Origin of the sequence: Labrenzia sp. C1B70, assembly GCF_000475395.1 — a bacterium.
Taxonomy (GTDB): Bacteria; Pseudomonadota; Alphaproteobacteria; order Rhizobiales; family Stappiaceae; genus Roseibium; species Roseibium algicola.
Genome location: NZ_AXCE01000009.1, coordinates 57,448 through 113,938, shown reverse-complemented (window position 1 = coordinate 113,938; position 56,491 = coordinate 57,448). Strand labels below are relative to the sequence as shown.

Here is a 56,491-nt window from a genome sequence, read left to right as displayed (position 1 = left end):
CCACCAGGTCAGCGGCACGGCCACGAAAGCCGCGTAGACCAGGATGTTGTGGCCTGACAGCAGTTCGCTGTAGATGCCGCCAATGATCGGAACATCGCGCAGTTCTTCCGCGTAGGGCCAGACGATGTCCCTAAACCGTCCGCCTTCCGGCAGTGAGGGTGTACGACCGCCCTGGCGGAACCATGTCTGCCCGAGCAGCGCGGTCAGGCCCGCTGCCAGGAAGTTGATAGCGACGCCGGAAACGATCTGGTTGCCGCGGTTGGTTATAGATGCAAAGCCGTGGATCAGCGCCAGGCCGATCGAAACCGCCATGCCCGCCAGAAGGCCGATCCAGGCGTTTCCGGTCATGTAGGCGACCGCACCCGCCCCAAAGGCTGCGCCGAGCATCTTTCCTTCCAGGCCGATATCGACCACGCCGGAGCGTTCAGAGTAAAGCCCTGCCAGACAGGCCAGCAGAAGCGGTGTCGACAGGCGGACTGTGGAATCAAGTGTCAGGATCACGATCTCGAACATGATCACGCCTCCTTCTCGGCAAGAGCCCGGGAGGGCGTGAACAGCTTGATGATGGTCGGGCGGAACATGTGCTCAAGGGCACCGGCGAACAGGATCACAAGGCCCTGGATGACGATAATCATGTCTCGCGTGATGTTGGGCATTTCGAACGAAAGTTCCGCGCCGCCCTGATAGAGCATGCCGAACAGAATCGAGGCCAGAACGATGCCGACCGGATGCGCCCGCCCCATGAGGGCAACCGCGATGCCGACGAAGCCGTAGCCGGTCACGAAATCGATCAGCAGACGGTGCTGTGACCCCATGATCTCGTTGATCGCCATCATGCCTGCAAGACCACCGGATATGAGCATGGTGATGACGATGGTGCGCACCGGCGAGATGCCGGCATAGACCGCGGCTGTGGCGTTGGCACCGAAGGACCGGATTTCGAAACCGAGCTTTGTGCGCCAGATCAGCACCCAGACCAGGACACAAGCCGCCAGCGCCACGAAGAGCGACAGGTTGACCGGCGCATAGCCGAAGCCGAAGGACGGGAATATGTCGTTCAGGAACGGCAGACGGCCGCCGTCCTCGAAGGTTCGCGTTTCCGGCTGCATGGAGCCTGGCTTCTTCAACGCGTTGTTGAGCAGATAGACCATCAGCGACGAGGCGATGAAGTTGAACATGATGGTGGTGATCACCACGTGGCTGCCGCGGGTGGCCTGCAGCCAGGCCGGAATGAACGCCCAGGCGGCCCCCATCAGCGCCGAGCCGATGATGGCAAACGGCAAGGTGATGTACCACGGCACGATGTGGTCCAGCGCCAGACAGGCTATGGCGACCCCGAGACCACCGATATAGGCCTGGCCCTCACCGCCGATGTTGAACAACCCGGCATGAAAGGCAACGGCCACGGCCAGGCCTGTGAAGATGAAGTTGGTGGCATAGAACAGCGTGAAGCCGATGCCTTCGCCATAGCCAATGGAGCCCCAGACCAGGAGCTGCACCGCGTCCAGCGGGTTTTCCCCGATCAGGACAACGACGAGGCCGGACACCAGGAAGGCGGCGGCCAGGTTCAGGAACGGGATCAGGCCGTAATCGACCCAGCGCGGGAGCTGACCGGCACTCATCGGGCGCCTCCTTCAACAGCCATCTTGTTGTTATCTTCCACACCGGCCATCAGCAGGCCAAGTTCGCCTTCTTCCGCATCGCCGCCGCGTTCACCGACGATCTTGCCGTCGAACATCACCAGCACCCGGTCGGACAGCGCCCGGATTTCGTCGAGTTCCACCGACACCAGCAAAATGCCCTTGCCGGCATCGCGCATTTCCACGATCCGGCGGTGGATGAACTCGATGGCGCCGATATCGACGCCGCGCGTCGGCTGACCGACCAGGAGCACTTCCGGATCGCGCTCGATCTCGCGCGCCAGCACGATCTTCTGCTGGTTGCCGCCCGAGAAATTGGCGGTCTTCAGCATCGGGTTCGGCGGGCGGATGTCGTATTTCTCGATTTCGGCCACGGCGTTTTTCTTGATGGCGGCAAGATCCATCAGAAGGCCCCGGGAGTAGGCCGGGTCGCGGTGGTAGCCAAGGATCGAATTCTCGTATTCGGAGAAGGAATTGATCAGGCCCATCCGGTGCCGGTCTTCCGGCACGTGGCCCATGTTCTTGGCGCGCATGTCGGCAGCGTCGAGCGTGCTCGTTCCCAGATCGATCGTCTCGCCGTTGATCTTCAGCGTACCTCTGGTGGCGCGGCGAATGCCCGCAAGCGTTTCCAGCAGTTCCGACTGGCCGTTGCCGGAGACACCGGCGATCCCGACAATCTCTCCCGCACGCACATTGAAGGAAACGTCCTTGACCACCTGCACGCCGCGGCTGTCTGTCACCGTGAGGTTCTCGACCTCCATCACCGGAGCCTTGGGTTGCGCCGGCTTCTTGTCGACACGCAGCAGCACGCTGCGGCCGACCATAAGCTCGGCGAGTTCTTCCATCGAAGTGTTCGCGGTTTCGCGCGTTGCCACCATCTCGCCGCGGCGCATGACGGAAACAGTATCGGTCGCCGCCATGATCTCGCGCAGCTTGTGCGTGATCAGGAGAACCGTCTTGCCTTCGTTCTTCAGAACTTCGAGGATCTTGAACAGGTGATCGGCTTCGGCTGGCGTCAGGACACCGGTCGGCTCGTCAAGGATCAGAACCTCCGCGCTGCGGTAGAGCGCCTTCAGGATCTCCACCCGCTGCTGCAGACCGACCGGCAGATCCTGAATCAGGGCGTCCGGATCGACTCGCAGTTCGTATTCTTCTTCCAGCCGCTTGAGTTCTGTCCTGGCGCGATTGATGCCGCCGGACAGGAGCGCGCTGTCCTCGGCGCCCAGAACCACGTTCTCCAGGACAGAGAAATTGTCGACCAGCATGAAATGCTGATGCACCATGCCGATGCCCATGCCGATGGCGGCTTTCGAGTCCGAAATCGTGACCTTCTTGCCGTCCACCAGGATGTCGCCGTCATCGGCCTGATAGAAACCGTAGAGAATGGACATGAGCGTCGACTTGCCCGCCCCGTTCTCTCCGATGATACCGTGGATGGAACCCTTCTTCACCACAAGGTCAATGTCCTTGTTGGCGTGAACCGGGCCAAAGCGCTTGTTGATCTTGCGCAGTTCGATTGCCGGCGTATCGCTCATGCGTTCCCCCAGGCCTGACTGTTTTTCTTTGTCATTGTTATTGCCCCTCGCCGCTGCCTCGCGGTGTCCCGATCAGAAAGGACATGCTCCGTCGGTGACGACGTCATGAACCTTGACGGTGCCGTCGGAGATGGCCGCAACGGCGGCATCCGCCGCCGCTTTCATGTCCGGCGTGATCAGGTCCTTGTTGTTTTCGTCCAGCACCCAGTCCATGCCGCCATCCGCGACGCCCAGCACCTTTATGCCGGGTTCGAAGGTGCCGTCCTTCGCCGCCTGAAAGCTGTCGTAGACGGCGTTGTCCACGCGCTTGCGGATGGACGTCAGGACCTTGCCCGGATGCAGGCCGTTCTGGTTGCTGTCGGTGCCCATGCCGAGGACGCCCTTGTCGGCAGCTGCCTGCAGCACACCAATGCCGGTTCCGCCCGCTGCCTGAATGATCACATCGGCGCCCTGATTGATCTGGCCGATGGCAAGTTCGCCGCCGCGAACAGGATCCGCGAAAGCGGCCGGCGTATCGCCCGTCATGTTGGACAGAACCCTGATATCCGCCCTTGCGGCCTGGCCGCCCTGCTTGTAGCCGCACAGAAACCGCTGGATGATCGGGATATCCATGCCGCCGACAAAACCGATGGTGCCGCTCTTGGAGGCCATGCCGGCCAGCAGACCGCCGATATAGGCACCCTCATGTTCCTTGAACACATAGGAGCGCACGTTCGGCTGATCGACCACCATGTCGACGATGGCAAAATCCGTCTTGGGAAAATTGGGAGCCACCTGGCCAAGCGCGTTGGCCTGGTTGAAACCGATTGCGACAACGGGAGACGCGCCCCGGCTGGCAAAGTTCCGCAGTGCCTGCAGGCTTTGCGCATCACGCTCCAACTCGAATTCCCTGACGTCGCCGCCCTGGTCCTGAAACCGTTTCACGCCGGCAAAGGCGCTTTCGTTGAAAGACCCGTCGAACTTGCCGCCGACGGAATAAACGATGGCCGGTTCGGCCAGAGTTGCGGTTGTTGTCATGAAGACAGCGCAGGCCGCAGCAATGACGCCTGATGTGAGACGGAGCATCCTGTCCTCCGAAAAAACGGGTTGGGCACGCTAGAAATACAGGTGGACCTCCGCACGCTATCGCGCGGAGGTCCAAAACGACTGCCTTACATCGGGCAGGACTGATCGGCCATGTAGTCGTGAACTTCGATCTCGCCGGAGATGATCTTCTGGGTCGCTTCTTCGACCTTTGCTTTCATCTCGTCGTTGACGAGTTCGGCGTTGTTGTCGTCCAGCGCCCAGTCGACGCCACCTTCCTTGAGGCCAAGGACTTCGAAGCCGGAAGACCAGCTGTCGTTGGCCGCATCTTCGAACGCCTGGTAGACGGCAATGTCGACGCGCTTCAGCATGGAGGTCAGGACGGAACCCGGATGCAGGTTGTTCTGGTTGCTGTCGACGCCGATGCCGAGCTTGCCTGCATCAGCAGCAGCCTGCAGAACACCGATGCCGGTGCCGCCGGCAGCGTGATAGACAACGTCAGCGCCACGGTCGAACTGGGACTTGGCGAGTTCGCCACCCTTGACCGGATCGTTCCAGGCTGCACCGGTGGTGCCGGTCATGTTCTCGAAGACTTCCGCCTTCGGGTTTGCAGCCATCACGCCCTGCTTGTAACCACAGGAGAACTTGCGGATAAGCGGAATGTCCATGCCGCCGACAAAGCCGACCTTGCCGGTTTCGGACGCCATCGCAGCCAGCATGCCGACGATGTAGGAGCCTTCCTGCTCCTTGAACAGGATGGAGCGCACGTTCGGCAGGTCGACGACCATGTCAACGATCGCGAACTGCGTGTCCGGGAATTCCTTGGCAACCTTTTCCACGGCGTTTGCCTGGGAGAAGCCGATGGCGACGATCGGGTTCATGCCGCGCTTGGCAAAGTTGCGCAGGGCCTGCTCGCGCTGGCTGTCGTTCTGGATTTCGAAATCGCGGTATTCGACGCCGGTGTCTTCCTTGAACTTTTCAGCACCGTTGTATGCGCCTTCGTTGAACGACTTGTCGAAACGGCCGCCCAGATCGTAAAGCACTGCCGGCTTGATATCGGCTGCCAATGCGCCCACGGCGGTAAAGGCCAGGCCGGCAAGCGCGGTGCCGATGGTAAGAAGCTTTTTCACTTATATGTCCTCCGACATGCGGGGGCCTGCCTTTTGGCCGGCCCGTTTCCCCTCGTGACCCAGCCGCATCATGCGGACTGTGCCAGCTGCAATCCGGCCCGTGCCGTCAGAGCCCTCGCAAGGGTCTCGTCTGCCACAAGGTCGGTAATGACACCGGTACGCAGGGCCGCGAGCGTGGCATCCACCTTGCTCTCCCCACCTACCAGCGCAATCACGCGGCGCCCGCGCACTTCGTCGAAATGCAGACCCACGGCACAATCGCCGAGCGGATCCGGGGCCAATTTTCCCTCGATCGTCAGAAAGCGCCCCATCAAATCACAGACGGCGCCGCCCGACAGCAAATCTTCCTGTTCTTTTTTGGAAATCATGCCGCGCTGGACAAGATGGCCCTCGTTCTCGACCGAACCGATGCCGATGAGAAAGGCATCCGACTGGCGCGCGCGATCCATCAGGTCCTGCACGCTGCGCTGGGTCAGGAACATCGCCTTTTCGTCCTGGTTTTCGGCAAAATAGGGAACCGGCAGATAATAGCCGATGCCGCCTGTGCGCTCCTGCATCTTCTGGACGATGTCGTAGGGGTTGGCAGCAAGCGTGCGCGTCAGGGATCCGCAGATCGACATGATTTCGAGATCGGTTCTCGCCACTTTCGGCAACGCTTCGACGGCCGCGGTCAGCGTGCGGCCCATGCCAACGCCCAGACGCGTGACGTTTGACCCACCAAGCATCCCGGACAGGAACTGTGCCGCGGACACCGCGACGGCCCTGAGGGCGCTGTCGTCGTCGCCGCCACCAAGATCGGGAGCAATGATGCAGTTCGTCAGGCCGAAATGCTCCGTCAGCTCCTTTTCAAGCTGGAGGCATTCCATCGGGCGACCATCGACCTGGAATTTGACGAAACCGGCTTTCTGCGCATGAGCGATCAGGCGATGCACCTTGGCAGGCGAAACGCCGAGCTGCGAGGCGATTTCGCCCTGCGTACGGCCACCAACAAAGGACAGCCAGGCCGCCCGGATGGCCATATATGATGTCCAGTCGTCGTCGCGTGTCTGCATTCCGCGTCGAAACCTTCCCCTCCAGAGCCCTTGCGCACGCCTTCCGGCGGACAGGATACTCAACCACTCTCAAAACGCCCGGCTTGATGGAATTGCATCCCGCAAGATGAAACACCCGCCTGTCCAGCCATGCGAAGCGGTTGACCGCAACGGTCCGGCTATGCCCTGCTCTCTTCGGAGCTTTTGTTTTCCGGGGCCGCGAAGGCCGACCGAAAAATTCTTCACCAAGTGAGAATTTCTTCAGATCATGACCAGCCTTGCCTTTGCCGTCAACTAAAAAAACTGCCAATTTTCTGGCTGATTGCTGCATTTCTGAGCAGCAATCAGCGCCGAGTACCACTTCTGAACGGCGGCAAATTCTGCCCAAAGCCGCAGATTTTCAGAAATAACCCGGCAAAATTTGCCTAGCTGCACGGCAATAATTGCCGGTGGATTTGTCCCCCACTTTGAAAACCTGCGTCTTTCCGACCGAAAAACAGCTAATCGGAACGCGCATGTCAGGCGCTTCAGAAGTTGCTGAAACGTCGGCTGTTTTGGGTCTCAACCAGGTTCTCTCGCCCGAGTTTCTCACAGTTTCGCGCAAAAATGTGACCGACAAGGCGGATTGAAATAACTCAAGAAATACCCACCTTACCTATACGTAAAGCTTAACGCGTATCCACGGATGAAAAATTTGCCTAGCAAATCCGGAAGATATCCCGCGCCTGTGGATAGAACATGCACTCCGTGCACATTACTTTTGCCAGCCAAGGAATATTACGCTACGTTTGGCATGTAGCTTGCTAAGTAAATTTCCAAGCTCATCCAAGGCATTCAGCCAATGCCTTGTTAGGAATCACGAGAAACGGAAAGATAAGGAATTCAACGACAAAATAAACAGGGGAGACGTGGCCACCCAGCCGCAAGGCTGAAGTAAGGAGAAAAACCATGCGTCTCGACATAACCAAAACAGACTGTGCACTGACGGTTACAAGTTTACTGTCACTTATTTGTGCGGCACTTCTTTTCGCCGCCCCAGCCGCAGCCCGAGACTACCGTCCGGCTCTGATGGCTTCTTCACAATACAGCTATGATCCGGCCAACGAAGTGGACGTCGAACTTGTCCTGGCCGTCGACATCTCCCAATCCATGGATACAGAAGAACAGGAAGTGCAGCGCGCAGGCTATGTTGCCGCTCTCACCTCCAGGGAATTTCTTGACGCCATTCAGGTCGGTCCGATCGGCCGCGTTGCCGTGACCTACATGGAATGGGGCGGGGTTGATGAGCATTTCATCGTCGCCGACTGGACGGTGATCCAGGATGCAAGCTCGGCAGCACACTTCGCTTCCAAGATTGCCGAGGCCCCGCTTCGGCAGGTCCAGCGCACCTCCATCGCCTCGGCGCTCGAAAAGTCCGTCTTTCTGGTTCAAAACAACCAGTATGAAGGCCTGCGCCGCGTAATCGACATTTCCGGTGACGGCCCGAACAACCAGGGTGGCTCCGTAACTGCCATGCGTGATCGCATGGTTGCCTCTGGCGTGACCATCAACGGCTTGCCTCTGATGATGAAGTCGAACAAGAACACCTGGCAGGCGATGCTCAACCTCGACCACTATTACGAGGATTGTGTGATCGGCGGCCCGGGCTCCTTCGCCATCCCCGTTCGCAGTCAGGAAGGCTTTGCAGACGCGATCCGGATGAAGCTGGTGATGGAGATCGCCGGGCTGCATCTGCCGGAACCCGATCCCTACTTCCAGCGCGTTGCCGGCCGCGAACCGATCCGCTGCAATCTGTTCGACTGATCGCCACGTCTCCATTCTCCTTATTGCCTGCCGCGTTCCGGGCCGGGACGCGGCATTTTCTTTTGCTCCCTGCCAATGATCTGCCCACGGCGAACAGGTTCTGCGCCCGCCCGTTCATCTTCCTTTGCCTAAAGCGCTTTGAACGGCTAAACACTTCCCCGCCGCTGTCGCTTCCTGCCAGGGTGCCTTTTCGTCCGGTTCCCTCCGGGGACGAACTGGTCTCCCGGGACTTTGGTTTCGATCAGCTTTCGGCTATTCAATCGATCTGGATTGCATAGACCCCAGAGGACCGCTGATGCCTGCCACGCCCACTCTTGCGCTTGTCGCGCATGACGCCAAAAAAGACGCCATGGTCGAGTTCGCCAGACGGCACCAGGACAAACTCGCGGTTTTCGAACTTGTCAGCACAGGCACCACGGGCGGCCGCATTCTGGAAGCCTGTCCGGATCTCAAGGTCACAAGGCTGAAAAGCGGCCCGCTGGGCGGCGACCAGCAGATCGGCGCGATGATCGCCGAAGGCAAGCTCCAGGGCCTGTTCTTCTTCGTCGATCCGCTGTCGCCCATGCCGCATGATGTTGATGTGAAAGCCCTGATGCGCCTTGCAGTGGTCTATGACATGCCGATGGCGCTCAATCCGTCGACTGCGGATATCCTGCTGCGCTCCGCCCGCCTGCAGGGCCTCAAGACCACATCCGCGACACCTGAAGTTGGCTCCCTGTCCTCATGAGTTTTTCCAAGAACACCAAATCCTTTGCCTATCCGGTTCTGGTTGCCGATATCGGCGGCACCAACGCCCGTTTCGCTCTGGTTGACGACGCTGAGGCGCCCACCCGCATGTGCGGCAAGACGGCGACCGCGGATCATCCCGACATTTCTTCCGCGATCCGCGAAGTGGTGCTGCCGGAAACCGATCCGAAACCACGCACGGCAATCATCGCGGTTGCCGGTCCCGTCACCGGTGACAGGATCCCCCTCACCAACGCGGCCTGGGTGATCGAGCCGCTGAAGATGATCGCCGACCTCGGTCTGGACGAAGTCATCGTGCTCAACGATTTCGAAGCGCAGGCCCTGGCCTTGCCAGGATATAGCGGCAGCGATATCGAACAGGTCGGCTCCGGCACGATCCGCGAAGAGAGCGCCAAGTTCGTCCTCGGTCCGGGCACGGGCCTCGGCGCCGCTGCAATGATCTATGCCGCCCAGACCTGGGTTCCCGTTCCGGGCGAAGGTGGCCATGTGGAACTCGGGCCGGTAACCCCGGAAGACGTTGCCATCTGGCCGCATATCGAACTCGTCGGTGGACGGCTTGGCGCCGAACAGATCCTTAGCGGCACCGGCCTTCCCCGCCTTGCCCGCGGTGTTGCCGCCTATATGGGCGCGGACCGCGACCTCACAACGGCGGCAAGCATCACAACGGCCGCAGAGGAAAACGATCCGGTAGCGGTGAAGACGCTGGAGGTCTTTGCAAGGGCCCTTGGCCGTGTGGCCGGTGATTTTGCCCTCGCGGTTCTGGCACGGGGCGGCGTCTATCTGACTGGCGGTGTCACGTCGCGGATCACACGCTTCCTCACGGACGGCGGCTTCCGCGCCGCCTTTGAGGCCAAGGCGCCCCACGAGGCCCTGATGGCCAAGATACCGACCTTCATCGTCCGGCATCCCGATCCGGCCCTGGAAGGCCTTGCCTCCTTCGCACGCGCGCCGGAAGCCTTTGCCGTCGACATGCAAGGACGGCAATGGACCGCAGGCGCCGCATCGGGCGCGAGCTGACCCGGGCCCGTCATGTCCTCTGCCCCAGCCTTCGCGGCACCACTGCCGATCGACGGTGTCCTGCCGGAGCTTCTGGCAACGCTTGATACAGGGCTGAACGCGGTTCTTGTTGCCGAACCGGGCGCGGGCAAGACGACCCGCGTGCCGCTGGCTCTTTTGAACGCGACCTGGCGCGGCGACGGCAAGATCCTGGTGCTGGAACCGAGGCGTCTAGCTGCCCGTGCCGCTGCACGCCGGATGGCAGCCGAACTTGGCGAAAAGCCCGGCGAGACCGTCGGTTACCGTGTGCGCATGGAAACGAAAGTCAGCGCCCGTACCCGGATCGAGGTCATCACGGAAGGTGTATTCACCCGGCTGATCCTGGACGATCCGGAACTGACGGGCGTTGCCGCCATTCTCTTTGACGAATTTCACGAACGCTCGCTTGACGGCGACCTCGGGCTGGCGCTGGCGCTGGATGTGCAGGCTGCACTGCGCGACGACCTGCGTCTGCTGCCGATGTCCGCAACGCTCGATGCCGCCGGCATTTCACGCCTGCTTGGCGACGCGCCGGTCATCGAAAGCACGGGGCGCAGCTACCCGGTTGAAACGCGTTACCTGGGGCGAACACCCAACGAGCGCGTGGAGCCGCAGATGGTGAGGGCGATCCGGCAAGCCCTCGTGGAAGAAAGAGGTTCCATTCTGGTGTTTCTGCCAGGCCAGGGCGAAATCCGCCGCACCGCTGAGATGCTGGAGGGCAAGCTCCCGGCCGGCTGCCAGGTGGCACCACTTTACGGCGGACTGGACGCCAAAGCCCAGGACGCAGCCATCCGGCCGGCCGATGCCGGCATCCGCAAGATCGTGCTGGCCAGTGCCATCGCCCAGACTTCGCTGACCATCGAAGGCGTGCGCGTCGTCATCGATAGTGGTCAGGCGCGCGTGCCGAAGTATGAGCCGCAGACCGGGCTGACACGGCTGGAAACCGTCCGTGTCTCACGCGCTTCAGCCGACCAGCGCCGGGGCCGCGCTGGACGTACCGAGCCCGGTGTCTGCTACCGGCTCTGGGATGAAGCGCAGACAACGGCCCTGTCGCAAGCCGAGGCACCTGAAATGCTGGAAGCGGATCTGACCGGGCTGGTGCTGGACCTTGCGGCCTGGGGGACGCTCGATCCGCAGGCTCTCGCCTTTGCCGACCCGCCGCCAAAAGCTGCCTGGACTGAAGCCAGGACGCTGCTTCAGGATCTCCATGCACTGGACGGCCACGGACGTCTGACCAGCGACGGCAAGGCCCTGGCGAAGCTTCCGCTGCATCCGCGTCTGGCTCACATGGTGATCGAAGGTGTTGCCCGCGATCTCGGCTTTACCGCCGCGATGATCGCGCTGGTGCTGTCCGAACCGGGTCTTGGCGGCCGGGACCCGGACCTGCGTGCACGTTTGCAGTCCTTGCGTCACGACAAGAGCCAACGTGTAAAAGACGGCCGCCAACTTGCCGAGCGCTGGCTGAAGCAGGCAGGCGGCACAGGCAGGGAGATAGATCCGGAAAGCGCCGGACTTCTGCTCGCCCTTGCCTATCCTGACCGGGTGGCCCAGCAGCGCGGGCAGACAGGACGCTTCCGCCTTGCGAACGGCCGGGGCGCGGAGTTGGAGGCGGAACATGCCCTTTCCCGGCAAGCCTTCCTGACTGTTGCCGATATTCAGGGCAAGGCGGCAAGCGGGCGTATCCAGCTCTGCGCGCCAATTTCCAAATCCGATATCGAGGATCTGTTTGCTGCAGACATCGTCGAGCAGGATGAAGTCCAGTTGACAGGAGATGGTGCGCTGAAGGCGCGGCGTGTCACCCGCTACAAGGCGGTTGAACTGAAGTCCGTCCAGATCCAGTCAGCAGATCCGGCAGCTGTCGAACGGGCCCTGATTGCCGAGATCCGCCGGCGCGGCGTCTCCCGCCTGCCCTGGAGCAAGGATCAGGAACGCCTGAAGAAACGTGTCGCCTATGCCCTTGAGAACGGCGCGCAGGATCTGCCCGACCTTTCCGACGGCACATTGACGGAGACACTGGAATCCTGGCTGCAGCCCTACCTCGCCGGCTGCACGAGCCTGGGGGCAATCGACACCGCGCTTCTCGGCAATGCGCTTGCAGTGCTCCTGCCCTATGATGCGGCTGCACGGCTGGACAGCCTTGCCCCCTCGCACTTCACGGCCCCGACAGGCAGCAAGGTGCCCATCGACTATGGTGCGGCCGCAGGTCCGACGCTGTCCATTCGCGTGCAGGAACTCTTCGGCCTCAAGGAGCACCCAAGCGTCTGCGACGGCAGATTGCCGCTGATCCTGGAACTTCTTTCCCCTGCCCAGCGCCCGATCCAGATCACGAAGGATCTCCCCGGTTTCTGGCAAGGCTCCTGGGCGGATGTAAAGGCCGACATGAAAGGCCGCTACCCCAGGCACCCCTGGCCGGACGACCCGACCGCAGCCGAGGCAACGCGCAGGGCGAAGCCGCGGGGAAACTAGCTCCGCATTTCAGCCTCGCACGGCCTTCCCTTCAGGAGAGAAAACGGCATGAATCCCGTGGTCGAATATGGGAAGACACAGGAGGGACTGACGCTTCAGAAGTCCCCTGTCCCACACCTTGCCGCAGCCGAGTCCTCCTCCCCCTTGTGGGGAGGGGTTAGGGGTGGGGGTATGAAGCCACGGCCCTAGTTACCGCTTTGCGGTTCACCCCCATCCCTACCCCTTCCCCACAAGGGGGAAGGGAACCGGTCCGTATATGGGCGAAATCCAGGTTGCAAATCGGACTATGCTTAGCTCCGAGAAGGCCTTGCTCGTCAATCGTCCGAGGCTGCCACCAGGCTGGCATTGCCGCCGGCAGCCGCGGTGTTGATGGAGACCACCTGTTCCAGGGCAAACCGGGTCAGGTAGGCCGGGCCGCCGGCCTTGGGGCCGGTGCCGGACAGGCCGGAGCCGCCGAAGGGCTGGGTGCCGACAACCGCGCCGATGGTGTTGCGGTTGACATAGACATTGCCGACAGAGAGCCGGTCAACCACCTTCTTCACCGTTGCATCAATACGGCTGTGAACACCGAGTGTCAGACCGTAGCCGGTACCGGCAATCTGGTTCAGCACCTTGTCCAGGTCGCCTGCCTTGTAGCGGACCACATGCAGGACCGGACCGAAGACTTCCCGCGTCAGGGCCTCGGCCTTGTCCAGCTCGATGATGTGCGGGGCGACCCAGGAACCGTTGGCCAGCTTGCCGTGTGGCGTCTTGCCGGCGTAGCGCAGTTTCTGGCTCTCCTTCATGTCGTCGACATGGGAGAGAATGTTGTCGCGTGCTTCCTCATCAATCACCGGACCGATGTCTGTCGACGGCAGCCGCGGGTCGCCCAAACTGAGTTCTTTCGCTGCGCCTTCCAGCATGTCCAGCAGATGATCGGCGACGTCTTCCTGCACATAAAGCAAACGCAGTGCCGAGCAGCGCTGACCGGCGGAGCGGAAGGCGGACATCATAACGTCATCGCAGACCTGTTCCGGCAGGGCCGTCGCATCTACGATCATCGCGTTGATGCCGCCCGTTTCGGCAACGAGCGGAACGATTGGGCCGCGTTTTGCGGCCAGCGTGCCGTTGATCAGCCAGGCGGTTTCGGTCGATCCGGTAAAGGCCACCCCGGCAACAGCCGGATGGGACGTCAGCGCCGCACCGACATCGCCTTCTCCCGGGAGCAGGTAGAAGACATCTTCCGGGACACCGGCCTGATACATCAGCCTGGCTGTTTCATAAGCGATCAGCGGTGTCTGTTCCGCGGGCTTGGCGACGACGGCGTTGCCCGCCATCAAAGCTGCGCTGATCTGACCGAGGAAGATCGCCAGCGGGAAGTTCCAGGGAGAAATGCAGACGAAGACGCCGCGGCCACGATAGCGGTAGCGGTTTTCCTCGCCTGTCGGTCCGGGCATCAGCTTGCCTTCACCGAAAAGGTTTCTGGCTTCGGCCGCGTAGTAGCGGCAGAAGTCGACTGCCTCGCGGATTTCGGCAATGCCATCGGTCAGGCACTTGCCGGCTTCCAATGAGAGGATCGTCATCAGACGGTCCCGGTTGGCCTCCAGCAGATCGCCTACCTTGTCGATGGCAGCCGCCCGCTCTTCAACCGGTCTGCGCGACCATTTCTCGAACCCCTTCTGGGCATTTTCGACAGCAAGGCGGGCCGTTTCGCTGTCCGCGAAGCGCACCGTGCCGACCTTGGTCGAGCCGTCCATCGGGGCAAACACCGGATTGGCGTCGCCCGACGGTTTCAGCCCCGCTCCAAGCGGGGCGGCCTCGGTGAACGGTGCTGTGGTTTTCGCCATGCCGGACGTCAGCAGGTTGCGTTCTGCCGCACAGCCGAATTCCACGCCGTCGGAATTTTGCCGGCTATCGCCGTAAAGGTCCTTCGGCAGCGGGATCGACCGGTTGATGGAATGGTGGCCGCTATCCAGCAGTTCCTTCGGCCGCTTGAGCATCTTTTCAACCGGCACGGAGGCATCGCCCACGATGGTGACGAAGGAGGAGTTGGCACCGTTTTCCAGAAGGCGGCGGACGAGATAGGCCAAGAGGTCCTTGTGACCACCGACCGGGGCATAGATCCGGCACGGGAAGCCGTCGCGCTCGACAACGGATTTGTAAAGGCTTTCGCCCATGCCATGCAGGCGCTGGAACTCGTACCCTTCCGCCTTGCCACCGGAGAGTTCGATGATCTGGGCAACTGTCAGTGCGTTGTGGGTGGCGAACTGCGGGTAGAGCACATCCCGTGCCGCCAGCATCCGCTTGGCGCAGCACAGATAGGACAGATCCGTCGCCGCCTTGCGCGAGAACACCGGATAGCCTTCCGCGCCGCCTTCCTGAGCGTGCTTGATTTCCGTATCCCAATAGGCGCCCTTTACGAGACGCACCATCAGTTTGCGGTTGGTCTTGCGGGCTGCGTTGACAAGCCAGTCGATCACGTGAATTCCGCGCTTCTGATAGGCCTGAACCGCCAGTCCAAAGCCATCCCAGCCCTCGGTGACCGGATCGGTCAGCATGGCGGCGATGATATCCAGCGAGATCTCCAGCCGGTCGGCTTCTTCAGCGTCGACGGTGAAGTTCAGGTTGTGGTCCTTGGCCATCTGCGCCAGTTCGCGCAACTTCGGCAGGAGTTCGTCGCGCACACGTTCGCCGTTGACGGCCTGATAGCGCGGATGCAGCGCGGAAAGCTTCACCGAAATACCCGGACGGTCCGGCAGCTTCTTGTCACCGGCGGCCTTGCCGATGGCGGCAATCGCCTTGGCATAGGACTGGAAGTAACGCTCCGCATCCTTCTGGGTGCGCGCGCCCTCGCCCAGCATGTCGTAGGAATAGCGATAGCCCTTCGCTTCCTGGGTCCTGGCGCGTTCCAGAGCCTTCTGAATGGTTTCGCCAAGCACGAACTGATGACCGAGCAGGCGCATTGCCTTGCGGGTTGCCATACGCACGGTCGGCATGCCCATGCGCTTGACGAGGCTCGACAGGATCGACTGGGGCGTGTCGCCCGGATGCAGCAGACGTGAGGTGACGCCCAGCGCCCAAGAAGAGGCGGAGACAAGCCAGGTGTCGGATTTCGGGCCTGAGGGATCGTCAAAGCGGGCTGCCGCCAGCTTGTCTTCGATCAGCTTGTCCGCGGTCTTTGCGTCCGGAACGCGCAGCAGAGCTTCCGCCAGCACCATCATGGCCAGGCCTTCACGGGTGGTCAGACCGAATTCGCGCATGAAGTCTTCCACGCCACCGAGACCGACCTGGACCGAGCGCATGTCCTGAATATAACCGCGGGCACGCTGGTCGATCAGTTTCTCCACCACGGGGTCGGTGTTGGCTTCCTTCAGAAGCGCTTCGACAAGCGTCTTGTCATCGGGGGCGTACGCCGGGCGAAACGGCTCGAGTTCGGTCGAATTGATTGTCTTCATGGCTGCAACAGTTGCGGTCATGAGAGCCTCCCAAAGGGGCCCCGCGGGGCCAGGTCACTAGATGCCTCCAAAATATCTTGAATCGAAGTCCGCTTTTCGCTGTTTTTGAAGCCAATCTCCGTGTATTTCTCTGCAAATTTCTTTTTTCTAGGGAAATTCGCCATGCTTGATGCAACAGACCGGAGGATTCTGAAGGTTCTCCAACAGGACGGCCGCATTACCAATACGGACCTTGCCGAACGGGTGCATCTTTCGGCAACCGCGACCGCCGAACGCATGAAGCGGCTGGTGCGCGAAGGGTACATCGAGCACTTCTCCGCCAGCCTCAATCCGAAGATGGTGGACCGGGGCTTGCTGGTCTTCGTCGAAATCCGGCTTGACCGCACCTCACCGGAAATTTTCGACGCCTTCAAGATTGCCGTCGAACGCTCGACCGACATCATGGAATGTCACATGGTGGCAGGCGGCTTCGACTACCTCATGAAAAGCCGCGTCAAGGACATGGAAGCCTATCGGGCCTTCCTGTCTGATGTGGTTTTGGCGCTGCCGGGCGTGCGTGAAACACATACTTACGCCGTCATGGAAGAGATCAAGGACACCCATATCCTGCCGGTCTGATTTGCGCTGAAATCAAACGGGCACGAACACTCATCGTTCACAAAGCCTTGTCTTGACCGTGCCATGCGCCTTGCGCGAGGGAACGAGGAACGGACACGATCCGCAACAGGGGAAATTCTGATGAAACGCATGCTTGCCGCAACGCTTGGTCTTATCGGATCACTGATGGCACCGGTGGCTGCTTCTGCACAGGAAGCGGCCAATGATCCGGCGTGGCAGGCAGTGCTGGATGAGGCCAGAGGCGAGACCGTTTATTTCCACGCCTGGGGCGGCGAGCCGCGCATCAACGCCTATATCGCCTGGGCTGCCCGGGAAGTGGCAAATGAATTTGACGTTCGCGTCCTTCAGGTGAAGGTCAGTGACACCGCATCTGTGGTCTCACAGGTGCTTGCCGAAAAATCGGTTGGCAAGGTCTCTGGCGGCGCGGTCGATCTGGTCTGGATCAACGGCGAAAATTTCGCGGCCATGAAGGAACAGGGCCTGCTGGCAGCACCTGGATGGGCGCAGACGTTGCCGAACTGGGATTACGTCGACGTGGAAAACAAGCCGACTGTCGTCCAGGATTTCACCGTGCCTACGGATGGCCAGGAAAGCCCGTGGGGGATGGCCAAGCTCGTGTTCATGTATGACAGTGCCCGCCTGGACACCCCACCCGCGACACTCGATGCGCTGCTGAGCTACGCCAAGGCGAACCCGGGCCGATTTGCCTATCCGCAACCGCCCAATTTCTATGGCACGACCTTTCTGAAACAGGTTCTCGTCAGCACGGTTCCGGACAAGGCCGCTCTGACGAAACCGGTGGATGAAGCCCGCTTCGAAGAAATGACCGCACCGTTGTTTGCCTATCTGGACGCATTGAACGGTTCGCTCTGGCGCCAGGGCCGCGCTTTCCCGAAGGATGCAGCGCATATGCGCCAGCTGCTTGCCGACGGAGAACTGGATATTGCATTTTCCTTCAATCCGTCCGATGCCTCGAGCGCAATTGCCAACGGCGAACTGCCGCCCAGCGTGCGCACCTTCGTTCTGGATGGCGGCACCATCGGCAACACCCACTTCGTTGCAATTCCGTTCAACAGTTCCAGCCAGGCAGGCGCCAAGGTCTTCGCCAACTTCCTGTTGTCACCCGCGGCACAGGCCCGCAAGCAGGATCCCGGTATCTGGGGCGACCCGACGGTTCTGAACGTTGCCGGACTGCCTGAAACCGAAAAGGTTCTCTTCGATACGCTCGACCTTGGGCCTGCGACCTTGACGCCCGAACAGCTCGGCCCGGTCCTGCCGGAGCCGCATCCGAGCTGGGTCAGTGCGCTTGAAGAGGCCTGGACCACCCGCTACGGCGCCGAGTGAGCCGGAGTACGTGGCAACCCAACCGAAAGCCGTCCCGGCCATACCGATCATCCTTGTGTCGGTTCTTCTGGCCGGGCCGGTTCTTGCCGGCCTGGCGGGTACGATCCTGCCTGCCTTCGGTTACCTGCCCGCGCTGGGCCACAACAGCTTCTCCCTTGAACCTGTCCGGCACCTGTTCCAACAACCCGGTCTGCTGACTTCCGTTTGGCTCAGTATTGCCACCGGCCTGACGGCCTCGATCGTGTCGCTGGTGATCGTGCTCCTGTTCGTGGCGGGCTGGTCCGGAACGGCGGCGTTCCGGCGCCTGACCCGGTTTCTGTCGCCACTGCTTTCAGTGCCGCACGCGGCGGCGGCCATCGGTCTTGCTTTTCTGATTGCGCCATCGGGCTTTCTGGTTCGCCTCGTTTCGCCCTGGGCGACTGGCTGGACCAGGCCACCCGACGTTCTGATCCTCAACGATCCGTTCGGCATCGCCATGACGGTTGGTCTTGTCGCCAAGGAAGTGCCTTTTCTGTTCCTGATGACGCTCGCCGCGCTAAACCGCCCTCACGTTCAGGAGTATTTCAAGGCAGGTGCCAGCCTTGGCTATGGCCGTGTCGCAACCTTCTTCAAGATCGTTCTGCCGCAGATCTACCCGCTCATCCGCCTACCGGTGCTGGCAGTGGTCGCCTATGCCACATCCGTCGTTGATGTCGCCGCTATCCTTGGGCCGACGACACCGGCTCCCCTCGCCCCGCGTCTCGTCAGCTGGATGAACGACCCGGATCTGACCAAACGTCTGATGGCATCTGCCGGGGCGTTGCTGCAACTTGCCGTCAGCACGACTGCTCTTGCCACCTATCTGGCAGGCGAACGGCTGGTCGCCTCGGCCTCCAGGCGCCGTCTCGTCACCGGGCATCGTCACTTGCGCGAGCGTGCGGCAAGATATGGCGGACTTCTGGTGATGGTAATCATCATCGTGGCCATGATCCTCTCGCTGCTTCTGCTCGGGATCTGGTCTGCCGCCCGCTCGTGGTGGTTTCCCTCTGTTTTGCCGCAGGCCTGGAATGTCATGCAAATGACCGACACCCTCGGCATGAGCCTCGGGCTTCTCGGTACGACTGTCGCTCTGGCCTGTGCCTCCGCGTTTGTTGCAACAGCCCTGACACTTTGGGTTCTGGAAGCGCGCGATCACCGCAAGTCGACCTCTTCGCGCCGTCTCAAGACACTCGTCTTCCTGCCGCTGCTGCTGCCGCAGATCAGCTTTCTGTTCGGTCTGCAGCTGCTTTTCCTGTCAGCGGATTTCAGCGGCACATTCTCCGCTGTTTTGCTGGCCCACCTGGTTTTCGTCCTGCCCTACGCCTTCCTGGCCTTGAGCGATCCCTGGGCCCGGCTCGATCCGCGTTTTGCCAAGGCCGCAGCCTCCATCGGCGCGTCGCGTGCCCGCATCTTCTGGCAGATCCGTTTGCCATTGTTGCTGCGGCCAGTTCTGGTAACGCTTGCCGTGGCAGCCGCGGTTTCCGTCGGCCAGTATCTGCCGACCTTGATGATCGGTGCTGGACGGATCGCCACGGTCACGACCGAGAGCGTCGCTCTTGCCAGCGGAGGCAGCCGGCAGGCAACTGCGCTGTTGGCCCTGCTGCAACTTGGCATACCACTGGCCGGATTTACGCTGGCCGCACTGTTACCGGCGTTGCTTCATCGCAACCGGGCCGCCATGCGGCTGGAAAGGTGAGGCAAGCAATGCAGACCCCAAACGAGACATTGGGCCTCGTTCTTCAGGACGTCACCCTCCACCTGGACGGAGCGCCCCTGCTTGGGATCGACTGCCGGATAGAACCGGGAACAGTACTCACCGTGATGGGCGAAAGCGGCAGCGGCAAATCCAGCCTGCTCGACTTCATTGCCGGTTTCCTCCGGCCGGATTTCAAGGCGAGCGGCAAGGTGATGCTTGATGGCAAGGATCTGACACCTCTGCCTGCACAGGAGCGGCATATCGGCCTGATGTTCCAGACGCCGCTGTTGTTCCCGCATATGTCTGTGCTGCAGAACCTGATGTTCGCCATTCCCGCTGCAATCCGTAAAAGATCCCTCCGGCGGGACATGGCTCAACAGGCCCTCGCCGATGTCGGGCTTTCCGGCTTCGGCAACCGGGACCCTGCGACGCTGTCCGGCGGTCAGCAGACCCGCGTCGCCTTGATGCGAACGCTTCTTGCCGAGCCGCATGCGCTGCTGCTGGACGAACCTTTCTCAAGTCTCGACAAGGCCCGGCGAGCCGACATCCGGGCATTGGTCTTTGACGCGGCCAGACAAAAGGGCTTGCCCGTCCTGCTTGTCACGCACGACGAGGAAGACGCTGACGCAGCCGGTGGCAAGGTACATTTTCTTGATGAAAGCGGATCAGGCAACGGCTGCGCCTGAGAAGGGGTCACATAGGTGCAATTGTCGGCGAACAGGGCGTACGGCCAAAACGCGCGGAAGATCTGAGCCGCCTAAATAGTCTTCTGATGGCAGGCAGAAGATGTCTGCCGTTGCCGGGTTCGCTCCGACGACGGCAGACGGAAATCAGGTTTGTGAACCCTGGTGCTTATTCGGCGGTGTCCGCAGACTTGGCCTGCAGCAGGGAGTAGTTGTCGATGCCGATCCGTTCGATCAGTTCGAGCTGCGTTTCGAGGAAATCGATGTGGCTTTCCTCGTCGCTCAGAAGCTGTTCAAACAGCGCCATGGAAACATAGTCGCCGAGCTCGCGGCAGACTTCGCGGGCTTCGTGGTAAAGGGCCCGCGCGACGTATTCCGCTGCAAGGTCGCCTTCCAGGCATTCCTTGACCGACTGGCCGATCCGCAGCGGGTCCAGGGTCTGAAGATTGGGCAGACCTTCCAGGAAGATGATCCGGTCCATCAGATCCTGTGCATGCTGACGCTCTTCTTCAGCTTCCGCCAGTTCCTTGTCGGCCAGCTTGCCGAAGCCCCAGTCGGCCAGCAGTCGGGCATGGACCCAATACTGGTTCACTGCCGTCAACTCGTGCCGCAGGGCCTTGTTGAGATACTCGATTACGCGCGCTTCGCCCTTCATGACCCTCTCCCTGCGAGATCCCCCCGGGGTGCTCTGTCACTTGGACATGTGCCCGGATGTTGATCGAAATCCATGTTCCGGACCCAGCCTTTTCTCTGGCAGGGGCCGGTAAGTCCTAGCGGTTTGAAGCCTGCTTCAATTCTGCAGGCGACTCTTCCGACTGTGGTTGCTCTTCAGAACTTTTTTCGTGAATGATGTCAATGACCGACGGAAAACAGCTTCCGCAACGCGGCCTGCACCCCAGATGACGGAACACCGCTCCGGGCGTTGGCACCTTGCCATTCGGGTCTGCACGCATTTCTTCCGCGGCTTCGCGAAGTTGCTTGTCAGACAGTACGTTACAGGAGCAAATGATCATTGTAGGATCCGGCGCGCGTCCTCATATGCGAACATATTGGCATTGACGAATTCCAGCGCAATAACGAAACTCGACTGCAAGAGTCAACTTTTTCCACGACTTTTGCACGCCAGCAGGGAAATAACATGACCGGCCAGGGTATCCCCGACGAGCGTCCGACACTCGTGCTGACAGGCGCGAGCCGCGGCATCGGACATGCCACCGTCAAGCGGTTTTCCGCGGAAGGTTGGCGGGTGATCACCTGCTCCCGGCAGGCGTTTTCGGACAAGTGTCCCTGGCCGATGGGGCCTGAGGACCATATCCAGGTGGATCTTTCCGATCCGGAAAACCTCGGGTTTGCCACCCAGGAAATCCGCAAGCGTCTGGAGCCCAACGGTTCGCGCCTTCATGCGCTGGTCAACAATGCGGGGATCAGCCCCAAGGGCCCCGACGGAGAACGACTGGATTCGCTGACAACGGCCATGCACGAATGGCGAACCGTTTTTCAGGTCAACTTCTTTGCCCCCATCCTTCTTGGCCGGGGCCTTTTCAAAGAACTGAAGAATGCCAAGGGGTCGGTCGTCAACGTGACGTCGATCGCCGGCATGAAGGTGCATCCCTTCGCCGGCACCGCCTATTCCACCTCGAAGGCGGCCCTCGCATCGCTTACGCGGGAGATGGCGGCCGACTTCGGTCCGCACGGCATTCGCGTCAATGCAATCGCACCGGGCGAAATCGATACATCCATCCTGTCACCTGGCACCGAAAAGATGATCGAAGACATTCCGCTCCGCCGCCTTGGCCTGCCGAATGAAGTTGCCGACACGATCTATTACTTGTGCTCCGAGAAGTCTTCCTACGTCAGTGGAGCAGAAATTCACATCAACGGCGGCCAGCATGTATAAATCATTTATACAACCCGCCCCTCTTCTAGCTTGCCGATATATTTGCGGCACCTAAACCTGACTTTCATAATGGCGCATTTCTTCTTCAGCTAAATATTACCTGAAGCTAAAAATGCGTGATTTACCTAATGTTCATTGCGCTCCGCAATACTGACAGAACGACAATGCAGTTGTTCCGGCTGTGCGGGGATAAAATGAAACGAATATTGAAAGTTCTGACCGACTTGAAATTTGGCTTCAAGGTCGGCGGCGGTTTTCTGGCTGTCTTGCTGCTGACGGCAGTCGTAGGTGGCGTGGGATTTCTGGCCATCCATGGTCTGTCCGCGCGGTTCGTCGTTGCCGATCAGGCGGCCAAGGTTGCCGGACAGGTCCAGGCAACGTCCCTGCTTCGTGAAGACTATCTCAACAATCCTTCGGCAGACCTTCGCAATTCCGTGCTTGAAGGTGTGGCGACGCTGCAAGGCGAACTGGACCTCCTGACCAACGAGATTGCGGGCGACACCGCCTCTGAAGCTCAGGTTGCGGGGGCCAAGGACGCGGTCTCCAGTTTCTCGACCACTTTCGATCAGGTCGCCGAGCAGACGGTGCAGCAGGCCGAGCGTATCGCGACACTTCAGAAAAGCACCAATGATCTGGAAGCACTGGCGACCAACATCAGTGACGCCGTTCTGACGGAAGAAAAACGCATCAGCGCCGAAGCTTTCGCGGCGAACAGCCAGCTGGACGATGCCAACCAGCTTCAGAGAACCGTGTTCGAACTGAAAGACGAAGTCGTCAAGGTTCACATGCTTTACCTGAAGGGCAGCGGCAACATTGACGGTGAAGATCTTACCTCAGCCATCGACACCGCACGCAACCTCGTCTCTTCCACGAAGCAGATGAAGTACAAGCAGATCGACGGTATCGACCGCAAGACCGTGAGCAAGCTGGCCTCGCAGGCGAACAAGCTGAATGCAGCTCTGGAGAACCTCACCAAGGATCTCGGCTTTTCCGAAGCCTATGAAGCACGCCAGGCCGTCGGCAATGCAATCGACGGGATGAACGGCTTTACAGAAGAAATTCTCGGGCAAGTCCACCCGGTCGTTTCCAAGGCAAAGACCGACGCACTGACCGCCTCCACCCGCCTTGCAACGGTACGCTCCATTGCCGAGAAAGCCACCAGCCTGAATGAGATGGCGCTGGCCGCCCGCGCGGAAACACTCTACCTCTTCGGCGCCTTTGGTGTCAGCGACCAGTCGGCCGTGGAAGAACAGATCGCCAATCTGCAGGGCCTGGAAAAGGACATGGTCAAATACGCCATGATCCTTCCCTCCGCCGCAGACGCAATCAACGCGATCCCTGAATCCGTTGCAACGCTCGACAAGTCTTTCCGCGAGATGCTTGTCACCAAGGCAGATCTGGCTGCCAAACGAGTGGAACTTGACGACCTGACCCGCAAGGTCAGCGCCGACATCACGTCCATCTCCGCTGCACAGTCGCAGGCCGCCAATTCCGCCGCCACGGCTGCAAAGGTCCAGATTGCCGTCACGATCCTGCTCGCCATCCTGGGCGGCATCGGTCTTGCCTTTATTCTCAACCTGGCCATCACGCGTCCGATCCGCACGATCACCGGCGTCATGGACCGCCTGGCAAACGGCAACAATGAAGTTGTGATCCCGGGCATCGATCGTGGCGACGAGATCGGCGACATGAGCCGCACGGTGCAGGTGTTCCGCGACAACGCTGTAGAACGCGCTCAGCTGCAGGAGCAGAATGCCCGCGAGGAAGCCTCCCGCCAGGAACGCCAGGCCCGTATCGACAGTCTGATCCATTCTTTCCGCACCAAGGCGGAAGAAGCGCTCGGCTCCGTGGAAACCACCGCGGGCGGCCTCGACAACACCGCACAGGCCCTGACGGAAATCGCCCGGGACAGCGCCGGCTACGCCAGCGAAACCCAGGCATCGTCAAACGAGACCACCAACAACGTTCAGACCGTGGCAAGCGCCGCCGAAGAACTGGCGGCTTCGATCGGCGAGATCTCCCGCCAGGTTGCCCAGACGACAGAAATCGTCGATCGGGCCACCACCGGAACACGGATCACCAACCAGAAGGTCGAAGGACTGGCGGAAGCCGCCACAAAGATCGGCGAAGTGGTGACCCTCATCCAGGCGATTGCCGAACAGACAAACCTTCTGGCCCTCAACGCCACCATCGAAGCGGCACGCGCCGGTGAAGCCGGAAGAGGTTTCGCGGTTGTTGCTGCCGAGGTGAAGGAGCTGGCCACCCAGACCTCCAAGGCAACGGAGGAGATCTCCAGCCAGATCACCGAGATCCAGAACGCGACCAAGGAATCCGTCGTTGCCATTGGCGAGATCGCAGAGACCATGACCGAGGTGAACACCTACACCACGGCCATCGCATCGGCTGTCGAACAGCAGGGCGCCGCCACCGCGGAGATTTCGCAGAACGTGCAGCGCGCGGCGGAAGGAACCGGTGCCGTGTCCTCTTCCATGTCGCAGCTTTCGCAGGCCGTTGACCAGACCTCCTCGTCTGCGGACATGGTGCTGTCGGCTTCCGGAGAACTGACCCAGAAGACCCACGAACTGAAGCGTGAAGTCGAGCAGTTCCTCTCCGAGGTTGCCGCGGCCTGATCGCACACATCTGACCAAAGAGGGCGGGTGAGCTTCGGCTCCCCGCCCTTTTCTTTTGCGCTCGACAGGATCGCCGACGGCAGCGGGAAATTGCCTTTGCGGTGCTGCTGTAGCCGGTCACGAAACCTTTGGACCGGAGGGGTTCAAAAGCCGGCCAGGAAACCTTTTCGACCACACAGGAACGTCTAATCTACTTTCAAAAGAAGGCAGGATGTTCTATGGCGGAACAACTTCAAACCTGACAGAAAACGAGTGAGACCCGTGGCGGATCAGACCAGTGCCTCCACCTATGCCCCGTCCGGCGAGCCTGCACACCAGAGCTGGCCGGTGATCCTGGAAACCAAGGGCTGGAAGGACTATCGGCTTCTGGACATGGGCCAGGGCGAGAAGCTGGAGCGTTATGGCAGATTCACCATCGTGCGTCCGGAACCGCAGGCCATGGGGGCCCGGCGGCAGAAGGAAAGTGTCTGGAACCGTGCCGATGCCGTCTTTTCCGGCGACACGGAAGAAGAAGGCCCGGGCCGCTGGAAGTTTTCCGGAAGCGTGCCGGAAACCTGGCCGATGTCATACGGCCCTGTTCGCTACAACGGTCGCTTCATGTCGTTCCGCCACGTCGGCGTCTTCCCCGAACAGGCCGCCCATTGGGACTGGGTCAACGGCAAGATCCGCGCTGAACGCGAGCGCGCACCGGAAAAGCCGCTGAAGATCCTGAACCTTTTCGGCTACACCGGCCTTGCCTCGTTACTGCCGGCGACGGAAGGGGCGCAGGTGACCCATGTGGACGCCTCCAAGAAGGCGATCGGTTATGCCCGCGAGAACCAGGAGATGTCAGGTCTCGAAGATCTGCCGATCCGATGGATCTGCGAGGACGCTTCGAAATTTGTTGCCCGCGAAGTGCGGCGCGGCAACACCTATGACGGCATCATTCTCGACCCACCGAAATACGGCCGCGGCCCGAAGGGCGAGGTCTGGGACATCTATACCAGCCTGCCCGGCATGCTCGCGGACCTGAAGCAGCTTCTGGACAAGGACGCATTGTTCATGATCCTGACCGCCTATGCGATCCGCTCCAGTTTCGTGTCCATTCACGAACTCATGGCAGAAACCCTGGACACCGAAGGCGGCCTGCTGGAATCCGGCGAACTGGTCATCCGCGAGGAGGACGGCAAGCGCGCACTGTCCACGTCGCTCTTTTCACGCTGGAGCAGCAGATGATCGAAAAACGCCAGGGGGCGGTGAAACAGATCACCAGCCATTCCAACCCGATCGTCAAGGAAATCAAGGGGCTCGTCGCGCAGCGCAAGCACCGCAGCCAGTCGGGCCTGTTCGTGGCCGAAGGCCTGAAGCTGGCCACCGATGCGCTGGAAGCCGGCTGGGGCGTGCGTTATCTCGCGCTCGGGCCTGAAGCGCGGGACAATCCTGTCGCGCAGAAGGCCGCTGCTGCCGCGAAGGCACGCGGCGCCCTGATCCTGGAAGCATCGACCGCCGTCATGTCCGCCATGACGCGCAAGGACAATCCGCAGATGGTTGTCGGTGTTTACGAGCAGAAGCTTCTGGGAGCCCGCGACATTGATCCCGCCGGCACCACGCTCTGGGTCGCACTCGACCGGGTGCGCGATCCGGGCAACCTCGGCACGATCATCCGCACGGTCGATGCGGTCGGTGGCGCAGGTGTCATGCTGGTCGGCGATTGCACGGATCCCTTCGCGGTTGAAGCGGTGCGCGCCACCATGGGCTCGCTGTTTCATGTGCCGCTGGCCAAACTCGGCAAGGACGAATTCAAGTCACTGGCCGAAAAGTGGCCCGGCACCGTCGCGGCCACCCACCTGAAGGGATCGGTCGACTATCGCACGCCCGACTATGCCGAGCCGGTTCTGCTGGTCATGGGCAACGAGCAGAAGGGCCTGGAAGACGACATGGCAGCCGCCTGCCGTACCTTGATCCGCATTCCGCAAGTCGGACAGGCCGACAGCCTGAACCTGGCCGTTGCCACGGGCGTTGCGCTTTATGAAATCCGCCGCAAGCATCTGGAGCTTTAGAACCTATGCGTCTTTTCATCTTTGGCACCGGGTTTTCCTCCAAGGCGTTCGTGGAAGAAGTGCGCGACCAGTTCGACTGGATCGGCGGCACAACGCGTTCTTCGGACAAGACGGAGACGCTCCGGACACTGGGTGTCGAACCGTTTCTCTTCGACGGCAACTCCCAAGGCGACGGCGTTGCCGAAGCACTGAAGCAAGCGACGCATATACTGGTCTCGATTGCTCCGAATGAAGCCGGCGACCCGGTGCTGAACCAGTACGCCAATGAGATTGCCGGCGCGAAACCGCGCTGGATAGGATACCTCTCCACAGTCGGTGTCTACGGCAATCACGACGGTGCCTGGGTCGATGAGGAAACTCCGCTCAACCCCGTTTCCAAACGCTCCGTCCAGCGTGTTGCGGCAGAAGTGGCCTGGTTGGCATTTGCCGAACAGAATGACCTGCCGGTGCAGATTTTCCGCCTTTCGGGCATTTATGGCCCGGGCCGGAATGCATTCGAGAATTTCAGGAAGGGCACGGCGCGGCGGCTGGTGAAGCCGGGTCAGGTCTTCAATCGCATTCACGTTGCCGATATTGCGGGCGCATTGAAGGCTGCCATGGCAAAGCCGTCGACGCGGGTTTTCAACGTCACGGACGATGAACCGGCCCCGCCGCAGGATGTGGTGGCCTTTGCCGCGGAGCTGCTCGGCGTCGAAGCCCCGCCCGAGATCCCGTTCGAAACCGCGGATCTCACACCGATGGCCAGGTCCTTCTACGGCGAAAACAAGCGGGTTTCCAACCAGCGCCTCAAGGACGAGCTTGGGTTTACATTCCGCTATCCGGACTACCGTGTTGCCCTGAAGGCCTTGTTGGAGACGGTGTGATCCCGTCGCAGGTCCCTGCCCTGACCAGACCCTGACACGGCGGCGCCTTTTTTCGTGCGCCGCCAGCCGTTTCATCCATTCATTTCAGCCGTTATTTGGGCTGCGGCACGACGCGCAGATAAGGCTTCAGGGTTTTCCAGCCTTCAGGGAATTTCTCCTTCGCCTCTTCATCGCTCACCGCCGGGACGATGATGACATCCTCACCGGACACCCAGTTGGCCGGTGTGGCGACCTTGTGGGCGGAGGTGAGCTGCAGACTGTCGATCACACGGATGACTTCATCGAAGTTCCTGCCCGTGGAGGCCGGGTATTCGATCTTGAGCTTGATCTTCTTGTCCGGGCCGATAACGAACAGCGACCGCACGGTCAGCGTGTCATTGGCATTGGGATGGATCATGCCGTATGCGGTGGCCACCTTACGATCCGGATCGGCAATCAGCGGGAAGTTCAGGGCAACGCCTTGCGTATCGGCGATGTCACCAACCCAGGCATGGTGATCCTCGATGGGATCGACCGAAACGCCGAAAACCTTGACGCCACGGGCTGCGAACTTGTCCTTGAGCTTGGCGGTCATTCCCAGTTCGGTGGTGCAGACCGGCGTGAAATCCTTGGGGTGGGAAAACAGAACCGCCCAGGACCCTTCGATCGCCTCATGAAAACGGATCGGACCATCCGTGCTGTCGGCTTCGAAATCCGGTGCCTCGTCTCCGAGCAAAAGTGCAGACATGAATGAGCTCCTTAAAATTACGGACCGCAATCTCAGTTTTGCGGCGGTTTACCCTTCAGTTTTTGCGCAGGCTTGTCGAGTCTCCCGGCCCATTCCACCGAGGGGCAAATGAACGCAGGGGTTGACGTTGCCTGGTTCAGCCCCCAGTTTCGAATCACAACAAGGCGGGGATTTTCGCCACATAATTCAAAAGCTTGCATGGGAGAACCTTATGACCACCTGGCGCGTCTACTTATCCGGCGAAATCCATACCGACTGGCGTGACAGGATCATGGAAGGTACATCCGCACTCAAGCTGCCGGTGGAATTTTCCTCTCCCGTGACGGATCACGATGCCAGCGACGATTGTGGCGCGACCATCCTTGGTGGTGAGGACAACAAGTTCTGGTACGACCACAAGGGCGCGAAGGTGAACGCGATCCGCACGCGGACGCTGCTGGAAAAAGCCGACATCGTCGTGGTCCGCTTCGGCGATAAATACAAGCAATGGAACGCAGCCTTCGATGCCGGCTATGCTGCCGCGCTCGGCAAGTCTCTGATTGTCGTTCATGACCCGTCGCTGACCCACCCGCTCAAGGAAGTTGACGCAGCTGCTCTTGCGGTCGCCGAGACCTCCGAACAAGTCGTCGATATCCTCAAATATGTTATACTTGGGAAGCTCGATCGGTGAGCAGGTCTTGAAATTAACAATTTCATTACCATACTAATAGACACTATGGAAAAGCCCGGGTGTTTTTACCGGGCAACCAGACCTCCGCCAAATGGAACGGCTTCTTGAAGTGAGGCAGTCGCGAAAAGACTGCGCACGTCGATGTCCAGTTCCGAGCAGGGTCTGAAAAGTACTTTAGTATTATCATCAACACTGTCATCAAGGCGTTGAAAAAGGCAGCTATGGAAGCCGTCGTATGCCAAGATGCCAAGAATTGGAAAGAAGACTCCATGCTACATGGAAACGTGAAATGGTTTGATCAGCGCCGAGGTATCGGCACGATCGAGCCGCAGGACGGCGAGGACATCCTTGTCGACATCTCGGCCCTGCGCCGGTCCGGTATTGACACTCTGAAGGAAGGCCAGCTTGTGGCATTCGATCTGGAGTGGCGCCGCGGTCAAATGGTGGCTGAAGACCTGAAAGTCCTGTAAGGTCACTTACAGGTCATTACCGGGTACAAGGGCGGTTCGACCGCCCTTTTTTATTGGATTTTTTTCAGATGCAAATTGACGAGAGATTACAACAGGGCATCTCCGCCCACCGCAGCGGCAATCTGGAAGCCGCCCTCAGCGCCTACAAGGATGTTCTATCGGAAGATCCCGACCATGCGGACGGCCTGCATTTCCTGGGGCTGCTCCATTTCGATGCCGGCAAGGCGGACAATGCGGTTGCGCTTATCCATGCCTCCCTGGAAAGGAACCCGCGCAATTTCTCCGCCTGGAACAACCTCGGCAACATCCTGAAGCTTTCAGGCGACAAGGACGAAGCCTTGAAGGCCTATTTGCGCGCAGTAGAAATTGAAGTCCGCCACGAGGAAGCCTGGAAGAACATCTCGATGATGCTGCAGGAAGCCAGCAACAACGACGAGCTTCTGCCCATGCTGCGAGAAGTCGTGCGCCTCGACCCGAACAATCACAGCGGCTGGCACAACTTCGGCATATCGCTGATGCTTGCCGGCAAAAGAGAGGAAGCGGCAGACGCTTTCGAACGGTGTCTGCAGTTCCCGCCAGACGTCTGGAGCGACAAGGGCTGGCATCCGCGCGTACTGTGCGCGCTTGGACGGGCCGAAGTCGCCACACGGCATATGGAGATGCTTGTCGCAACCTTCCCGGACGACCCGGTCATCCGCTATCAGTTTGCTGCGATCCGCGGAGAAGACCTGTCGCTTGCACCTGCGGACTATGTCCGGGATCATTTCGACAGCTTTTCGGAAAGCTTTGACGACGTCCTGAACGGGCTCGGCTACCAGGCGCCGAAGCTTGTTGCCGAGGAAGTCGCGGAGCTGGCCAGGGAGCGTGACTTGCCGTTTGCCCATGTGGTCGACCTTGGCTGCGGGACCGGCCTTTGCGGACCACTGATCCGCGACCACTGTGCCCGGCTCACCGGCATCGACTTGTCACCGGGCATGCTGCGCAAGGCCGCTGCATTGAAGGTCTACGACTTCCTGGTCGAGGGAGAGCTCGTTGGATTTCTGTCCTCCGACCTGCCGGCTCAATTCGATCTGGCAGTCTGTGTCGACACGCTGTGTTATCTCGGCGATCTGGAGCCTTTCATGCGGGCGCTTGCAGGAGCCCTTGCCCCGGGTGGCATGCTCGTCGCGAGCGTCGAGCATCTCGATACGTCGGACGGGCCGGACTACCGCGTGGATGCTACGGGGCGCTACGCCCACCGGCCGGAATATCTAAAGCGCTGCGCGGAGGCCGCGGGCCTTCTCTATGCGCGGGAAAAACGGGATATTCTGCGCAAGGAACTCGGCAAGGATGTGAATGGGCTCGTTTTTCACATCCGCAAGCCAGGCGCCAGCCAGACGTGACAGTCTGTCCGCGCGGACGGCAAGTGAATTCGTGCAAGGACATTCAAAGCGGTTGTGCCGGGGCGTAAAGTTGTTACGGTGTCGCCGTTGGGAACGAGTGTCCGTTTGGAGGGACCGTTAATGTCGGAATGCAATGTTCTGCTGGTGTATCCGCGCTTCAATGCCGGGTCATTCTGGAACTATGGTGCGACCTGCGAAATGGTCGGCGCCAAATATCCCGCTCCTCCTCTCGGCCTGATCACAGTTGCGGCAATGCTGCCGGAGAACTGGAATGTTCGCCTGATCGACCGCAACACCGGCGCCCTGACGAACGACGATCTCGCCTGGGCCGACATGGTGATGACCGGCGGCATGCTGCCCCAGCAGGCCGATTGCCTCGCCGTCATCCGCCGTTCGCAGGAAAAGAATGTTCCCGTCGTGGTCGGCGGTCCGGATGCAACCTCTTCTCCGGAAGTTTATGAAACGGCCGACTTCCTGGTCCTTGGGGAAGCCGAAGGCATTCTCACCACCTTCGTCGACGCCTGGAAGGAAGGGGTCCGCAACGGCCGTTTCTCGGCCGAGAAATTCAAGGCAGACGTTTCCTCCAGTCCCGTACCGCGCTTTGACCTTCTGAGATTCGACGATTATGTCCAGATCGGCGTGCAATATTCGCGCGGCTGTCCGTTTACCTGCGAATTCTGCGACATCATCGAGCTGTATGGCCGGGTGCCGCGTACCAAGACCAACGACCAGATGCTGGCCGAACTCGACCGGCTGTACGAACTTGGCTACCGGGGTCACGTCGACTTCGTCGATGACAACCTCATCGGCAACAAGAAGGCCGTGAAGGGCTTCCTGCCCGAACTGGCGAAATGGCAGAAGGAACGCAGCTACCCGTTCGAAATGTCGACCGAGGCTTCCCTCAACCTGGCGGATGACGAAGCCTTGTTGAAGATGATGCAGCAGGCCGGATATTTCTCGGTCTTCATCGGCATCGAAAGCCCGGACCCGGACGTTTTGGTCGCGACACGCAAGAAACAGAACACACGCCGCGACATCGCCAAGAGCGTGCACAAGATCTACGATGCCGGCATCTTCGTGCTGGCCGGCTTCATTGTCGGCTTCGACGAGGAAAGCGACAAGGTGGCGGACGAGATCTCGGCACTGATCGAGGAAGCCGCGATCCCTGTTGCGATGACCGGGCTGCTCTATGCCCTGCCGAACACCCAGCTGACGCGCCGGCTCGCCAAGGAAGGCCGTCTGCATGCGGATTTCGCCACCGATGATCCGGATACGGAACATGGCGATCAGTGCACCGCCGGGCTCAACTTCACCACAGTGCGCCCGCGCGCGCAGATCCTGGAAGACTTCAAGCAGGTCATCGACCGGGTCTATGGTCCGGAAGCCTACTTCGGCCGCGTTCAGAAGGTGGCTTCCATGCTCGACATGAGCGGCGCAAACGGCTCAATCTTCGGCGCCGGGTTCTTCCACGATATCAAGCTGTTCGGCCGTCTTATCCTGGCAATGACCTTCAAGGAAACCACCTATCGCGGGCCCTTCTGGAAAACCCTGATCAAGACCGCCTTCACCAATTTCAGGGCGATCAAGCCGGTCATGATGATGCTTGCGCTCTATGTGCACCTGGGGCCGTTCTCCCGGTTCGTGGTTGCCCAGATCGACAAGCAGATTGCCGATATCGAAAAGGGCAACTGGGAACAGCCGGCGCTGGTGGCCGCCGAGTAATCGGACAAGGTCACCCTCCTTCAGCTGACGGGATTGGCGGGAAAAGAGTTGCGGTCCGGTATCTCCAAACGCAGCGCGCTGGGGTTCATCCTGGTCACGCTGGTTCTCAATTCCATGGGCATCGGCCTGATGATGCCGGTCATGCCCTCGCTCCTGACCGAACTCACCTCGCTGCCCGTGAGCGAAGCCGCCCGCTGGGGCGGTGCACTGAGCGTCGTCTACGCCTTGATGCAGTTCGCCTTCGGTCCGACGCTCGGCAATCTGTCCGACCGCTTTGGCCGCCGTCCGGTGCTGCTGGTGTCCATGTTCGCCATGGCCGTCGACTACCTGATCATGGCCTTCTCCTGGCATCTGGCCGTGCTGTTCATCGGCAGAACCCTGTCGGGTGTCGCCGGAGCAACCTTCTCGGCCGCATCAGCCTTTATTGCCGACGTGTCGTCCAAGGAAGACAGGGCCAAGAACTTCGGCCTTGTCGGGGCTGGATTTGGTGTCGGCTTCGTACTCGGGCCGATGATCGGCGGTTATCTCGGCGAATACGGACCGCGTGCGCCCTTTTATGCCGCCGCAGGCCTTTCCTTCGTCAATTTCCTCTTCGGCTATTTCATGCTGCCGGAAACGCTGAAGGACGAAAACAGAAGAGATTTTGACTGGAAACGGGCCAATCCATTCGGGGCCTTCAAGCAGATCGCCGCCTATCCGGCGGTGCGCACGCTGCTTCTGGCCATCTTCCTGTTCGACATCGCCCATTACGTCTACCCGTCCGTCTGGAGCTACTATGCGGAGGAGGTCTTCGCCTGGAGCCCCGGAGACATCGGTCTGTCACTTGCGGCCGTCGGTGTCGGGTTTGCCTTCGTTCAGGGATACCTGATCCGTGTCCTGGAACCGAAGCTCGGGCCCGGCCGGACCCTCTTCATCGGGCTGGCCGCCAATCTCGTGGCCTTTGCCGGCCTCGCCGTCGCCGATACCGGCTGGATGGCCTATCTGCTGATCTCGTTCGCGGCGCTTGGTGCGATGGCGACGCCTGCCTTCACCGGTCTGATGTCGGTCCGTGTCCCTGACAATGCGCAAGGCGAATTGCAGGGTCTGATTGCCAGTGCCGCCGGCCTTTCCATGGTGGTGAGCCCGCTGGTGATGACCCAGGTCTTTGCCACGTTTTCAGGTCCTGAGGCGGCGATTTCCTTTCCCGGCGCGCCGTTTGCCCTGGCAGGCGTGCTGATCCTCGCCGCCATGCTGATCGCCCTTCCCTTCATGCGTCTTCAGGAAAGACTGCCGTCACCTTCCGATGCGGCAGACCGGAAGACACCAGCCGAATAATCAGGTTCCCCAAAAGTGACTGGCACCTTTCCTCCCCTTCTCGACGGTCCACGTCTTGCACCGGCCTCCGGCAAACCCGCCCGTCAGCTGGTTGTGATCCTGCATGGCTACGGCGCGGATGGTCTTGACCTGATCGACCTCGGGCGCGCCTGGCAGGGACAGCTTCCCGATGCGGCTTTCGTTGCGCCGAACGCTCCTGAACATCTTCCCTTCGAAGCGCTTGGCGGGCGGCAATGGTTTGCACTCCAGGAGCGCGATCCCAATGAATACCGCCTCGGCGCGCAGGCCGCTCAACCGTTGCTCGACCGGTTTCTGGACGACGAACTGGCCCGCCATTCGCTGGACGGCAGCGCGTTAGCATTGGTCGGCTTCAGCCAGGGAGCCATGATGACCTTTCAATGCGGCCTGCGCCGCCCGTCTCCGCCAGCGGCCCTGATCGGTTATTCCGGACTGTTGCCGGGAGCCGGCCAGCTGGGTCCGGTCAACACGCAAAGCCCGGTGCTGATTGTCCATGGCGAGGAAGACGATGTCGTTGCCAGCTATCATGCCCAGGCAGCACAAAAGGCGCTTGACGATGCCGAGGTTTCCTCAAGCCTGCACCTTTTGGCCGGCCTCGGCCATTCAATTGACGAGCGCGGCATGGTGCTGGGCGGGCGGTTTCTGGAAAAGGCATTTGGCCCGGCAATGCCGGTCTGAAGACGACCTTGCATTGGTTAATAGCCTGTTAACGGTTTTGCAGGATGCTTTCTGCAACTGTGCCGGACCAGAAAGGGCCGGACAAGCCGGGATCCGAAGCCATGCAGATTTCCATCGAAACCACTACGCAAAGCGCGAGCCTTTTTACGGCTTCCTTTTCGAATGGCGGCGCTGAAGGCCAAAAGAACGATCCCAAGGGCAACGCCTACGGCCACGAGATCGGCCAGCGGAATGGCCACGACAAGTCCCCCGCCGTCAATGCTCTGGAAGCAGCCAGCAAACAGGCCGAGGAAGACGCGGTCGTGATCGCCGCCCTTCAGGATGCGGTCGAAAAAGGCAAAGGCAAGGACGACGACAAGGAAAAGGACGGCGCGCTGGCGACCGTTGAGGACTATCAGAAGACCGCCGGCAAACTGAAGGTGGCTCTTGGTGAAGAGGAAAGCGGCGCTTCGGCGAATGTCGCCTATGAAAGCGCGACGATTTCAACGACCACCATTGAAGCCGAAATCGGTGGTGAAACCGTTTCCGCGCAGTTCGTATCCTTCGAGCGGGTGTCCTACGACAGCGAAACCGGGCTGTCCGTCCGCTCCGCAAACGCCTCTTCCATCGAAGGCAACTTCGACAACGGCTCCTTCAGCTACCAGAGCGCTGCCGTCAGCGAGCTTTATGCAGGCACCGGCGACCAGGTTTCGAACCTCCTCGGCCTGGTAGCCTGAGCAGGAAGCCCTTCCGCGTACGCTCCGGTTGGGACGTGGGCTGGACCGGACTGCCGGATCAAGTCCGGCAATGACGCGGGCGGGAAAGAGCCAGATCTGACACCTGACTTAAAAGGGGAGCCGAAGCTCCCCTTTTCCGTGCCTTACGCCTTTTTCAGGTAGGCGACGATGATGTCCAGAGCCGCCTGAAGGTCACCCTTGTCGATCATCTCAGTGACCGTGTGGATGTAACGGGTGCCGACGACGATGCCGATTGCCTTGGCACCGGCAGCCGCCTGCTGGGCAGCCGCGCCGTCCTGGCCACCAGCCGCCAGCATGGTGCGCTGGAACGGGATCTTTTCCTTGACCGCAATGGCTTCGATTTCCTTCACCAGATCGCGGTCCGCGATGAAGCTGGAATCCTTGACGTGCAGACCGAAGCCTTCGCCCTGCACCGTGGTGCGGTCCTGCTCGGGAACGCCCGGCGTGTCGCAGGCAAGCGTGGTATCTATGCCAAGCCCGATGTCCGGCGCAATGGCGAAGGACGCGGTGCGCGCGCCGCGCAGGCCGACTTCTTCCTGGCAGGTGAAGGCGACATGAATTTCGCAATCATGCTTGGCCTTGCCCAGACCCCTGATCGCCTCGATGCCGAGCCAGCATGCGATACGGTTGTCGAGCGCCTTGGAGACGACCTTGTCACCGATCTCGATCAGCGGCTCGTCCATGGTCACCATGTCGCCGACCTTGACGATCTCCTTGGTCTTTTCGCCAAGGCCCATGTCGATGACGAATTCCTTGGGCTCCGGCACCTTCTTGCGCTCTTCCGGAGAAGAGATATGTATCGGCTTGCCGCCCGGGTTCATCACACCCTTGAAGTCGCCTTCATCGGTAGACACCAGCACGCGGCGGGAGAACAGGTTGCGGGCATCGAAGCCACCAACCGGCTGCACGTGAACGAAGCCCTTGTCCGTGACATGTGAGACCAGAAAGCCGATCTCATCCATGTGGCACAGAAGCATGACCTTCTTCGGGGTTCCCTTCTTGGAAGCCTTGCGGCTGTCGCGGCGGCAAAGCAGCGAACCCATCGGGTCGACGGTAACCTCGTCGAACAAGCCCTTGATTTCCGCCTGAATCAGGTCGCGGACCCGGTGTTCGTGACCCGGTACACCCGGCGTTTCGCAAAGTCGGCGAAGCAGATCGATATTCATGGAACTTCCTGTGAAGGTTGGAAAATCGGCACGATCCTAGTCCGAAAGACCGCGCGGGATAAAGAGCCAAGACAGATTAGTTCGAAAAGAGAGGCTTGTTGCAGGTGCATGGCCTGCGATAAGCCTCGGCAGGAAACCGCATCCCCCATGCGAATCCTGACAGACCGTTCCGCCGTTTTCCGGCACAGCCCTTCAATGCGAATGGAAAGGTTTTCTTCTTTGACCACTCTCTTGTCCGGCACCGTCCATGTCGAAACGCGCGCCGTCACGGTCGGCAACTCCACCGTTCACGTTCGCTGCTGGACACCTGAAGATCGTTTGCCCGGCAAGGTGCCGGTGCTCCTGTTTCACGATTCTCTTGGCTGTATCGCCCTCTGGCGTGATTTTCCCGAACGCCTTGCCGTGGCCAGCGGACGGGTCGTGATTGCCTATGACAGGCCCGGCTTCGGCCAGTCGTCGGTGCGCGAAGACATCCTGCCCGCAAGCTTCATTGCGGATGAAGGCAGAACGGTTGTGCCCGCGCTGTGCGAGCAGCTGGACCTCACGCGATTTGTCGCCTGTGGGCACAGCGTCGGTGGTGGCATGGCGGTGCATACGGCCGCACAGCATCCCGAGAAGGTCACGGCCCTGGTCACGATTGCCGCTCAAGCGCTTATCGAGGACCGCACCCTGGAAGGTGTGCGCGAAGCACGCACCGCGTTTGCCGATCCCGGCGCGTTCGACAGACTTGCGCTCTATCACGGCGACAAGGCGCGCTGGGTGCTGGATGCCTGGACGGAATCTTGGCTTTCGCCCGCCTTCGCCCATTGGTCCCTTGACGATGCGCTTGCCGGTGTCCGCTGCAGCACCCTTGCGATCCACGGCGCACTGGACGAATACGGATCAACCCGCCACCCGGAACACATCGCCAATAGCACCGGCGGACAGAAGGTCATCCTGGAAGGAAGAGGGCACACGCCTCACAGGGAATGCCCGGACCTGCTGGTTGAAACCATTTCCAGTTTCCTGGTGAATATTTCGTGATCCAGCACCCGGGCAGGCTGCTTGCCGTCGCAAGAAAAGGAAAACTGCGGTCGGTCTTCGCAGATTAGCGAAGTCGGTTTAACTTCTTGCTCGCCAATTTCGAAAAATCGTCCACCTGTTTTTCGCTTTGCCATTGCAGTGTCGCAATTGATGACAACATTCTAAAGGTAAGCAAAAAGCGTCTCCCGTCTTCTCGGAGAGATGTAGCGCCTTCCATTGCGACGATCCCGGGGAATCCCATGACCCAGAAAAAACGTTTTATTCTTTCCATTGACGGCGGCGGCATTCGTGGCCTCATTCCGCTTCGGCTGCTTGAGACACTTGAAAGCCGATTGAGCCAGCGCGGCGTTAGCGAGCCGCTGCACCAGGTTTTCGATCTGATGGCCGGTTCTTCTACCGGCGGCCTCATTGCTGCAGGCCTATCCGCCCCGCGCCCAGGCGGCACCGCCGGCGCACCTGCCGCGACCATTGATGAGCTGCGCAGCTTCTTCGAACGCGACGCGCGGGAAATCTTCAAATCATCAATCTCGGCACGACTGGCCAGAACCGTCACCAGTTCGCTTGGCCTGTTCGATGAAACCTACGATCCGCGGCCGCTTGAAAAGCTGCTGAAGGAACGCTTCGGCTGGACCTCCATGGCCAGTGGCCTGACCCACCTTGTCCTGACCGCCTACGATCTGGAACAGCGCAAGCCTGTGTTCCTGACAAACGGCCTTGAAGCCAGCAGCGGCCGGCCGGATGACTATTACTTCTGGCAAGCTGTTCGTGCGACCACCGCCACCCCCTCGTATTTCGAACCGGCACGCGTTGAAAATCTCAGCCGCCGGCGCGAGGAAGCCCTGATCGATGGAACGGTCTTCATGAAAGACCCGACAGTGGCAGCGTATCTGGAAGCCCGCAATCTTGGCTGGGGCGACGACGAGATCGTCATCCTGTCGCTTGGCACCGGCCGGGCACCGGCACGGTCGTTCCTTTACAAGGACGCCGTTGGCTGGGGTGCCCTCGGCTGGCTGCAGCCCTCCAAGGGCGCGCCGCTGATGTCGATCCTGGCCGATGCGCAAAGCCAGACAACCTCCGATCAGGCACGGCAGCTCTTTGCAGAACTGCCGAACGTGACCTATCACAGGCTCGACGCCGATCTTCCACCGGAAGCCGAAGACATCGACAACGCCCGTCCCGGCAACATCATCACGCTGAATGGTGCTGCAGACAGGGTGATCCGCGACAACACGGTTTTCCTCGACGCGTTCGCCGACATGATCGCAGCGCATGTGGATAATAGCGAATCGGATGCGGAAGCACCCGATTTGGTGCATGCTGCCTGACGAGTGAGGTGATCGTCGCGGCGGGAGCAACGACGGCGGAACACCCAGACTGGCGCACGAGGTTTCGACGTGAGAACGGGGAAAACAGGCAAGCGAAATCGCTGGGCACCTTCGGTGTCCGGCTTCATGGCATTTGCAGCCGCGTTCCAGGTATCCTGTCTCGTTGCGTCAGCCGCGCCGGTACCGACAGCCAAACCGGCCGATCCTGTCTCCGAGGACTATTCGCCGACCGTCGAACTGGTGGCCGGTGTGCCTGTCCCGGTAAAGAAACGCGATGTGCCGGAAGGCTATGTCGCGAACAAGCCCAAGCTGGTGCTTTATGGGGACCAGCCAGCACGAGACTATTTCGGCGCCGCCACCGGACCTGCTCAACTGAAAGCCCGCTCGATCGGATCCTACGCCAAGGGTTGCCTTGCAGGCGGAGCTGAACTGCCGACGGATGGCCCGACCTGGCAGGCAATGCGCCTGTCGCGCAATCGCAATTGGGGCCACCCTGTCCTGATCGACTATCTCAAGGATCTGGCGAGCGATGCCCCCAAGGTCGGCTGGAACGGTCTGCTTGTCGGCGATATCGCGCAGCCGCGCGGCGGGCCGATGACATCCGGCCATGCCAGCCATCAGATTGGCCTCGATGCCGATATCTGGCTGACGGAAATGCCGAACCGGCGACTGACCGCCCAGGAACGCGAAGACATCTCCGCTATTTCGATGCTGATCGGTCCGATGGACGTCAAGGGTGCAGACCGGCGTGTCGACCCCAGGAAATGGTCAGATGACCATGCTCGGCTGATCCGGCGCGCCGCATCCGACCAGCGTGTTGCACGCATCTTCGTCAGCCCGACGATCAAGAAGGCTCTGTGCGATTTCGAGAAGGGCGGCAACCGCGCCTGGTTGCGCAAGGTGCGGCCCTGGTGGGGGCACCACTATCACTTCCACGTTCGCCTTTCCTGCCCTGCAGGCAGTGCCGGCTGCAAGAACCAGAACCCGCCACCCCCGGGCGATGGCTGTGGCGCGGACCTTGCCTATTGGCTGTCCGACGAACCCTGGGTTCCCAAAAATCCCCCCAAGCCCGGAGAACCTCCGAAGGTGGTCAAGAAACGGCCCATGGCTCTGGCAGCCCTGCCGAATGACTGCCGGTCGGTGCTGACGGCCAATTGAGACCGGCTGGGTGACGCCTAGGCGTTCGGCGATTGCATCGGCCCCAGAACCCTGGCAACGAAGACCAGATCCAGCCAGCGGCCGAACTTGGTGCCGGCTTCCGGCAGACGGCCGGCAACATGAAAACCAAGTTTCTCGTGAAGGGCGATGGAGGCAGAATTGTCCCCGTCGATGACGCCGACCAGCACATGTAATTTCATGTCGGCGGCAATTTCGACCAACCGCTCCAGAAGCGCCTTCCCAATGCCGCGCCGCTGTGCCGCCGGGTCGACATAGACGGAATGTTCCGCCGTCAGACGGTACCCTTCGCGAGGCCGGAACGGCCCGAAGCTGGCGAACCCGAGAACAGTATCTGCATCGTCCACGGCCACCAGAACCGGCAGCCCCTGCTTCACCCGGCCTTCGTACCAGGTCAGCCTGTCGTCCAGCGTTTCCTCACGATTTGTCCAGGCAGCCGTCGTCTCGCGCACAGCCTGGTTATAAAGCGCCAGGATCGACGGGACATCCTTCGGTTCTGCATTACGGATCAACATCATGCTCTCTTGTCAGGCTGCTGGACACATCAGTGCCGATACAATCTAGATCACACTTTGAGGTTGATTTGCCACGACAAATGTCACCTGCGGGCTACGTCATTTGCCGGAGGCGCCATATCCCTGCCGGAGCGGCGAAACCCGGCATTCGCCCGAGGGTGCAAAAAAGCACCGGAATTCAACGCCCGAAGGCTTCAATCTACTAGGCGAAATCGAATTGCAATGGTAAAGGGGCGGCCATGACGACGAAGAAGCTTTCCAACATCCGCAACTTTTCCATCGTGGCTCATATCGATCACGGCAAGTCGACGCTGGCCGACCGCCTGATCCAGATGACCGGCACGCTGACCGACCGCGAAATGACTGAGCAGGTGCTCGATTCGATGGACATCGAACGCGAGCGCGGCATCACGATCAAGGCGCAAACAGTGCGACTGATCTACAATGCCAAGGACGGCGAACAATATACGCTGAACCTGATCGACACGCCGGGCCACGTGGACTTTGCCTATGAAGTGTCCCGCTCGCTGGCGGCCTGTGAAGGCTCACTGCTGGTGGTCGACGCCTCTCAGGGTGTGGAAGCCCAGACGCTCGCCAACGTGTATCAGGCCATCGACAACGATCATGAGATCGTCACCGTCCTCAACAAGATCGACCTGCCTGCGGCCGAACCGGACCGTATCAAGGAACAGATCGAGGACGTGATCGGCATCGATGCGTCAGAAGCCTGCATGATCTCCGCCAAGACCGGCCTTGGTGTCGACGACGTGCTGGAAGCGATCGTTTCCAAGCTGCCGCCTCCGGAAGGTGACCCGGAAGCGACACTGAAGGCGATGCTGGTCGACAGCTGGTACGACACCTATCTCGGCGTGATGGTGCTCGTCCGTGTCATCGACGGCTCCCTGAAGCGGGGCCAGAAGATCAAGATGATGGGTACGGGCGCGGCCTATGATGTCGACCGCGTCGGCGTCATGACCCCGAAATTCCTTCAAGTGGACGAGCTGAAGGCCGGCGAGATCGGCGTCATCACCGGGTCCATCAAGGAAGTGGCCGACACCCGTGTCGGTGATACCATCACCCTGGAAAAGAAACCCTGCACGGAAGCCCTTCCGGGCTTCAAGCCGGCTCAGCCGGTCGTGTTCTGCGGTCTCTTCCCGGTCGACGCGAACGACTTCGAGGATCTGCGCGCTGCCATGGGCAAGCTGCGCCTCAACGATGCCTCGTTCTCGTTCGAAATGGAAACATCCGCAGCTCTCGGCTTCGGCTTCCGCTGCGGCTTCCTCGGCCTGCTGCACCTGGAAATCATCCAGGAACGTCTCTACCGCGAATTCGACCTCGACCTGATCGCGACCGCGCCGTCGGTGGTCTACCAGATGTCCCTGACGGACGGTGCGGAGGTCGAACTTCACAACCCGGCCGACATGCCGGATGTGGTGAAGATTTCCGAAATCCGCGAGCCCTGGATCCGCGCAACCATCATGACGCCGGACGAATATCTGGGCGGTATCCTGAAACTGTGCCAGGAACGGCGCGGTCTTCAGATCGACCTGTCCTATGTCGGCTCCCGCGCGATGGTGACCTACGACCTGCCGCTCAACGAAGTCGTGTTCGACTTCTACGATCGCCTGAAGTCGATCTCCAAGGGCTACGCATCGTTCGACTATCAGATTTCGGACTACCGGGCCGGCGATCTGGTCAGGATGTCGATCCTGGTCAACGAAGAGCCGGTGGATGCGCTTTCCGTGCTCGTGCACCGCAGCCAGGCGGAACGCCGTGGCCGCGCCATGTGCGAAAAGCTGAAAGAGCTGATCCCGCGGCACATGTTCAAGATCCCGATCCAGGCAGCCATCGGCGGCCGCGTGATCGCCCGCGAGACCATCTCCGCCCTGCGCAAGGACGTGACCGCCAAGTGTTACGGCGGCGACGCCACCCGTAAGCGCAAGCTGCTTGAGAAGCAGAAGGCCGGCAAGAAGAAGATGCGTCAGTTCGGCAAGGTCGAGATCCCGCAGGAAGCCTTTATCCAGGCCCTGAAGATGGACGAGTGAGAAACCGATTGGCGCGCCGCGCCACTCCCAGCAAGGCCTTGCCATGAGTATTGAACAGACCCTTTCCGACCGCGCCGGCAACGTTTGCGAGTTCTGCGGCGCTACCGAGGCGCTGCGGCCGCTGGATGTCGGCCCCGATACGGTTGGCACGGCTGAAATGGCGGTTCTGGCTTGCGCCACATGTGCCGACCAGATTTCAGGTACCGCCGATATCGACCCGAAGCATTGGCTCTGTCTCAACGAAGCCGCCTGGAGCCAGGTTCCCCCGGTTCAGGTTGTCGCCTACCGCATGCTTTCCAGAATGCGCGACGAGAGCTGGGCGCGTGATCTTCTGGACATGCTGTATCTGGACGACGAAACGCTTGCCTGGGCCAAGGCCGGCCTTGGCGGCAGCGCGGGCGAAGGTGACGACGGCGTGGTCCACAAGGATACGCACGGCGCTGTTCTTGCCGCGGGCGACACGGTGACATTGATCAAGGATCTCAAGGTCAAGGGCGCCAACTTCACCGCCAAGCGCGGCACCGCCGTGCGCAACATCTCCCTTGTTGCGGACAATGCCTCCCAGATCGAAGGCCGCGTGAACGATCAGCGGATCGTCATCCTGACGGAGTTCGTGAAGAAGGCCTGATCAGCTCGTTTCTGAGCTGATCAACACGCCCCGGAAGAGCGCTTACGCCGCCTCCCGGAAGACCTGAAGGATAGCCGAAACAATTGTCGGGTCTTCCCGGCAGAAGAGCGTCATCCTTGTTTTCGGCAATTCGGGCAGCCGATAGAGTTCCCCGACTTCGCGACATCCCTCCGGAATATTTCGCCGGTCGAGACAGGCAATGCCGAGCCCTGCGCTGACCGCCCCCTGTATGGCGCCGACACCGGTGCCGGTGAAGGCGTCTTCAAAAACGATCCCCGCATCCTTGAGCGTGCCAGTTGCCAGGCGCCGGAGGGCGCAGGTTTCCGAAAGCGCCACCAAGGGGAACGGCGTACCGGTTTCCCAGGTGAAATCCCTGGCGGCTGTCCAGACGAGATTTTCCTCGAACGCCACATGACCCGTGCCTTCGACGTCCTCGGAGCGCACCATGATCGCGCTGAACAGACCAGCCTTGAAGTCGTTGTACAGCGTATCGGAATAACCGACCGCAACATGGAGACGATGTTCCGGCAAGGCCTTGCTGAGGAATGCGATAATCTCCGGGAGGCGGCCTCCCGCGGCGTGATCGCTGATACCGCACCGAAGCCGCTTTTGAACGGAAGGACCTGAAACGCGGGCCGTTACCCTGTCATGCAGGTCGATCAGACTGCGGGCGTCACTTAAAAAACGAGCACCGAAGCTCGTCAATCGGACGGACCGGGGCGATCGGCTGAGCAAGGAGCTGCCGAGACGGTCTTCCAGTTTCTTGATCTTGACGCTGACAGCAGACTGGCTTGCCCCCGTCATCTGCCCTGCCCGGGTAAAGCTGCCTGTTTCGGCAACACGAACAAAAGCGCGCAAGAGATCCATGTCGAGATCGGTCATGCAATCATTCTAATTTATGATTTTTGAAATATCAAAGATTTGTTTCTGTTATCTTTGATGCCGCAATAAGGTTGGCAGCATCACCGAATGACGGAGGACAAGATGCCGCTTACCAATGTTTCCCTGCTGAAAGGCTCCAGGACCGCTGCGCAGAAATCAGCAATCCTGGACGAGATCTATCAGGCAATGCGCGAGACCTTCGGCGTGCCGCAGGACGACAAGTTCATGATGATCACCGAACATCCACGCGAAGATTTCCTGTTCGGCCGCCACTTCATGAACATCGACCGGTCGGACGACCTGATCATCATCCAGCTGACCGTCAGCGATACGCGCAGCGTCGACCAGAAGAAAGCGCTGTTTGCCCGGATCGCAAAGGGCCTGGCCCGCGAAGTCGGCATCCGTTCCGAAGACATCTTCATCAACCTGGTCGAGACAAGGCTTGAGAACTGGTCGTTCGGCCATGGCGTCGCGCAATATGCCGACAGGCAACCGGTCGCCGTTTGATCCGAACCGGACAGGAAGCCGGTCGACCTGATCACCAGGCAAGATAGCGAACGCACTAAAATGCGGGATTGCCTCCCAAAGACAGAAACGGCGCCGGGCTTGCCGCCCAGGCGCCGTTTTCTGGTTTGGTAGTCTTGTCCAACCGGCCTGTCCTTGCGGAGGGTCGATCGGAAGGTTTGGGGACCGGCCTTTCAGCCGGTCTTCAGCCTTAGCGCCGGTTGAGCGGAAGGTCGGCCAGTTCACGCTGGGACATGCGCACGATTGCCGGATGGGACATCGGGTCGGTGCGGTCATATGCGGAAGCCGGACGAGCCGTCAGGTGTCGGCGCATAAACAGTTTCATCATGAGTTTCATTCTCCTTATTATTGTTTTTTGCATGGCCAAATTCCTTCTTTGAATTTAGCTATGCTCCTTATATAGACGCCACTACTCGCTAAAAAAATCGACTTATTCTGATTTTCAGTTTAGCTTTTCTAAAATGAAAAACCTCAATCGCATTCACCTCTCCGGTCTTCGCGCCGTGGAAGCCGTCGCCCGGCTGGGCTCTGTCAAGGCGGCCGCGGACGAACTTGGCGTAACCGTCGGCGCCGTCAGCCAGCAGGTTCACAAGACCGAGGCCCAGCTTGGCGTGCAACTGTTCGAGCGGCAGAACCGTTTGCTGTTGCCAACCGCTCATGTGCTTGCAATGCAGCCACATCTGACCAGCGCCATGTCCTCGCTTTCGACCGCGATCGCCACCACCCAGCGCGGACGGGAAGATGCGTTGACGATTTCGGTTGCCCCGGTCTTCGCCGGAAAATGGCTGGTTTGGCATCTCAAGAACTTCAACAAGATGCATCCAGGCATCCGGGTTCGGGTGGAAGCGACGGTGGACCTGGTCGATCCGGACATGAGCGATGTCGATCTGTGTATCCGTGTCGGCAAGGGACCCTATCCGGGCGTCAAGGCAGAGCAGTTGCTGCACCAGCGGGTGTTTCCCGTCTGCAGCCCGGCGCTGGCCAGACAGATCAAGGAGCCGAAGGACATCGGCAAGCTGCCGATCATCCGTGACCCCGGACAAATGTTTACCTGGAAAACCTGGCTTGATCTCTTCGGCCTCGATGAGAGCATCCTGCAGGATGGCCCGACCTTTTCAGACGGTTCGCTGTGCCTGGATGCGGCAATCGCCGGCCACGGGGTGTTTCTGGCCTGGGAAACGCTTGCGGTTTATGCAGTGAAGTCCGGCCAGGTGATTGCCCCCTTCCCCGAGCGCCCCGCCACGGGCAGCGCCTACTGGCTGGTCAGCGGTAAAAACGCCCCTCAGACAAAGGCCAAGAAAGCTTTCGGCGACTGGCTGCGGGAGGAGCTGCAAGGCTCCATCGGCAGACCGAAAGGAGCCGATATGGTGGAGGCGTGAGCGTTTTTCGCTCATCGCGCAGCTCTACTCAGCACCTGCAATGGATTTGCCCAGTATGTCGGCCTTCACGGCACCACGTGTGCCCATTGGCCGGTCCGGACCGACGGTGCTGTCGCGGCGGGTCTGCGCTTCCATCTCGCCATTCAACTCGGCCCCGAGCAAGATGATATATGCCGAAATCCAGAGCCACATCAGCAGGATGATGACGCCGGCAAGGCTGCCGAACGTTTTGTTGTAGCTGGCAAAGTTCGCCACATAGACCGAAAATCCGTAGGATGCGGCAAGCCACAAGAGGCAGGCGATGACTGCCCCGGGCGTGATCCATTTCCATTTGGCATCGGTTCGAGACGGCCCGAACCTGTAAACGAAGGAAAGACCAGTGACGGTCAGAAATCCCAGGATGATCCAGCGGGCCGATGACAGGACCTTCTCCAACCAGTCCGGCAAGGCGAGATAACTGAAGACAACCGGCAGGAGAAGGGCGGACACCAACCCCAAGACCAGAGCGAAAACAAGCAGGATCGTCATCACGAAGGTTCGGGCTTTCAGCGCAATGAAGCCCCGCTTCTCAACCTCGTCATAGGCGATGTTAAGCCCTTCCATGAGGCTGGCCATGCCCTTAGAGGTGGAATAGAGCGCGATGCCCAGGCCGATGACGAAGGCGAAGCCGAGCCCCGCATTCTCGCTGCCTGCTACATCTGCGGCCTGCGCCAGAATGATTTGCGACGCCTCCTTCGGCAGAAAGTTCTCGATCATTTCAAGCTGACGGCTGACCTCGACAGGTTCAACCACAAGCCCTGACAGCGCCGTGAACGCAGTTATGGTCGGGAAGATCGCGAGAAGACCGTAGAAGGCAACGCCGGCGGCGATCAGGTCGATGTGGTCGCGCTGGACCGCGTTCCACACCCGGTAGCTGATATCCAACCAGCCCATTGGCGGGATCTTTTCCGGACTGCCCGCATCTCTTCCACGTGCCATGTTACCCCCTCAGTTGCCTGCCCACGCCCTTCTGTCCACGGACGTTGGCAAACAGCAGGGAGTTCAAAGGTAAACGCCCGGGTGGGGATTGAGTTCCGGTGCCTGGGGCTCGCCGCTACGCGTTGGCCAGATTGAGGCGCAAGGCTGCCTCTCCTTTTCCGCTTGCCAACGCCTCGCCTTTCGCTACATTGACGCCCCATGAGCGACCTTACCGCACATATCCGCCGTTCCGGCCTTTGCAGTGGCTCTCAGCCTCTTTCCGGGATCGACGTGCGCCTCATCGAGCTGCAGGGCCCCGCCTGCGGTCGATTTACGCGCTAACGCGCTTTAATTCCGGCGCTTTTCTTCTCTTCGGGAACTCACGCAATAATGCGCATGAGGCCGTGGCAATCACCGCCATTATTCGCTAAAAGACCCCGACTTTCTGTTTCGACACCTCCGCGCGCACCGCGCGAACCGACGACCGAGTACGCATGTCCAACCTCGACACACTTGAATCCGATCTTCTGGCCGCCATCGAAGGCGCCGGGACCGAAGCCGCCCTGGAAGACATCCGCGTTGCCGCCCTTGGCAAGAAGGGCTCAATTTCCGAGCAGATGAAAACGCTCGGCAAGATGACGCCTGAAGAGCGCCAGGTGATGGGCCCTGCCCTCAACGGCCTCAAGGCGAAGGTCACCGACGCCATCGCCGCCCGCAAGGATGTGCTGGCGGAAGCGGCCCTGGAAGCACGGCTGGCCAGCGAGAAGGTGGATATCACCCTGCCGCTGCGCGCAACACCGGCGGAGACCGGTCGTATTCACCCGGTCAGCCAGGTCATCGACGAACTGACGGCGATCTTCGCCGACATGGGCTTTTCCATTGCGGAAGGCCCGGACATCGAGACCGACGAGCTGAACTTCACCGCGCTGAACTTTCCAGAAGGCCACCCGGCGCGCGAGATGCACGACACGTTCTTCTTCGATCCGAAGGAAGACGGCGAACGGCTGCTGCTGCGCACGCACACCTCGCCGGTGCAGATCCGCACCATGCGCAATCAGGAACCACCGATCCGCGTCATCATTCCGGGCCGGACCTATCGCTGCGACAGTGACCAGACCCACACGCCGATGTTCCACCAAGTGGAAGGCCTCGTGATCGACAAGGATAGCCATTTCGGTCATCTGAAATGGGTGCTGCGGGAATTCTGCAAGGCCTTCTTCGAAGTCGACGACATCAAGATGCGCTTCCGCCCGAGCTTCTTCCCGTTCACCGAACCGTCCATGGAAGTCGACATCCAGTGTGACCGGTCCGGCGGCGAAGTGAAGATCGGCCAGGGCGAAGACTGGCTGGAAATTCTCGGCTGCGGCATGGTTCATCCGAACGTCATCCGCAACTGCGGCCTCGACCCGGATGTCTACCAGGGTTTTGCCTGGGGCATGGGGATCGACCGCATCGCGATGCTGAAATACGGCATGCCGGACCTGCGCGCCTTCTTCGACGCCGACGTCCGCTGGATCCAGCATTACGGCTTCCGCCCACTCGACCTGCCGACACTGTTCGGCGGTCTGTCCAGTTAACCGCCTGAATTTGGGGGCGCCATCATGTCATTGCTGATCCGCATCGTTCTTGCCGCCATGCTGACCGTTGCCGCCCTGTTGCCGGCAGCCGCGCAGACCAGCGACCAGGAAACACGCGTCGCGACACCGACCTCGTTCCTCGAGGCCTGCGCGGACAAGATCGAGAACCGGGGCCGGCTGCGGTTCTGCGATACCTATTTCCGGGAGAAGCTGGGCACCGAAGCCGACGCGCTGCTTTACCTCCGTGACCGGATCACGCGTCTGCGTGCCGGCCACGAGGCTAGCTCGGCCGAGAAGTACCAGAGCTTCCTGCAGGCAATCTATATCGTGGCGTTCCTGACTATTGCTTCGATCGTGCTGATCGCCAGCGACCGGCGGATCGGCGGTACCGCCAAGTGGGCCGGCCTGACCAGCACCGCGGCCCTTCTGGTGATGGTGTTGATTGTGGCCATGGGCTGGCTCGGCAAGTACCGGGCCGAATATGCGGCCCAGGTCGAACTCGGCATCCTGCGGGACCGGATCGAGACGGAAGCTGCCCAGGCGATTGCCACCAAACAGCAGATCACGCCGGAGATCGTGCGCGGCTGGACCCGCGACTTTTCCGACATCGGCCGCCGCTTTGCCGAAAACTACGGCGCTGCGACCATCATTCCCGAAGTGGACCGGCTCGGCAACTGAGGCCTCCACGTCCCGTTTCGCGGTCCTGAGACCGCACCAAGTTTGAAGAGATCGAAAGATGAAATTCACCCTTTCCTGGCTCAAGGAGCATCTGGAAACCGACGCCAGCCTGGAAGAGATCGTTGAACGTCTCACCCTGATCGGCCTGGAAGTCGAGGAAGTCACCAACCGCGCCGACCGCCTGAAGCCGTTCAGAATCGCAAAGGTTCTGGAAGCCGAACAGCACCCGAATGCCGACCGGCTGCGCGTCCTGAAGGTTGACACCGGCGAGGGCGACCCGGTGCAGGTTGTGTGCGGTGCGCCGAATGCCCGCGCCGGCCTTGTCGGCGTGCTCGGCAAGCCGGGCGACTATGTTCCCGGCCTTGATGTCACGCTTTCCGTCGGCAAGATCCGCGACGTGGAAAGCTTCGGCATGATGTGCTCGGAGCGCGAGCTGGAACTTTCCAACGAACATGACGGCATCATTGACCTGCCGGCGGATGCGCCGGTCGGCATGGCCTATGCAGAATGGGCCGGCCTGGATGAGCCGGTCATCGAAATCGGCCTGACGCCGAACCGCCCGGACTGCACCGGCGTATACGGCATTGCCCGTGATCTTGCCGCAGCCGGCCTCGGCAAGCTGAAGGAACGCAGCAACGAACAGGTTCGCGGCAGCTTCCCCTGCCCGGTCGACGTAACGCTCGACTTCGGCGACACCAAGCCGATGTGCAAGGCCTTCGGCCTGCGCCTGGTCAAGGGCGTGAAGAACGGCCCCTCGCCGAAATGGCTGCAGGACCGCCTGACCGCCATCGGCTTGCGTCCGATCAACGCCCTCGTCGATATGACCAACTACATCACCTTCGATCAGGGCCGGCCGCTGCACGTGTTCGACGCCGACAAGGTTCACGGCAACCTGGTTGTCCGCCGCGGCAAGCAGGGCGAGAAGATCGACGGCCTCAACGGCAAGAGCTACGAACTCGATGACACGATCTGCGTCATTTCCGACGACAACGGCGTTGAAAGTCTCGGCGGCATCCTGGGTGGCGAGCCTTCCGGCTGCACGGAAGAGACTGTCAACGTGCTGATCGAATCCGCCCTTTGGGACGAGGACGACATTGCCGCCACCGGGCGCAAGCTCGGCGTCAATACGGACGCACGCTATCGCTTCGAACGTGGTGTCGATCCCAACTACATGATGCCGGGTCTGGAATATGCCACGCGCATGGTCATGGACCTGTGCGGCGGCGAGCCGTCCGAAACGGTGCAGGCCGGTTCCGTGCCGGATACCAGCAACATCATCGATTTCCCCTATTCGGAAATCAGGCGCCTGTCCGGCGTCGATGTTCTGCCCGCTGAAGCAAACGTCACCCTGAAGTCGCTCGGTTTCTGGATCTCCGGCGCTGGTGACACGGTCAAGGTGGCCGCGCCCAGCTGGCGACCGGACATCGAAGGCAAGGCCGACCTCGTGGAAGAGGTGGTGCGCATCATCGGTCTGGAGCGTGTTCCGTTCACACCACTGCCGCGCACCGGTACCGTCGGCCAGAAGGTGCTGACCACCGGACAGATCCGCCGCAACAAGGCGCGCCGGGCACTGGCCGCCCGTGGCTTCAATGAAGCGGTTACCTGGTCGTTCATTGCCAAGGATCACGCTGAACTCTTCGGTGGCGGCAGCGCTGCGCTTGCGCTGGCCAATCCGATTTCCAGCGAGATGTCCGACATGCGCCCGAGCCTGCTTCCAGGCCTTTTGCTGGCGGCACAGCGCAATGCCGACCGGGGCTATGGCAACGTCGCCCTGTTCGAAGTCGGTCAGGTGTTCGAGAACGATACTCCGGAAGGCCAGAAGATGGTCGCAACCGGCGTGCGCCGCGGGTCTGCGAAGCTTCAGGGTTCAGGCCGGCACTGGTCGGGCGTTTCCCAGGCCGTTGACGTGTTCGACGCCAAGGCGGACGCCGAAGCAGCGCTGGCGGCCATCGGCGCGCCGGTAGACAAACTGATGGTGTCTGCAGATGCCCCGGCAACGTTCCACCCGGGCCGGTCCGGCTGTCTCAAGCTTGGCCCGAAAAATGTTCTGGCGGTGTTCGGTGAAGTTCATCCGCGCACGCTGCAGCTGCTCGACATCGAAGGACCGCTGGTCGCCTTCGAGATCTTCCTTGATGCGTTGCCCGAACCCAAAGGCAAGGGTGGCCGTTCGAAGGGGGCCCTCAATGTCAGTGGCCTCATGCCGGTGCAACGCGACTTCGCGTTCCTTGTCGGCAAGGACATTTCGGCCGAGGCATTGCTCAAAGCAGCTCGTGGCGCGGAAAAGACGCTGATCAGCGATGTCACGCTATTCGACATTTACGAAGGTCAGGGTGTGCCGGAAGGCCAGAAGTCAGTCGCCATCGACGTGACACTGCAGCCGCGTCAGAAGACCCTTACGGACGAGGAAATCGACGCCGTGGCGAAGAAGATCATTGCCAATGTCGAGAAGGCAACCGGTGGCACGCTGAGAGGCTGAACCGGCGTTTCACAAGACTGAAAAAAGGGGCTGCGCGAACACCATCGCGCGGCCTTTTTACTGGCGGGCCTGCCCCATCTCTGCACAGACAAGGACGGAACATTTCGGGTTGTCCTTGGTCGGCACGAATGTCGGGCGCACCGTCTGGCCCGAGAAACACTGGTTCCGGCCGACGACAAACCGGTCGAACTTGTAAGGGCCTGATTTCAGATTGATGCCCCCGAATCTCTTGATCAGGTCCTGCGTCTGGTCACAGGTCAGTTGCGTGGTATCGGGCTGACGCCTGGTTTGCGCTTCCGCCTGCAGCACAGGGACAAGAGCCGCACACATAAACAGGCCTGCCTGAAGTGCGGACTTCGCAATTAACAGTTGTTTTCTTGTATTATTCTCGTTCATCGCAAGGCCTTTCCTGAGTATTCAGGCGAAGTCATGTATTAAATGGCTATGATTTCCAGCAGTAGGTAATCCGTATTTCATATTTGTGAAACGGTTTCCAAATGCAACACAGCGCTGCCCCGTCCGCGCATGAAATAGCAAGAAAAGCCTGCAAGGCGGTTAAGACTTGTGCCTCTTTATCCTGTTTTTGCAGAAGGATCCCGTTTACCGCTGCGTCCGGTTCTGGAAACACCTGTAGCCGACGGAGCACTGCGGATTGTCTCGCGTGGGAGCAAATTTCGCACGGACCTGCCCCGTTTGCGGCCGGCAATAGCTGCCGTTTGCAACGAAGCGGTCAAAGGTCGATTGGCCGGTCGTCAGGACGATGCTGCCGCTTTTCCTGACCAGTTCCTGAGCCTGGGCACATGTCATTGAACGCGTGTCCGGACGCCCGGCCTGGGCCATGGCCGGTTCTACGGCGGCAGTGCCCCCGAGCCAGGTAAACGCCAGGAAGCCGAAACATGCGTTTCTGGAAAGTCGGGTCACATGACGTCTCCTGTTGAGGTCCGGGAGGGCAACCGCCCCGGATACGGCTCAGTCATACCGCCAGGGTTGGGGATTGATACAGCGAAGCACGTAGCATTTCGCATTGTCCCTCGTTGGAATGTAGTCCCGGCGCGTGACCTCGCCATGCTGGCAGTAGCTCCGGTTGGCCACATACCGGTCGAACGTATAGCGCCCGGTGCTGAGCACGACGGCCCCACGCTGATTGATCATGGACTGAACCTGTCCGCAGGACATGGCGGTGGAATTCGGCCGTCCGGATTGGGCCGCAGATGGCAAAGCGGTGACAAGCACCGCCCCGCAAGCGGCCAGTGCGGCGATCATTTGTGTGCGTGGCAAGAGGTACATCGGCAATTCCTGAAAAAACCAAACGTCTCCGAAGGAGATGGCGCCTACCTGCTTCATGTCAAGTCGGTGCCCCTCATCCGGTAGCGCGCGTATCTGCGGAGGACACATTCGCATGCATGGTCCTCATCATGCACGGCGCGCGATACCTTGAGAATCGGATAGGTTGCCCCTTCGCGAAAAGAGGATCCGGAAATGACCGCCGATTTGCAGATGGATGTACGCGACGCAAGGCTGGGCGATCCCTATGCCGCCAGTGAGGAGACGCGGCTGGCAGGTCTTGAGCAGATCCTCAGGACCGTGCCTCATGTAATGGAAATCCTGACCACCGTCCGCAACCTTGCCCTTCCTGATGCCTGGCTGGTGTCGGGCGGTATCTACCAGACTGTCTGGAACGCCCTCACCAACCGCCCCCTGCTGCACGGCATCAAGGATTTCGACATCATCTATTTCGACGGAACAGATCTATCCTACGAGGCTGAGGACGCTGTTATCGGCAAGGTCAACCAGGCCCTGCCCGACTTGGCGAGCCTTCTGGAATTGAGAAATCAGGCTCGCGTCCACCTGTGGTACGAGAGCCGTTTCGGCAGGCCCTACCGCCCTCTCGACTGTGCCATGGATTCGCTGACGACCTATGCCTCGCGCACCCATTCGGTGGCGGCACGGCTCGAAGAGGACGGGCACATGGTGTTGCATGCGCCTTTCGGCCTTGCCAACCTGTTCGGCATGCGGCTGGTGCCCAATTACACACAGCCGAACCCGGAAACCTATGCGGAAAAGGCGGCACGGATGAAGGCCCTCTGGCCGGAGCTGACAGTCATTCCCTGGGACAATGCCTGAGCTGCTCTGTTAGCGTACCGGTTATCATCCTGCCTTGCGGGTGGCTTCATTGTGTTGCCCGGCTTCCATGTGCCACGAACCACTCGCTTGTTCCGAAAGCAGGCGAGCGCGTATCAGACCGCGCACGGAATTGCCGACGTAGACTTCCTCGGCCTCTTGCAGATCCTGAAGCGTAAGGTCTGCCTCGCTTGCCAGACTACGTTCCAGAAGCCCCGCCCGGAAGGTGCCGGGGAGAAGCCCGTGACGAAGCGCAGGCGTCTGCAAGCTGCCGTTCCGTTTCACGAATAGAGTGGTGTAGCTGCCCTCGGTGAGATAGCCGTTCTCGTTCAGGAACAGCACCTCCTGGCAACCGGTTTCCGCCTGATACCGCTGGCGCGTGTCATCGTAGAAGGCCCGGTTGGTGGTCTTGTGGAACAGGAACCTGTCGGTTGACCAAGTGGTTTCTTGCGCAATCACCAGATTGAAAACGGCCTCCTGACCGGCCGGCGGAAGATCCGTCGACGTGACCGAAATGCCGCCATCCGCCGACAGCAACAGCCGCACACGCCTTGAACCGGCAAAGGTGCGAACATGCTGCAGAAGCTCCTCACGCACGTCTTCTTCGCGGAAAGGAAAGCCGAAATAGGCCGCTGAGGCCTGCAGGCGCTGCATGTGCCGTTCCAGAAGCAGGTAGCCGTCGCCCGGGTGATAAGCCAGCGTCTCGATCAGATCGAAGCCGGGCGTGTCTTCACTCATGAACCTCAGTTTCAAGACGCATTCGTCGTATTCGGGAGACGCGCCACTGTCGAAGATCACACCGGACCCGCTTCCAGCTTCGCCGCTACCGTCGTTTCGCAGCACCAGCGTCCGGATGGCGACATTCAGCCGGAAATCGCCTCCAGGCGCGAGATAGCCGATCGAACCGGTGTAGACGCCACGTGGGCCGGTTTCCAGATCCTGGGCAATCTGCATGGCGCTGAGTTTCGGAGCCCCCGTGATCGAACCGCAGGGGAAGAGATGTTCGGCGATGCGTGCAAAGCCGACGTCATCGGGAACTTCAGCTTCGACTGTCGAGGTCATCTGGTGAAGGCTTTGGTAGCGCTCCACCTCGCACAGCTTGGTCACCTTGACCGTGCCGGTGTCGGCGATGCGCGACAGGTCGTTGCGCATCAGATCGACGATCATGGTGTTTTCGGACCGCTGCTTGGGATCGCTTGAGAGCGTGCGCGCAATCGTGGCGTCCTCGGAAGCGTAACGTCCTCGGGGCGCGGTGCCCTTCATGGGTTTGGTCCGCAGGCAGGTGCCCCGGCGCTCCAGGAAAAGTTCCGGCGAGAGAGACAGGATCGTCCGGTCTTCAAGACGCAGGAAAGCGGCAAATTCCACCGGCTGGCGACGCAGAAGGGTCTGGAAGATCCGTTCCGGAGCCCCCTGGTGCCGGAACCGCGCGCGCATGGTCAGGTTGACCTGATAGATGTCGCCCTTCGCCAGATGGTCGCGGACGCGGGCAAAGGCCGTATCGTAAGCGGCCCTGTCCATATCGAACTCCGGCTTGCCGATGGCAGCCTCGCCGTCGCCAGCCACCTTTTCCAGCATAGCTTTGGCTTCGTCCAGACCCAGTTCCACCGGCGCGCCATACAGCCCGAACCAGAGCAACGGCTCTTCTGATTGATGAAACCGTTGCCGCAGTTTTTCCTCGAAGGCAAAACCCAGTTCATAGGCAAGGTAGCCTGCCGCATAGCGCCCGTCCGCCTGGGCGGCCTCAAGCTGTTCGAGGCAGCCCTGAACCTCCTCGAGCCGGGAGCAAGTGATCACCTCATCCGGCGCCTGAAACAACAGCGCAGACCGCTGCTTCAACAGGTCCAGCAGCAGGACCGTTCCGGGCGCGAAGGAGGATGCAGGCATCGTTTGGCGTTAGTGTCCGCAAGGGTGAAGAATGCTGCCAGCGTGGCACGTTTTCATCCGCAACGCTGGTTCGTTAGGGGCGGCTCATGGCATTCAAGCGACATCAGGTCAAGCATGCAGGACAGGAGAGCACCCCAAGAACGAAAAAACCGGCGGACTGGCCGCCGGTTTCAGAAGATCACGATCTGTTGCGGCCGTACTCTCAGGCCGCGACATCCTTCAGGAAGGCGGTGATTGCCCGGCGCATGTCCTGGGTCTCCACATCGAGGGTCTCGGCCGCCTCGACCATGGAGCCGACCGAGTGGCTGGTGCGTTCGACAGATTCCCGCACACCGTCGATGTTGTTGGCAACCCGGCCCGTGCCGTCCGCGGCTTCCGCCACATTGCGCGAGATTTCCTGGGTCGCCGCGCCTTGTTCACCAACAGCGGCAGCAATGGCGGCCGTATAGCTGTTGACCTCGTCCATCGTCGTCGCAATCACTCCGATGGATTCCACCGCGTCCTTGGTTTCCGCCTGGATCGCCGCGATCTGGGCGCCGATTTCTTCCGTTGCCTTGGACGTCTGTGTCGCCAGTTCCTTCACTTCGGCAGCAACAACCGCAAAGCCCCTGCCAGCTTCGCCCGCGCGGGCCGCCTCGATGGTGGCGTTGAGAGCCAGAAGGTTGGTCTGTTCGGCAATCGCCTGGATCAGCGTGACGACCTCGCCGATCCGATTGGCCGCATTCGCAAGGCCCGCGACCTTGCTGTTGCTGGTTTGCGCATTTTCCGTCGCCCGGTTGACGAT

General features: G+C 60.5%; 51 protein-coding genes (2 of these 51 running past the window's edge). 31 read left to right on the top strand and 20 right to left on the bottom strand.

The features are described 5' to 3' along the window. From Q666_RS45625 to Q666_RS45600, 6 genes are all read right to left on the bottom strand, one after another. A protein-coding gene (locus Q666_RS45625; protein WP_031268896.1) for an ABC transporter permease crosses the window boundary here: on the bottom strand, positions 1–513 show its 5' portion. Its footprint begins 456 nt before the window's first position; the window shows 513 of its 969 coding nt (coding positions 1–513); the start codon lies at positions 511–513; its stop codon lies beyond the left edge, outside the window. A 2-nt stretch (positions 514–515) separates the two neighbouring features. Next, on the bottom strand, positions 516–1,622 hold the full coding sequence (locus Q666_RS45620; RefSeq protein WP_022999727.1) for an ABC transporter permease: 1,107 nt from the start codon (positions 1,620–1,622) through the stop codon (positions 516–518). Continuing rightward, a complete protein-coding gene (locus tag Q666_RS45615; RefSeq protein ID WP_022999726.1) occupies positions 1,619–3,175 on the bottom strand; it encodes an ABC transporter ATP-binding protein in 1,557 nt (518 codons plus the stop codon). The genes Q666_RS45620 and Q666_RS45615 overlap by 4 nt, the downstream gene beginning before the upstream one ends. A 72-nt stretch (positions 3,176–3,247) precedes the next feature. Continuing rightward, complete coding sequence (locus Q666_RS45610; protein ID WP_022999725.1) at positions 3,248–4,240, bottom strand: BMP family ABC transporter substrate-binding protein; 993 nt, start codon at positions 4,238–4,240, stop codon at positions 3,248–3,250. Positions 4,241–4,326: 86 nt separating this feature from the next. Then, positions 4,327–5,328: a BMP family ABC transporter substrate-binding protein gene (locus Q666_RS45605; RefSeq protein ID WP_022999724.1), complete on the bottom strand. Its 1,002-nt coding sequence runs from the start codon at positions 5,326–5,328 to the stop codon at positions 4,327–4,329. Between the two features lie 68 nt (positions 5,329–5,396). Beyond that, the gene (locus tag Q666_RS45600) at positions 5,397–6,380 is read right to left on the bottom strand and encodes a sugar-binding transcriptional regulator (RefSeq protein ID WP_022999723.1); all 984 of its coding nucleotides are present in this window, start codon (positions 6,378–6,380) and stop codon (positions 5,397–5,399) included. Positions 6,381–7,427: 1,047 nt separating this feature from the next. Here Q666_RS45600 and Q666_RS45595 point away from each other — a divergent pair. From Q666_RS45595 to hrpB, 4 genes are all read left to right on the top strand, one after another. After that, positions 7,428–8,162: a DUF1194 domain-containing protein gene (locus Q666_RS45595; protein WP_022999721.1), complete on the top strand. Its 735-nt coding sequence runs from the start codon at positions 7,428–7,430 to the stop codon at positions 8,160–8,162. 295 nt (positions 8,163–8,457) lie between these two features. Beyond that, positions 8,458–8,889: a methylglyoxal synthase gene (locus Q666_RS45585; RefSeq protein WP_022999719.1), complete on the top strand. Its 432-nt coding sequence runs from the start codon at positions 8,458–8,460 to the stop codon at positions 8,887–8,889. Beyond that, positions 8,886–9,926 (top strand): ROK family protein, encoded by a 1,041-nt coding sequence (locus Q666_RS45580; protein WP_022999718.1) that lies wholly within the window; start codon positions 8,886–8,888, stop codon positions 9,924–9,926. The genes Q666_RS45585 and Q666_RS45580 overlap by 4 nt, the downstream gene beginning before the upstream one ends. A gap of 12 nt (positions 9,927–9,938) precedes the next feature. Continuing rightward, a complete protein-coding gene (hrpB, locus tag Q666_RS45575) occupies positions 9,939–12,410 on the top strand; it encodes an ATP-dependent helicase HrpB (protein WP_022999717.1) in 2,472 nt (823 codons plus the stop codon). A gap of 314 nt (positions 12,411–12,724) precedes the next feature. Here hrpB and putA read toward each other — a convergent pair whose 3' ends face one another. Beyond that, positions 12,725–15,865 carry a bifunctional proline dehydrogenase/L-glutamate gamma-semialdehyde dehydrogenase PutA gene (gene putA / locus Q666_RS45570; protein WP_022999716.1) on the bottom strand — a complete coding sequence of 1,047 codons (3,141 nt, stop codon included), beginning with the start codon at positions 15,863–15,865 and terminating at the stop codon, positions 12,725–12,727. A 141-nt stretch (positions 15,866–16,006) separates the two neighbouring features. On the opposite strand from putA, the gene Q666_RS45565 reads away from it, so the two are divergent. From Q666_RS45565 to Q666_RS45550, 4 genes are all read left to right on the top strand, one after another. Then, positions 16,007–16,462: a winged helix-turn-helix transcriptional regulator gene (locus Q666_RS45565; protein ID WP_022999714.1), complete on the top strand. Its 456-nt coding sequence runs from the start codon at positions 16,007–16,009 to the stop codon at positions 16,460–16,462. A 120-nt stretch (positions 16,463–16,582) separates the two neighbouring features. Then, entirely contained in the window at positions 16,583–17,806 is a 1,224-nt protein-coding gene (locus Q666_RS45560; RefSeq protein ID WP_022999713.1) for an ABC transporter substrate-binding protein, read from the top strand. A 10-nt stretch (positions 17,807–17,816) separates the two neighbouring features. After that, positions 17,817–19,520, top strand: a complete 1,704-nt coding sequence (locus Q666_RS45555) for an ABC transporter permease subunit (RefSeq protein ID WP_022999712.1) — start codon at positions 17,817–17,819, stop codon at positions 19,518–19,520. Positions 19,521–19,528: 8 nt separating this feature from the next. Further along, positions 19,529–20,206 carry an ATP-binding cassette domain-containing protein gene (locus tag Q666_RS45550; RefSeq protein WP_022999711.1) on the top strand — a complete coding sequence of 226 codons (678 nt, stop codon included), beginning with the start codon at positions 19,529–19,531 and terminating at the stop codon, positions 20,204–20,206. Positions 20,207–20,372: 166 nt separating this feature from the next. Here the strand turns inward: Q666_RS45550 and bfr are convergent, their stop codons facing one another. Together bfr and Q666_RS0133165 are read right to left on the bottom strand one after the other, a co-directional pair. After that, a complete protein-coding gene (gene bfr, locus Q666_RS45545; protein ID WP_022999710.1) occupies positions 20,373–20,858 on the bottom strand; it encodes a bacterioferritin in 486 nt (161 codons plus the stop codon). Between the two features lie 115 nt (positions 20,859–20,973). Further along, positions 20,974–21,216 (bottom strand): (2Fe-2S)-binding protein, encoded by a 243-nt coding sequence (locus Q666_RS0133165; protein ID WP_022999709.1) that lies wholly within the window; start codon positions 21,214–21,216, stop codon positions 20,974–20,976. Positions 21,217–21,341: 125 nt separating this feature from the next. On the opposite strand from Q666_RS0133165, the gene Q666_RS45540 reads away from it, so the two are divergent. The 5 genes from Q666_RS45540 (at position 21,342) to Q666_RS45520 (ending at position 27,632) form a co-directional block, all read left to right on the top strand. Further along, complete coding sequence (locus Q666_RS45540; protein WP_022999708.1) at positions 21,342–22,100, top strand: SDR family oxidoreductase; 759 nt, start codon at positions 21,342–21,344, stop codon at positions 22,098–22,100. A gap of 194 nt (positions 22,101–22,294) precedes the next feature. Then, positions 22,295–24,730, top strand: coding sequence for a HAMP domain-containing methyl-accepting chemotaxis protein (locus tag Q666_RS45535; protein ID WP_208984398.1), 2,436 nt, complete (start codon positions 22,295–22,297; stop codon positions 24,728–24,730). Between the two features lie 261 nt (positions 24,731–24,991). Next, on the top strand, positions 24,992–25,945 hold the full coding sequence (locus Q666_RS45530; protein ID WP_022999706.1) for a class I SAM-dependent methyltransferase: 954 nt from the start codon (positions 24,992–24,994) through the stop codon (positions 25,943–25,945). After that, positions 25,942–26,769 carry an RNA methyltransferase gene (locus Q666_RS45525; protein ID WP_022999705.1) on the top strand — a complete coding sequence of 276 codons (828 nt, stop codon included), beginning with the start codon at positions 25,942–25,944 and terminating at the stop codon, positions 26,767–26,769. The genes Q666_RS45530 and Q666_RS45525 overlap by 4 nt, the downstream gene beginning before the upstream one ends. Before the next feature lie 5 nt (positions 26,770–26,774). Beyond that, entirely contained in the window at positions 26,775–27,632 is an 858-nt protein-coding gene (locus Q666_RS45520) for an SDR family NAD(P)-dependent oxidoreductase (RefSeq protein WP_022999704.1), read from the top strand. Positions 27,633–27,723: 91 nt separating this feature from the next. Here the strand turns inward: Q666_RS45520 and Q666_RS45515 are convergent, their stop codons facing one another. Continuing rightward, the gene (locus tag Q666_RS45515; RefSeq protein ID WP_022999703.1) at positions 27,724–28,359 is read right to left on the bottom strand and encodes a peroxiredoxin; all 636 of its coding nucleotides are present in this window, start codon (positions 28,357–28,359) and stop codon (positions 27,724–27,726) included. Positions 28,360–28,570: 211 nt separating this feature from the next. Between Q666_RS45515 and Q666_RS45510 the strand changes: the two genes are divergently transcribed. From Q666_RS45510 to Q666_RS45485, 7 genes are all read left to right on the top strand, one after another. Continuing rightward, complete coding sequence (locus Q666_RS45510) at positions 28,571–29,029, top strand: YtoQ family protein (protein WP_022999702.1); 459 nt, start codon at positions 28,571–28,573, stop codon at positions 29,027–29,029. Positions 29,030–29,298: 269 nt separating this feature from the next. Beyond that, complete coding sequence (locus Q666_RS45505; RefSeq protein ID WP_031268890.1) at positions 29,299–29,499, top strand: cold shock domain-containing protein; 201 nt, start codon at positions 29,299–29,301, stop codon at positions 29,497–29,499. A gap of 68 nt (positions 29,500–29,567) precedes the next feature. Continuing rightward, positions 29,568–30,881 (top strand): tetratricopeptide repeat protein, encoded by a 1,314-nt coding sequence (locus Q666_RS64835; protein ID WP_152533326.1) that lies wholly within the window; start codon positions 29,568–29,570, stop codon positions 30,879–30,881. 120 nt (positions 30,882–31,001) lie between these two features. Beyond that, positions 31,002–32,603 (top strand): B12-binding domain-containing radical SAM protein, encoded by a 1,602-nt coding sequence (locus Q666_RS45500; RefSeq protein WP_022999699.1) that lies wholly within the window; start codon positions 31,002–31,004, stop codon positions 32,601–32,603. 48 nt (positions 32,604–32,651) lie between these two features. Then, positions 32,652–33,917, top strand: a complete 1,266-nt coding sequence (locus Q666_RS45495) for a tetracycline resistance MFS efflux pump (protein ID WP_022999698.1) — start codon at positions 32,652–32,654, stop codon at positions 33,915–33,917. A 15-nt stretch (positions 33,918–33,932) separates the two neighbouring features. Further along, positions 33,933–34,613 (top strand): dienelactone hydrolase family protein, encoded by a 681-nt coding sequence (locus tag Q666_RS45490; protein WP_022999697.1) that lies wholly within the window; start codon positions 33,933–33,935, stop codon positions 34,611–34,613. 44 nt (positions 34,614–34,657) lie between these two features. Then, complete coding sequence (locus tag Q666_RS45485; RefSeq protein ID WP_022999696.1) at positions 34,658–35,329, top strand: hypothetical protein; 672 nt, start codon at positions 34,658–34,660, stop codon at positions 35,327–35,329. A 143-nt stretch (positions 35,330–35,472) separates the two neighbouring features. Here the strand turns inward: Q666_RS45485 and Q666_RS45480 are convergent, their stop codons facing one another. Further along, positions 35,473–36,516, bottom strand: a complete 1,044-nt coding sequence (locus Q666_RS45480; protein WP_022999695.1) for a M20/M25/M40 family metallo-hydrolase — start codon at positions 36,514–36,516, stop codon at positions 35,473–35,475. A gap of 219 nt (positions 36,517–36,735) precedes the next feature. Here Q666_RS45480 and Q666_RS45475 point away from each other — a divergent pair, with 219 nt between their 5' ends. The 3 genes from Q666_RS45475 to mepA all read left to right on the top strand — a co-directional run bounded on the left by Q666_RS45475 (position 36,736) and on the right by mepA (position 40,022). Beyond that, entirely contained in the window at positions 36,736–37,539 is an 804-nt protein-coding gene (locus tag Q666_RS45475) for an alpha/beta hydrolase (protein WP_035908080.1), read from the top strand. 239 nt (positions 37,540–37,778) lie between these two features. Next, the gene (locus tag Q666_RS45470; protein WP_022999692.1) at positions 37,779–38,864 is read left to right on the top strand and encodes a patatin-like phospholipase family protein; all 1,086 of its coding nucleotides are present in this window, start codon (positions 37,779–37,781) and stop codon (positions 38,862–38,864) included. A gap of 126 nt (positions 38,865–38,990) precedes the next feature. Continuing rightward, positions 38,991–40,022 (top strand): penicillin-insensitive murein endopeptidase, encoded by a 1,032-nt coding sequence (gene mepA / locus Q666_RS45465; protein ID WP_022999691.1) that lies wholly within the window; start codon positions 38,991–38,993, stop codon positions 40,020–40,022. A 17-nt stretch (positions 40,023–40,039) separates the two neighbouring features. Here mepA and Q666_RS45460 read toward each other — a convergent pair whose 3' ends face one another. Continuing rightward, positions 40,040–40,558: a GNAT family N-acetyltransferase gene (locus Q666_RS45460; RefSeq protein WP_022999690.1), complete on the bottom strand. Its 519-nt coding sequence runs from the start codon at positions 40,556–40,558 to the stop codon at positions 40,040–40,042. A 236-nt stretch (positions 40,559–40,794) separates the two neighbouring features. On the opposite strand from Q666_RS45460, the gene lepA reads away from it, so the two are divergent. Next, positions 40,795–42,600 (top strand): translation elongation factor 4, encoded by a 1,806-nt coding sequence (gene lepA, locus Q666_RS45455; RefSeq protein ID WP_022999689.1) that lies wholly within the window; start codon positions 40,795–40,797, stop codon positions 42,598–42,600. A gap of 43 nt (positions 42,601–42,643) precedes the next feature. Then, entirely contained in the window at positions 42,644–43,228 is a 585-nt protein-coding gene (locus Q666_RS66730; RefSeq protein WP_022999688.1) for an alkylphosphonate utilization protein, read from the top strand. 42 nt (positions 43,229–43,270) lie between these two features. Here the strand turns inward: Q666_RS66730 and Q666_RS45445 are convergent, their stop codons facing one another. Then, the gene (locus tag Q666_RS45445; protein ID WP_022999687.1) at positions 43,271–44,110 is read right to left on the bottom strand and encodes a LysR family transcriptional regulator; all 840 of its coding nucleotides are present in this window, start codon (positions 44,108–44,110) and stop codon (positions 43,271–43,273) included. Positions 44,111–44,212: 102 nt separating this feature from the next. Between Q666_RS45445 and Q666_RS45440 the strand changes: the two genes are divergently transcribed. Next, positions 44,213–44,617: a tautomerase family protein gene (locus Q666_RS45440; RefSeq protein WP_031268883.1), complete on the top strand. Its 405-nt coding sequence runs from the start codon at positions 44,213–44,215 to the stop codon at positions 44,615–44,617. A gap of 208 nt (positions 44,618–44,825) precedes the next feature. On the opposite strand, the gene Q666_RS66395 is transcribed toward Q666_RS45440, so the two are convergent. Further along, positions 44,826–44,963 carry a hypothetical protein gene (locus tag Q666_RS66395; RefSeq protein WP_167579506.1) on the bottom strand — a complete coding sequence of 46 codons (138 nt, stop codon included), beginning with the start codon at positions 44,961–44,963 and terminating at the stop codon, positions 44,826–44,828. Positions 44,964–45,096: 133 nt separating this feature from the next. Here Q666_RS66395 and Q666_RS45435 point away from each other — a divergent pair, with 133 nt between their 5' ends. Next, positions 45,097–46,014: a LysR substrate-binding domain-containing protein gene (locus tag Q666_RS45435; RefSeq protein WP_022999684.1), complete on the top strand. Its 918-nt coding sequence runs from the start codon at positions 45,097–45,099 to the stop codon at positions 46,012–46,014. Between the two features lie 24 nt (positions 46,015–46,038). Here Q666_RS45435 and Q666_RS45430 read toward each other — a convergent pair whose 3' ends face one another. Next, on the bottom strand, positions 46,039–46,992 hold the full coding sequence (locus tag Q666_RS45430) for a YihY/virulence factor BrkB family protein (protein WP_031268882.1): 954 nt from the start codon (positions 46,990–46,992) through the stop codon (positions 46,039–46,041). A gap of 473 nt (positions 46,993–47,465) precedes the next feature. Between Q666_RS45430 and pheS the strand changes: the two genes are divergently transcribed. From pheS to pheT, 3 genes are read left to right on the top strand one after another with little or no spacing between them, the layout of a single operon-like run. Continuing rightward, positions 47,466–48,548: a phenylalanine--tRNA ligase subunit alpha gene (gene pheS / locus Q666_RS45425; RefSeq protein WP_022999682.1), complete on the top strand. Its 1,083-nt coding sequence runs from the start codon at positions 47,466–47,468 to the stop codon at positions 48,546–48,548. A 24-nt stretch (positions 48,549–48,572) separates the two neighbouring features. Next, positions 48,573–49,226 carry a hypothetical protein gene (locus tag Q666_RS45420; protein ID WP_022999681.1) on the top strand — a complete coding sequence of 218 codons (654 nt, stop codon included), beginning with the start codon at positions 48,573–48,575 and terminating at the stop codon, positions 49,224–49,226. Between the two features lie 58 nt (positions 49,227–49,284). Next, positions 49,285–51,702, top strand: a complete 2,418-nt coding sequence (gene pheT / locus Q666_RS45415; protein WP_022999680.1) for a phenylalanine--tRNA ligase subunit beta — start codon at positions 49,285–49,287, stop codon at positions 51,700–51,702. Positions 51,703–51,759: 57 nt separating this feature from the next. On the opposite strand, the gene Q666_RS45410 is transcribed toward pheT, so the two are convergent. The 3 genes from Q666_RS45410 to Q666_RS45400 form a co-directional block, all read right to left on the bottom strand. Beyond that, entirely contained in the window at positions 51,760–52,098 is a 339-nt protein-coding gene (locus Q666_RS45410) for a hypothetical protein (RefSeq protein WP_145915833.1), read from the bottom strand. 204 nt (positions 52,099–52,302) lie between these two features. Continuing rightward, positions 52,303–52,623: a hypothetical protein gene (locus Q666_RS45405; RefSeq protein WP_022999678.1), complete on the bottom strand. Its 321-nt coding sequence runs from the start codon at positions 52,621–52,623 to the stop codon at positions 52,303–52,305. A gap of 48 nt (positions 52,624–52,671) precedes the next feature. Further along, on the bottom strand, positions 52,672–52,989 hold the full coding sequence (locus tag Q666_RS45400; protein ID WP_035908077.1) for a hypothetical protein: 318 nt from the start codon (positions 52,987–52,989) through the stop codon (positions 52,672–52,674). Positions 52,990–53,181: 192 nt separating this feature from the next. Between Q666_RS45400 and Q666_RS45395 the strand changes: the two genes are divergently transcribed. Beyond that, the gene (locus Q666_RS45395; protein ID WP_022999676.1) at positions 53,182–53,826 is read left to right on the top strand and encodes a nucleotidyltransferase family protein; all 645 of its coding nucleotides are present in this window, start codon (positions 53,182–53,184) and stop codon (positions 53,824–53,826) included. Between the two features lie 24 nt (positions 53,827–53,850). Here the strand turns inward: Q666_RS45395 and pabB are convergent, their stop codons facing one another. Both pabB and Q666_RS45385 read right to left on the bottom strand, forming a co-directional pair. Then, positions 53,851–55,707 (bottom strand): aminodeoxychorismate synthase component I, encoded by a 1,857-nt coding sequence (gene pabB / locus Q666_RS45390; protein ID WP_022999675.1) that lies wholly within the window; start codon positions 55,705–55,707, stop codon positions 53,851–53,853. Positions 55,708–55,909: 202 nt separating this feature from the next. After that, positions 55,910–56,491 carry the end of a methyl-accepting chemotaxis protein gene (locus Q666_RS45385; RefSeq protein WP_022999674.1) on the bottom strand. Its footprint extends 930 nt past the window's final position, so only the last 582 of its 1,512 coding nucleotides appear in the window; the start codon falls outside the window, past its right edge; its stop codon occupies positions 55,910–55,912.

What these genes read in the sequence shown, in the direction of transcription:
- Q666_RS45535 (WP_208984398.1), top strand. Translation starts at nt 22,295, where the DNA reads ATGAAACGAATATTGAAAGTTCTGACCGACTTGAAATTTGGCTTCAAG.
- putA (WP_022999716.1), bottom strand. Translation starts at nt 15,865, where the DNA reads ATGACCGCAACTGTTGCAGCCATGAAGACAATCAATTCGACCGAACTC.
- lepA (WP_022999689.1), top strand. Translation starts at nt 40,795, where the DNA reads ATGACGACGAAGAAGCTTTCCAACATCCGCAACTTTTCCATCGTGGCT.
- Q666_RS45410 (WP_145915833.1), bottom strand. Translation starts at nt 52,098, where the DNA reads ATGAACGAGAATAATACAAGAAAACAACTGTTAATTGCGAAGTCCGCA.
- Q666_RS45505 (WP_031268890.1), top strand. Translation starts at nt 29,299, where the DNA reads ATGCTACATGGAAACGTGAAATGGTTTGATCAGCGCCGAGGTATCGGC.
- Q666_RS45470 (WP_022999692.1), top strand. Translation starts at nt 37,779, where the DNA reads ATGACCCAGAAAAAACGTTTTATTCTTTCCATTGACGGCGGCGGCATT.
- Q666_RS45525 (WP_022999705.1), top strand. Translation starts at nt 25,942, where the DNA reads ATGATCGAAAAACGCCAGGGGGCGGTGAAACAGATCACCAGCCATTCC.
- mepA (WP_022999691.1), top strand. Translation starts at nt 38,991, where the DNA reads ATGGCATTTGCAGCCGCGTTCCAGGTATCCTGTCTCGTTGCGTCAGCC.
- Q666_RS45620 (WP_022999727.1), bottom strand. Translation starts at nt 1,622, where the DNA reads ATGAGTGCCGGTCAGCTCCCGCGCTGGGTCGATTACGGCCTGATCCCG.
- Q666_RS45600 (WP_022999723.1), bottom strand. Translation starts at nt 6,380, where the DNA reads ATGCAGACACGCGACGACGACTGGACATCATATATGGCCATCCGGGCG.
- Q666_RS45565 (WP_022999714.1), top strand. Translation starts at nt 16,007, where the DNA reads ATGCTTGATGCAACAGACCGGAGGATTCTGAAGGTTCTCCAACAGGAC.
- Q666_RS45480 (WP_022999695.1), bottom strand. Translation starts at nt 36,516, where the DNA reads ATGAATATCGATCTGCTTCGCCGACTTTGCGAAACGCCGGGTGTACCG.
- Q666_RS45540 (WP_022999708.1), top strand. Translation starts at nt 21,342, where the DNA reads ATGACCGGCCAGGGTATCCCCGACGAGCGTCCGACACTCGTGCTGACA.
- pheT (WP_022999680.1), top strand. Translation starts at nt 49,285, where the DNA reads ATGAAATTCACCCTTTCCTGGCTCAAGGAGCATCTGGAAACCGACGCC.
- Q666_RS45430 (WP_031268882.1), bottom strand. Translation starts at nt 46,992, where the DNA reads ATGGCACGTGGAAGAGATGCGGGCAGTCCGGAAAAGATCCCGCCAATG.
- Q666_RS45610 (WP_022999725.1), bottom strand. Translation starts at nt 4,240, where the DNA reads ATGCTCCGTCTCACATCAGGCGTCATTGCTGCGGCCTGCGCTGTCTTC.
- bfr (WP_022999710.1), bottom strand. Translation starts at nt 20,858, where the DNA reads ATGAAGGGCGAAGCGCGCGTAATCGAGTATCTCAACAAGGCCCTGCGG.
- Q666_RS0133165 (WP_022999709.1), bottom strand. Translation starts at nt 21,216, where the DNA reads ATGATCATTTGCTCCTGTAACGTACTGTCTGACAAGCAACTTCGCGAA.
- Q666_RS45440 (WP_031268883.1), top strand. Translation starts at nt 44,213, where the DNA reads ATGCCGCTTACCAATGTTTCCCTGCTGAAAGGCTCCAGGACCGCTGCG.
- Q666_RS45520 (WP_022999704.1), top strand. Translation starts at nt 26,775, where the DNA reads ATGCGTCTTTTCATCTTTGGCACCGGGTTTTCCTCCAAGGCGTTCGTG.
- Q666_RS45400 (WP_035908077.1), bottom strand. Translation starts at nt 52,989, where the DNA reads ATGTACCTCTTGCCACGCACACAAATGATCGCCGCACTGGCCGCTTGC.
- Q666_RS45585 (WP_022999719.1), top strand. Translation starts at nt 8,458, where the DNA reads ATGCCTGCCACGCCCACTCTTGCGCTTGTCGCGCATGACGCCAAAAAA.
- pheS (WP_022999682.1), top strand. Translation starts at nt 47,466, where the DNA reads ATGTCCAACCTCGACACACTTGAATCCGATCTTCTGGCCGCCATCGAA.
- Q666_RS66730 (WP_022999688.1), top strand. Translation starts at nt 42,644, where the DNA reads ATGAGTATTGAACAGACCCTTTCCGACCGCGCCGGCAACGTTTGCGAG.
- Q666_RS45500 (WP_022999699.1), top strand. Translation starts at nt 31,002, where the DNA reads ATGTCGGAATGCAATGTTCTGCTGGTGTATCCGCGCTTCAATGCCGGG.
- Q666_RS45515 (WP_022999703.1), bottom strand. Translation starts at nt 28,359, where the DNA reads ATGTCTGCACTTTTGCTCGGAGACGAGGCACCGGATTTCGAAGCCGAC.
- Q666_RS45595 (WP_022999721.1), top strand. Translation starts at nt 7,428, where the DNA reads ATGGCTTCTTCACAATACAGCTATGATCCGGCCAACGAAGTGGACGTC.
- Q666_RS45550 (WP_022999711.1), top strand. Translation starts at nt 19,529, where the DNA reads ATGCAGACCCCAAACGAGACATTGGGCCTCGTTCTTCAGGACGTCACC.
- Q666_RS45485 (WP_022999696.1), top strand. Translation starts at nt 34,658, where the DNA reads ATGCTTTCTGCAACTGTGCCGGACCAGAAAGGGCCGGACAAGCCGGGA.
- Q666_RS45445 (WP_022999687.1), bottom strand. Translation starts at nt 44,110, where the DNA reads ATGACCGATCTCGACATGGATCTCTTGCGCGCTTTTGTTCGTGTTGCC.
- Q666_RS45580 (WP_022999718.1), top strand. Translation starts at nt 8,886, where the DNA reads ATGAGTTTTTCCAAGAACACCAAATCCTTTGCCTATCCGGTTCTGGTT.
- Q666_RS66395 (WP_167579506.1), bottom strand. Translation starts at nt 44,963, where the DNA reads ATGATGAAACTGTTTATGCGCCGACACCTGACGGCTCGTCCGGCTTCC.
- Q666_RS45435 (WP_022999684.1), top strand. Translation starts at nt 45,097, where the DNA reads ATGAAAAACCTCAATCGCATTCACCTCTCCGGTCTTCGCGCCGTGGAA.
- Q666_RS45420 (WP_022999681.1), top strand. Translation starts at nt 48,573, where the DNA reads ATGTCATTGCTGATCCGCATCGTTCTTGCCGCCATGCTGACCGTTGCC.
- Q666_RS45395 (WP_022999676.1), top strand. Translation starts at nt 53,182, where the DNA reads ATGACCGCCGATTTGCAGATGGATGTACGCGACGCAAGGCTGGGCGAT.
- Q666_RS45510 (WP_022999702.1), top strand. Translation starts at nt 28,571, where the DNA reads ATGACCACCTGGCGCGTCTACTTATCCGGCGAAATCCATACCGACTGG.
- Q666_RS45560 (WP_022999713.1), top strand. Translation starts at nt 16,583, where the DNA reads ATGAAACGCATGCTTGCCGCAACGCTTGGTCTTATCGGATCACTGATG.
- Q666_RS64835 (WP_152533326.1), top strand. Translation starts at nt 29,568, where the DNA reads ATGCAAATTGACGAGAGATTACAACAGGGCATCTCCGCCCACCGCAGC.
- hrpB (WP_022999717.1), top strand. Translation starts at nt 9,939, where the DNA reads ATGTCCTCTGCCCCAGCCTTCGCGGCACCACTGCCGATCGACGGTGTC.
- Q666_RS45615 (WP_022999726.1), bottom strand. Translation starts at nt 3,175, where the DNA reads ATGAGCGATACGCCGGCAATCGAACTGCGCAAGATCAACAAGCGCTTT.
- Q666_RS45460 (WP_022999690.1), bottom strand. Translation starts at nt 40,558, where the DNA reads ATGATGTTGATCCGTAATGCAGAACCGAAGGATGTCCCGTCGATCCTG.
- pabB (WP_022999675.1), bottom strand. Translation starts at nt 55,707, where the DNA reads ATGCCTGCATCCTCCTTCGCGCCCGGAACGGTCCTGCTGCTGGACCTG.